54 protein-coding genes and 1 pseudogene (2 of these 55 running past the window's edge) are annotated in these 57,671 nt (G+C 45.7%); 10 read left to right on the forward strand and 45 right to left on the reverse strand.

The features are described 5' to 3' along the window. From N646_RS06200 to fabB, 4 genes are all read right to left on the reverse strand, one after another. Positions 1-2,188, reverse strand: partial view of a FimV/HubP family polar landmark protein gene (locus tag N646_RS06200; RefSeq protein WP_017820800.1) — the 5' portion only. It extends 1,676 nt beyond the left edge of the window; the window shows 2,188 of its 3,864 coding nt (coding positions 1-2,188); it begins with the start codon at positions 2,186-2,188; its stop codon lies off the left edge, out of view. Between the two features lie 197 nt (positions 2,189-2,385). Then, a complete protein-coding gene (locus tag N646_RS06205) occupies positions 2,386-3,399 on the reverse strand; it encodes an aspartate-semialdehyde dehydrogenase (RefSeq protein WP_005380562.1) in 1,014 nt (337 codons plus the stop codon). After that, positions 3,396-4,529: a 4-phosphoerythronate dehydrogenase gene (locus N646_RS06210; RefSeq protein WP_017820801.1), complete on the reverse strand. Its 1,134-nt coding sequence runs from the start codon at positions 4,527-4,529 to the stop codon at positions 3,396-3,398. The genes N646_RS06205 and N646_RS06210 overlap by 4 nt, the downstream gene beginning before the upstream one ends. Positions 4,530-4,869: 340 nt before the next feature. After that, complete coding sequence (gene fabB / locus N646_RS06220) at positions 4,870-6,081, reverse strand: beta-ketoacyl-ACP synthase I (protein ID WP_005380557.1); 1,212 nt, start codon at positions 6,079-6,081, stop codon at positions 4,870-4,872. Between the two features lie 128 nt (positions 6,082-6,209). On the opposite strand from fabB, the gene mnmC reads away from it, so the two are divergent. Beyond that, positions 6,210-8,228 (forward strand): bifunctional tRNA (5-methylaminomethyl-2-thiouridine)(34)-methyltransferase MnmD/FAD-dependent 5-carboxymethylaminomethyl-2-thiouridine(34) oxidoreductase MnmC, encoded by a 2,019-nt coding sequence (gene mnmC, locus N646_RS06225; protein ID WP_017820802.1) that lies wholly within the window; start codon positions 6,210-6,212, stop codon positions 8,226-8,228. A 75-nt stretch (positions 8,229-8,303) separates the two neighbouring features. Here mnmC and N646_RS06230 read toward each other — a convergent pair whose 3' ends face one another. The 3 genes from N646_RS06230 to N646_RS06240 all read right to left on the reverse strand — a co-directional run bounded on the left by N646_RS06230 (position 8,304) and on the right by N646_RS06240 (position 9,794). Next, positions 8,304-8,828, reverse strand: coding sequence for an NADPH-dependent FMN reductase (locus tag N646_RS06230; protein WP_005380552.1), 525 nt, complete (start codon positions 8,826-8,828; stop codon positions 8,304-8,306). A 146-nt stretch (positions 8,829-8,974) separates the two neighbouring features. Further along, positions 8,975-9,238: a YfcL family protein gene (locus N646_RS06235; RefSeq protein WP_017635933.1), complete on the reverse strand. Its 264-nt coding sequence runs from the start codon at positions 9,236-9,238 to the stop codon at positions 8,975-8,977. Between the two features lie 25 nt (positions 9,239-9,263). Further along, a complete protein-coding gene (locus N646_RS06240; protein WP_005380546.1) occupies positions 9,264-9,794 on the reverse strand; it encodes an elongation factor P hydroxylase in 531 nt (176 codons plus the stop codon). Between the two features lie 332 nt (positions 9,795-10,126). On the opposite strand from N646_RS06240, the gene N646_RS06245 reads away from it, so the two are divergent. Beyond that, complete coding sequence (locus N646_RS06245; RefSeq protein WP_005380544.1) at positions 10,127-10,750, forward strand: trimeric intracellular cation channel family protein; 624 nt, start codon at positions 10,127-10,129, stop codon at positions 10,748-10,750. Positions 10,751-10,973: 223 nt separating this feature from the next. On the opposite strand, the gene aroC is transcribed toward N646_RS06245, so the two are convergent. Continuing rightward, positions 10,974-12,059, reverse strand: coding sequence for a chorismate synthase (gene aroC / locus N646_RS06250; protein ID WP_017820803.1), 1,086 nt, complete (start codon positions 12,057-12,059; stop codon positions 10,974-10,976). 179 nt (positions 12,060-12,238) lie between these two features. Next, positions 12,239-13,171 carry a 50S ribosomal protein L3 N(5)-glutamine methyltransferase gene (gene prmB / locus N646_RS06255; protein ID WP_005380541.1) on the reverse strand — a complete coding sequence of 311 codons (933 nt, stop codon included), beginning with the start codon at positions 13,169-13,171 and terminating at the stop codon, positions 12,239-12,241. Between the two features lie 62 nt (positions 13,172-13,233). Between prmB and smrB the strand changes: the two are divergent. Next, positions 13,234-13,763 (forward strand): annotated as a pseudogene (smrB, locus tag N646_RS06260) (endonuclease SmrB). A 96-nt stretch (positions 13,764-13,859) separates the two neighbouring features. Here smrB and sixA read toward each other — a convergent pair. Further along, positions 13,860-14,324 (reverse strand): phosphohistidine phosphatase SixA, encoded by a 465-nt coding sequence (gene sixA / locus N646_RS06265; RefSeq protein ID WP_005380537.1) that lies wholly within the window; start codon positions 14,322-14,324, stop codon positions 13,860-13,862. Between the two features lie 374 nt (positions 14,325-14,698). Between sixA and N646_RS06270 the strand changes: the two genes are divergently transcribed. Together N646_RS06270 and N646_RS06275 are read left to right on the forward strand one after the other, a co-directional pair. After that, a complete protein-coding gene (locus N646_RS06270; protein ID WP_017820804.1) occupies positions 14,699-17,476 on the forward strand; it encodes an insulinase family protein in 2,778 nt (925 codons plus the stop codon). 167 nt (positions 17,477-17,643) lie between these two features. Next, the gene (locus tag N646_RS06275) at positions 17,644-17,898 is read left to right on the forward strand and encodes a hypothetical protein (RefSeq protein ID WP_005384444.1); all 255 of its coding nucleotides are present in this window, start codon (positions 17,644-17,646) and stop codon (positions 17,896-17,898) included. A gap of 62 nt (positions 17,899-17,960) precedes the next feature. On the opposite strand, the gene fadJ is transcribed toward N646_RS06275, so the two are convergent. Both fadJ and fadI read right to left on the reverse strand, forming a co-directional pair. Continuing rightward, complete coding sequence (gene fadJ / locus N646_RS06280; protein WP_017820805.1) at positions 17,961-20,072, reverse strand: fatty acid oxidation complex subunit alpha FadJ; 2,112 nt, start codon at positions 20,070-20,072, stop codon at positions 17,961-17,963. Next, positions 20,072-21,379 carry an acetyl-CoA C-acyltransferase FadI gene (gene fadI / locus N646_RS06285; protein ID WP_005384447.1) on the reverse strand — a complete coding sequence of 436 codons (1,308 nt, stop codon included), beginning with the start codon at positions 21,377-21,379 and terminating at the stop codon, positions 20,072-20,074. Before fadI ends, fadJ begins: the two co-directional genes overlap by 1 nt. 720 nt (positions 21,380-22,099) lie before the next feature. Between fadI and N646_RS06295 the strand changes: the two genes are divergently transcribed. From N646_RS06295 to N646_RS06310, 4 genes are all read left to right on the forward strand, one after another. Beyond that, complete coding sequence (locus N646_RS06295; protein WP_005380528.1) at positions 22,100-22,675, forward strand: sigma-70 family RNA polymerase sigma factor; 576 nt, start codon at positions 22,100-22,102, stop codon at positions 22,673-22,675. Next, complete coding sequence (locus tag N646_RS06300; protein WP_017820806.1) at positions 22,668-23,399, forward strand: DUF3379 domain-containing protein; 732 nt, start codon at positions 22,668-22,670, stop codon at positions 23,397-23,399. Before N646_RS06295 ends, N646_RS06300 begins: the two co-directional genes overlap by 8 nt. A gap of 287 nt (positions 23,400-23,686) precedes the next feature. Next, positions 23,687-24,946 (forward strand): outer membrane protein transport protein, encoded by a 1,260-nt coding sequence (locus N646_RS06305; RefSeq protein WP_005380526.1) that lies wholly within the window; start codon positions 23,687-23,689, stop codon positions 24,944-24,946. A gap of 309 nt (positions 24,947-25,255) precedes the next feature. Next, positions 25,256-26,572, forward strand: a complete 1,317-nt coding sequence (locus N646_RS06310; protein WP_005380525.1) for an outer membrane protein transport protein — start codon at positions 25,256-25,258, stop codon at positions 26,570-26,572. Positions 26,573-26,646: 74 nt separating this feature from the next. Here the strand turns inward: N646_RS06310 and N646_RS06315 are convergent, their stop codons facing one another. The 31 genes from N646_RS06315 to N646_RS06465 all read right to left on the reverse strand — a co-directional run bounded on the left by N646_RS06315 (position 26,647) and on the right by N646_RS06465 (position 55,507). Next, entirely contained in the window at positions 26,647-27,420 is a 774-nt protein-coding gene (locus N646_RS06315) for an MlaA family lipoprotein (RefSeq protein ID WP_005380523.1), read from the reverse strand. Positions 27,421-27,636: 216 nt separating this feature from the next. Then, positions 27,637-28,851, reverse strand: a complete 1,215-nt coding sequence (gene ccmI, locus N646_RS06320; protein ID WP_017820807.1) for a c-type cytochrome biogenesis protein CcmI — start codon at positions 28,849-28,851, stop codon at positions 27,637-27,639. Continuing rightward, a complete protein-coding gene (locus tag N646_RS06325) occupies positions 28,851-29,336 on the reverse strand; it encodes a cytochrome c-type biogenesis protein (protein ID WP_017820808.1) in 486 nt (161 codons plus the stop codon). Before N646_RS06325 ends, ccmI begins: the two co-directional genes overlap by 1 nt. After that, complete coding sequence (locus N646_RS06330) at positions 29,333-29,887, reverse strand: DsbE family thiol:disulfide interchange protein (RefSeq protein WP_005380518.1); 555 nt, start codon at positions 29,885-29,887, stop codon at positions 29,333-29,335. The genes N646_RS06325 and N646_RS06330 overlap by 4 nt, the downstream gene beginning before the upstream one ends. Position 29,888: 1 nt before the next feature. Further along, on the reverse strand, positions 29,889-31,865 hold the full coding sequence (locus N646_RS06335; protein WP_021034009.1) for a heme lyase CcmF/NrfE family subunit: 1,977 nt from the start codon (positions 31,863-31,865) through the stop codon (positions 29,889-29,891). Continuing rightward, a complete protein-coding gene (gene ccmE / locus N646_RS06340) occupies positions 31,862-32,347 on the reverse strand; it encodes a cytochrome c maturation protein CcmE (protein ID WP_005380516.1) in 486 nt (161 codons plus the stop codon). Before ccmE ends, N646_RS06335 begins: the two co-directional genes overlap by 4 nt. After that, positions 32,344-32,550, reverse strand: coding sequence for a heme exporter protein CcmD (gene ccmD, locus N646_RS06345; protein ID WP_005380515.1), 207 nt, complete (start codon positions 32,548-32,550; stop codon positions 32,344-32,346). The genes ccmE and ccmD overlap by 4 nt, the downstream gene beginning before the upstream one ends. A gap of 11 nt (positions 32,551-32,561) precedes the next feature. Next, the gene (locus tag N646_RS06350) at positions 32,562-33,305 is read right to left on the reverse strand and encodes a heme ABC transporter permease (protein WP_005380513.1); all 744 of its coding nucleotides are present in this window, start codon (positions 33,303-33,305) and stop codon (positions 32,562-32,564) included. A 109-nt stretch (positions 33,306-33,414) separates the two neighbouring features. Beyond that, complete coding sequence (ccmB, locus tag N646_RS06355) at positions 33,415-34,083, reverse strand: heme exporter protein CcmB (RefSeq protein WP_005380512.1); 669 nt, start codon at positions 34,081-34,083, stop codon at positions 33,415-33,417. Position 34,084: 1 nt separating this feature from the next. Next, positions 34,085-34,702 (reverse strand): cytochrome c biogenesis heme-transporting ATPase CcmA, encoded by a 618-nt coding sequence (ccmA, locus tag N646_RS06360; RefSeq protein ID WP_005380511.1) that lies wholly within the window; start codon positions 34,700-34,702, stop codon positions 34,085-34,087. Positions 34,703-34,991: 289 nt separating this feature from the next. Further along, positions 34,992-35,486 carry a DUF2802 domain-containing protein gene (locus tag N646_RS06365; RefSeq protein ID WP_031777229.1) on the reverse strand — a complete coding sequence of 165 codons (495 nt, stop codon included), beginning with the start codon at positions 35,484-35,486 and terminating at the stop codon, positions 34,992-34,994. A gap of 13 nt (positions 35,487-35,499) precedes the next feature. Then, positions 35,500-35,994 carry a chemotaxis protein CheW gene (locus N646_RS06370; protein WP_005380507.1) on the reverse strand — a complete coding sequence of 165 codons (495 nt, stop codon included), beginning with the start codon at positions 35,992-35,994 and terminating at the stop codon, positions 35,500-35,502. A gap of 35 nt (positions 35,995-36,029) precedes the next feature. Beyond that, entirely contained in the window at positions 36,030-37,124 is a 1,095-nt protein-coding gene (locus N646_RS06375) for a chemotaxis protein CheW (RefSeq protein ID WP_017820810.1), read from the reverse strand. Then, a complete protein-coding gene (locus N646_RS06380; RefSeq protein WP_005380505.1) occupies positions 37,114-37,893 on the reverse strand; it encodes a ParA family protein in 780 nt (259 codons plus the stop codon). The genes N646_RS06375 and N646_RS06380 overlap by 11 nt, the downstream gene beginning before the upstream one ends. Before the next feature lie 8 nt (positions 37,894-37,901). Continuing rightward, on the reverse strand, positions 37,902-39,014 hold the full coding sequence (locus N646_RS06385) for a protein-glutamate methylesterase/protein-glutamine glutaminase (protein ID WP_017820811.1): 1,113 nt from the start codon (positions 39,012-39,014) through the stop codon (positions 37,902-37,904). Positions 39,015-39,043: 29 nt separating this feature from the next. Then, positions 39,044-41,284, reverse strand: coding sequence for a chemotaxis protein CheA (locus tag N646_RS06390; protein WP_005380503.1), 2,241 nt, complete (start codon positions 41,282-41,284; stop codon positions 39,044-39,046). Between the two features lie 9 nt (positions 41,285-41,293). Then, the gene (locus tag N646_RS06395; RefSeq protein WP_005380502.1) at positions 41,294-42,034 is read right to left on the reverse strand and encodes a protein phosphatase CheZ; all 741 of its coding nucleotides are present in this window, start codon (positions 42,032-42,034) and stop codon (positions 41,294-41,296) included. Positions 42,035-42,152: 118 nt separating this feature from the next. Then, positions 42,153-42,521: a chemotaxis response regulator CheY gene (gene cheY / locus N646_RS06400; protein ID WP_017635949.1), complete on the reverse strand. Its 369-nt coding sequence runs from the start codon at positions 42,519-42,521 to the stop codon at positions 42,153-42,155. 45 nt (positions 42,522-42,566) lie between these two features. Then, positions 42,567-43,301 (reverse strand): RNA polymerase sigma factor FliA, encoded by a 735-nt coding sequence (locus N646_RS06405; RefSeq protein WP_005380499.1) that lies wholly within the window; start codon positions 43,299-43,301, stop codon positions 42,567-42,569. After that, complete coding sequence (locus N646_RS06410; protein ID WP_005380498.1) at positions 43,294-44,181, reverse strand: MinD/ParA family protein; 888 nt, start codon at positions 44,179-44,181, stop codon at positions 43,294-43,296. The genes N646_RS06405 and N646_RS06410 overlap by 8 nt, the downstream gene beginning before the upstream one ends. A 14-nt stretch (positions 44,182-44,195) precedes the next feature. Further along, complete coding sequence (flhF, locus tag N646_RS06415) at positions 44,196-45,713, reverse strand: flagellar biosynthesis protein FlhF (RefSeq protein WP_017635950.1); 1,518 nt, start codon at positions 45,711-45,713, stop codon at positions 44,196-44,198. A 28-nt stretch (positions 45,714-45,741) separates the two neighbouring features. After that, complete coding sequence (gene flhA, locus N646_RS06420; protein WP_025998722.1) at positions 45,742-47,841, reverse strand: flagellar biosynthesis protein FlhA; 2,100 nt, start codon at positions 47,839-47,841, stop codon at positions 45,742-45,744. A gap of 210 nt (positions 47,842-48,051) precedes the next feature. After that, positions 48,052-49,182: a flagellar biosynthesis protein FlhB gene (gene flhB / locus N646_RS06425; RefSeq protein WP_005380490.1), complete on the reverse strand. Its 1,131-nt coding sequence runs from the start codon at positions 49,180-49,182 to the stop codon at positions 48,052-48,054. A gap of 3 nt (positions 49,183-49,185) precedes the next feature. Further along, entirely contained in the window at positions 49,186-49,968 is a 783-nt protein-coding gene (gene fliR, locus N646_RS06430; RefSeq protein WP_005384463.1) for a flagellar biosynthetic protein FliR, read from the reverse strand. 8 nt (positions 49,969-49,976) lie between these two features. After that, on the reverse strand, positions 49,977-50,246 hold the full coding sequence (fliQ, locus tag N646_RS06435; RefSeq protein WP_005380488.1) for a flagellar biosynthesis protein FliQ: 270 nt from the start codon (positions 50,244-50,246) through the stop codon (positions 49,977-49,979). Positions 50,247-50,270: 24 nt separating this feature from the next. Beyond that, positions 50,271-51,140 carry a flagellar type III secretion system pore protein FliP gene (gene fliP / locus N646_RS06440; protein ID WP_005380487.1) on the reverse strand — a complete coding sequence of 290 codons (870 nt, stop codon included), beginning with the start codon at positions 51,138-51,140 and terminating at the stop codon, positions 50,271-50,273. After that, on the reverse strand, positions 51,127-51,540 hold the full coding sequence (gene fliO, locus N646_RS06445; protein WP_017820812.1) for a flagellar biosynthetic protein FliO: 414 nt from the start codon (positions 51,538-51,540) through the stop codon (positions 51,127-51,129). Before fliO ends, fliP begins: the two co-directional genes overlap by 14 nt. A gap of 1 nt (position 51,541) precedes the next feature. Further along, entirely contained in the window at positions 51,542-51,952 is a 411-nt protein-coding gene (fliN, locus tag N646_RS06450) for a flagellar motor switch protein FliN (RefSeq protein ID WP_005380479.1), read from the reverse strand. Positions 51,953-52,010: 58 nt separating this feature from the next. After that, the gene (gene fliM / locus N646_RS06455) at positions 52,011-53,057 is read right to left on the reverse strand and encodes a flagellar motor switch protein FliM (protein ID WP_005380478.1); all 1,047 of its coding nucleotides are present in this window, start codon (positions 53,055-53,057) and stop codon (positions 52,011-52,013) included. Between the two features lie 7 nt (positions 53,058-53,064). Continuing rightward, complete coding sequence (gene fliL / locus N646_RS06460) at positions 53,065-53,568, reverse strand: flagellar basal body-associated protein FliL (RefSeq protein ID WP_005380477.1); 504 nt, start codon at positions 53,566-53,568, stop codon at positions 53,065-53,067. An 85-nt stretch (positions 53,569-53,653) separates the two neighbouring features. Next, positions 53,654-55,507, reverse strand: coding sequence for a flagellar hook-length control protein FliK (locus N646_RS06465; RefSeq protein WP_017820813.1), 1,854 nt, complete (start codon positions 55,505-55,507; stop codon positions 53,654-53,656). Between the two features lie 280 nt (positions 55,508-55,787). Here N646_RS06465 and N646_RS06470 point away from each other — a divergent pair, with 280 nt between their 5' ends. Continuing rightward, positions 55,788-56,102: an NIPSNAP family protein gene (locus N646_RS06470; RefSeq protein WP_017820815.1), complete on the forward strand. Its 315-nt coding sequence runs from the start codon at positions 55,788-55,790 to the stop codon at positions 56,100-56,102. Positions 56,103-56,142: 40 nt separating this feature from the next. Here N646_RS06470 and fliJ read toward each other — a convergent pair whose 3' ends face one another. Both fliJ and fliI read right to left on the reverse strand, forming a co-directional pair. Next, entirely contained in the window at positions 56,143-56,586 is a 444-nt protein-coding gene (fliJ, locus tag N646_RS06475; RefSeq protein WP_005380474.1) for a flagellar export protein FliJ, read from the reverse strand. Between the two features lie 6 nt (positions 56,587-56,592). Beyond that, on the reverse strand, positions 56,593-57,671 hold the 3' portion of the coding sequence (fliI, locus tag N646_RS06480; protein ID WP_017820816.1) for a flagellar protein export ATPase FliI. 241 nt of this gene lie beyond the right edge of the window; 1,079 of the gene's 1,320 nt are visible here — the last part of the coding sequence; the start codon falls outside the window, past its right edge; its stop codon occupies positions 56,593-56,595.

Genomic DNA, 57,671 nt, shown 5'->3' on the forward strand with positions numbered 1-57,671 from the left:
ATTCATCGCTGCTAAATGGCTCTGAGGCAGCCTCTGGCTCGGTTAATGGTTGATCTTCTACAGCTTGTTGCGTGTCTGGCTGGCTTTCACTTAATAAAGCGTCGATGTCCAACCCAGACTCAATGTCCTGATCTTCATGAGTTTGTTCTGACCCAACTACGGGAGATGGCTTTTCGTCGGCGTCTGGCTCACCAAAACCAAGTGATTTCAGTAACTCTTCCTCTTCCGATTTATTCTGCTCTGGGCTCTCGTCCTCTCGAATCAGATCATCAAACGGATCTAAATCAGCTTCAGTCTCTTCATCAAGTTCAGAGGTAACATCATCAATGAGTTCGTCCAGTAAGTCTGTGCTATCTGCGTCTAACTCTTCGATCGAGTCATCACCTTCAAAACCAGAGATTGCTTCTAGCTCGTTTAGTGGATCAAACTCGTCTGTGTCATCTTCATCAAAATCAATGAGTTCATCGAGTAGCTCTGTACTGTTTTCATCTAGAACAGGACCTTCATTGGCGTCAGCTTCTCGAACTTCCGATTCACTAGCCGGTTGTTCATACTGGGCCAATAGCTTATCGATATCGTCGTCAGATGCCTCTCCTACACTAAAGTCATCATCCGAAACGGGCTGTTTTAACTCAGGCTCATCAGTATCTAAATCGAAGTCATCGTTGCCAAGTTCAGCAAACAAGTCATCAAGCATATCCTGGTCGACAGTGTCACTTGGTAACTCTTCTGACGGCTCATCGGCTGCAAGTAACTCGGCAAATGCGTCGTCTGAAAGCGAGTCTGATTTCTCATTCGCATCATCCGAAAGATCGAAGCCAGACTCATCGTCATCGAGCACTTCTAGTTCTGGAGCAACCTCATCTAAGGCTCGCTCCATTTCTTCTAAACCAAGCGCCTTTTCTTCGCCGTTGACTTGGATACCATTGTTCGATGACTCAAACTCATCCAGACCAACATCTAGGTCACCGTCATCGCCAATATCTGCAAATGGGTCATCGTCCCCTTCCAGATTGAAATCAAGTTCTTCATCGTCGAGGTTAGCAAAGACGTCTTCTTCTAAATCTGACTTCTCTTCTTGTAAAGACTGTGCGTTGATATCTTCATCTGCAAACAATTCATCATCAAGCGTGAGCTCTTCATCCAGCTCATCCGCCGCCGCTAAACCGATTGGCGCCGCAAGAGGATCAACGTTTTGCTGTTCCTGCGCAGCCGCTTCTTCCTCTTTCGCTTTAGAGCGTCGGCCAAGAAGCATAACAACTAGCAACGCAATCAAAGCACCAGGAATTAATGCCGCAAGACCAACGAGCCAACCATTAGACAAAATTTTGTCCATGGTGCTTGGTTGCATGCGCTGTTGTTCAGCAAGGCGTTGGCGCTCTTCAGCAAGCAGCTTCTCGACTTCTGAGCGAATGCGTTCTTCGTCATTCAACTCGCTTTTCAAAGTTTCGACTTCGCTTTGCACTTCTGACAGCATCAATCGAAGACGATGGTTCTTCTCTTCTAATGACTCTAATTCACTTTGTGAGCCTTGAAGTTTGTCCTTCAGCGCACTGACCTGCTTTTCACCCTGCGGAGAGGTGGTTACTGGTGGCGCAGGGATGACGGGTATTGTTTTCGGAGTTGGTTTTGGCTCCTTTGCTGCCACTGTCTCTGGCTTAGTCGCAGGCTTGGGTTCTACTTTAATTTGTGGCTTTGGTTGCTCGGTGACTCGTTGTGCTGGCGTCGCTCTATTTGTCGGCTTCGGCTGTTTTAACTTAGCTTCATGCGCCTTCATAATCGCAACAGCTTGCGCTGTGGTCGCGCTTTGCACTTGCTCTAGAGAAGGTACTCGTAGCCGACTCCCTGGGATCAATTCATGAATGTTTTGGTTCTCAAACGCTTGAGGGTTAATTCGGTAAATGGCAAGAAGCGTTTGTTGAACGGTAACACCGCGTGAAGGTCGTAATTCTGAAGCGATCGACCATAGTGTTTGATTTTCACCAGTCGGACCAAAGAAACGTGACGGTTGAGTATTCGCAGGAGGAGCAGGTAATGCTCGCTCAATATCTTCAGCATAGCTCGGAGATGATTGCACTTCACCAGACGGTCCAACAAGACGAATTCCTTCGGCTTGAACCACTGATGATGTCTGAGTCGCGCTCATCAACACAAGGGCTGCTAACAAACGCTTATAATTTTGACGCATAGAAGGCTCAGTTTTGTGCTAAATACAATTTGAAATGGTGATCGGTTAAATATATCGGATATCGCATGCAAAACTATAGCGTTGAGAATAAAAAATGTGTGGCTCTCGCCATATTCGTACTAATCTCACACTATTTTGTTTCGTTCGTACAAAAAAGCCTCGCACTGTGCGAGGCTTTGAAATGAACTGTAAGCGACTTAGTAGTAATCGCGGATCAGAACTTCTGCGATTTGCACCGCGTTAGTTGCCGCGCCTTTACGCACGTTATCAGCAACAACCCACAGGTTTACGCCGCTATGATGGCTGATATCGTTACGGATACGGCCAACCATTACATGGTCTTTACCGCCCGCATCGCGAACTTGTGTAGGGAAGTCTTCACCGTGGAACACTTCGATACCGTCAGTTTGCTCAAGCAAGTTAACGACTTCTTGTGCATCGATAGGTGAACGAGTCTCAATGTGAAGTGCTTCTGCGTGACCGTAGAATACAGGAACACGTACACACGTTGGATTGACTGTGATTGATGGATCGTTAAAGATCTTCTGTGTTTCCCACACCATTTTCATTTCTTCTTTGGTGTAGCCGTTTTCCATCATTTGATCGATTTGTGGAATACAGTTAAACGCGATCTGTTGAGAGAATTGCTTCTTGTCTGCTGGCAGACCGTTTAGCAGCTTCGCCGTTTGACCTGCTAGCTCATCGATACCCGCTTTGCCTGCACCAGACACCGATTGGTAAGTTGATACGTTAATACGCTCAATGCCCACCGCATCGTGAATTGGTTTTAGTGCCACCAGCATTTGGATGGTTGAACAGTTCGGGTTCGCGATGATGTTACGGTTACGAAACTCTGCAATCGCTTCTGGGTTTACTTCTGGCACAACAAGAGGAATGTCGTACTCGTAACGGAAGTGTGATGTATTGTCGATAACAATCACGCCTTCATCAGCGGCAATTGGAGCCCACTTGGCTGATAGCTCACCACCAGCAGAAAACAGTGCGATATGCGCTTGAGACCAATCGAACTCTTCTACGTTTTGAACGCGTACCGTTTTACCATTGAAGCGATAAGTCTTGCCTTCGCTGCGCTCACTCGCGAGTAGGAAGATTTCGCCTACTGGGAATTTGCGCTCTTGAAGCACATCCAAAATTGTTTCACCGACCGCACCGGTCGCACCTAAAATGGCAACATTATATTGCTGGCTCATTGACTTACCTCAATCTGAAAACCTAGTTCTGCTAATGGAGCAAGGTTACATGTTTTGTTACCCACTAGCGTGACAGCGCTGTATTCACGGCGATCCCAGTAGTTTTTACGCATCAGGTCAAAAGCGCCTGGCTTACTGATTTCACGGCGGAAAAGAGCGTCATCTCTACGCACATCATAGATTAACTGCGTGATGTTATGCAGTGTTGCTTCGTCCCAAGCTCTGTCCAATACCATAGTAGGAACAGGCGCGGTTGGCAGTAAATCGCTGGCATGCGCACGTAATTCGTTATTTAAGAACTCACAGTAGCTGTTGAAAATCATCGTTGTACCGCGAGCTTTCCCTTCCAAGCCGTAGCCTGCAACGTGAGGGGTTGCGAATGCTAGCAGAGGCAGAAGCTCCATATCAACCTCTGGTTCAAATTCAAATACGTCGAGTGCCGCTGTAAAGCCATCATTTTTCAAAAGACGTTGCTTCAAAGCAGCGTTGTCAACGATGGGACCTCGAGCCGCGTTAATCAAAATTTGATCGCTGCGGAGACCATTTAATACCTTCTCATCAATCAAATGATGCGTTGGGTATGGGCCATCTTTGGTGATTGGCGTATGTAGTGTAATGATGTCTGAGCTTTCAATCAGTTCTGTCAACGGAGTAAAGCTACGAGGATCACCAGACTCTTGTTTGAATGGGTCATTGATGAGAACTTTCATACCCATGCCTTTCAAACATTTCTCTAGGTAGCTACCTACTTGGCCTGCACCAATAATACCTACCGTCTTGTCAAATACCGAGAAACCTTGTTGCTGAGCGAGCACCATCATCACGCTGAACGCGTATTCCGCCACACCCACTTTGTTACACCCTGGCGCCGCAGTGAAGAAAATGCCTTTCTCTTTTAAGAGTGCTTGGTCAACATGATCCATGCCTGCCGTGGCCGTACCAACAAACTTCAGCTTGTTTGCTTTGCTGATCAGGTCAGCATTAACTTTGGTGACTGAGCGAATCATTAGGGCATCAACATCCACTAAATCATCGGCGGTCAGTGTACGACCTGGTTTTAGAATTACGTTACCGAGTTGGCTGAATAGCTCTTCAGCATACGGCATATTTTCATCAACAATAATTTTCATAGCGCCAGCGTTCTAACATCCATTTGTAAGAGTTCGTTTATTCGCAAGATGCGAAACTAAAGCGATTGTGCCCTTTTCCCGAAAAATCTCAAGATATAACACCAATAAACCTCAAGGAGGTAACTCCTATAGAATCGATTGACGGGAAGCCTAGAGAAAAGCAGAAACAGAGAAAAGAAAAAGCCCGGCTAAATAGCCGGGCAAAGTTCCAGAACAAAAGGATCCTATCCCGCTCTCCATGGGATAGAGTCTGCGTCTGTTCGATCAGTGTGACTGATCAAGCTCTGGAAACTGGATTGTTGGCGTTTACAGTACTCTCGCAAGGCGCCAACAAATTCAGTTAACCTTGGTACTTTTTAATAACCAAAGTTGCGTTTGTGCCGCCAAAGCCAAAGCTGTTTGACATTACGGTCGTTAGCTCTGCATCACGTGCTTCTGTCACGATGTCCAGACCTTGTGCTGCTTCGTCCAAGTTTGAAATATTGATGCTTGGAGCAATGAAGTTTTTGTCTAGCATAAGTGTTGAGTAAATCGCTTCGTGCACGCCCGCTGCGCCGAGTGCGTGGCCAGTCATTGCTTTTGTTGCAGAGATTGCAGGGCTGTTCTCACCAAACAATTGTTGGATAGCACCAAGCTCTTTCACGTCACCAACTGGTGTCGATGTGCCGTGCGTGTTGATGTAATCCACACCATCAACGTCTTGCATCGCCATCTTCATACAACGAATTGCGCCTTCACCTGATGGCGCTACCATGTCGTAGCCATCTGATGTCGCACCGTAACCTACGATTTCACCGTAGATTTTCGCACCACGTGCCAGTGCGTGCTCTAGTTCTTCAATAACCAGCATGCCGCCGCCGCCCGAGATAACAAAACCGTCACGGTCTGCATCGTATGTACGAGATGCTTTGTCTGGCGTGTCATTGTATTTGGTTGACAGTGCGCCCATCGCATCAAACATCATAGTTTGAGACCAATCTAGCTCTTCGCCGCCACCAGCAAAAACAATATCTTGTTTGCCTAGTTGAATAAGCTCCATAGCATGGCCGATACAGTGTGCAGATGTTGCACATGCAGAGCTCATTGAGTAGTTCACGCCACGAATCTTAAATGGCGTAGCAAGACAAGCAGAAACAGTAGAAGACATAGTACGAGGAACCATGTAAGGACCAACTCGCTTTACGCCTTTGGCGCGCATCGTGTCTGTCGCTACCGTTTGATTGTATGCAGAAGCACCGCCAGAACCTGCAACGATACCGGTACGATCGTTTGAAACCTGCTCTTCTGTAAGACCAGCGTCTGCGATTGCCTGCTCCATTGATAGGTATGCATAAGCAGCCGCATCACCCATAAAGCGCATCTGCTTACGGTCGATGTGTTCCGCCGGGTTGATTTTTAGATCACCCCATACTTGCGAACGAAGACCGTGTTCTTTGAACTGCTCAGATGCAGTGATGCCAGATTTGCCCGCTTTAAGAGACGCTAGAACTTCTTCGACGTTGTTACCGATACTTGAAACAATACCCATACCGGTGATTACGACTCGTTTCATTATGACATTCCTATAATTCAAAAATCCGCTAGATGATAACTAAGATAGTCAACAAAAGTGGTCAGCTTTCCCATAAATTCGTACAATCGCCCCATTCTTACCGCGCCAAATCACAAATTTGCACCATTATGACTTCAATAAAAAACGCAGAACTTGGTTGGAACGAAGCTGGTACTCCGGTTTCAGACCAATTTGATGATGTTTACTTCTCTAACGTAAACGGTCTTGAAGAGACACGCTACGTTTTCTTAAAACAAAATCATCTCCCAGAAAGATGGCAGGAATTTGACCAAAGACGTTTTGTCATTGGTGAAACAGGATTTGGCACGGGATTAAACTTCTTAGCAGTATGCCAGTGGTTTAGTGAGTTTCGTCGTCAGCATCCGGACGCAACATTGAAAGAGCTGCATTTTATTAGCTTTGAAAAATACCCATTAAGCAAAGCCGATTTAAAGAAGGCGCATGAAGCTTGGCCTGAGCTAGCTGAATACGCGGAAAAGTTACAAAAGCACTACCCTGCCGCTGTGCCGGAGTGTCATCGCATCGTTTTAGAAGACGGCGCAATCACACTCGACCTTTGGTTTGGTGACATTAAAGACTGCATGCCGCAAGTCCCATACAACGAACAAGGTTTGATTGATGCTTGGTTCTTAGATGGATTCGCGCCAAGCAAAAACCCAGAGATGTGGAACCAAGGCCTGTTCAACAACATGGCAAAGCTAGCCAAGCAAGATTGTACAGTTGCCACGTTTACCGCAGCAGGCTTTGTACGTCGTGGTTTGAACGAAGCTGGCTTTACAATGAAAAAGGTGAAAGGTTTCGGCACTAAGCGAGAAATGATCGCCGGCTCTATGGAGCAACGTGAAAAGCAGTCGAACCATCTCCCTTGGTTCAATCGCACAGCATCTAGCAATCTTGATTCGATTGCCATCATTGGCGGTGGTATAGCCAGCGCGGCGTTAGCGAAAACGTTAGTTCGTCGTGGCCAAAACGTCACCCTTTACTGTAAAGACAAACAACCAGCCAAAGGAGCGTCGGGTAATCGTCAAGGGGCCGTGTATCCATTGTTGAACGGTCCCCATACTGGCGTTTCGCGTGTGTTTGCTCCTGCATTTTTGTTCGCACGTCAGTTTGTTGAACAAGCAGCACAAGAGATCGATTTTGATCATGACTGGTGTGGCGTAACTCAGTTGATGTGGGATGACAAATCCACAGACAAACTGGAGAAAATACTTGCGGGTAACTTCACACCAGAGCTCATTCACAAGCTGTCCGCCGAGGAGACTGCGAACACTATCGGGTTACCTATTGATATGGCATCTGTGCACTACCCAATGGGAGGGTGGCTGTGCCCTGCCGAGTTAACTCGTGGGTTAATAAAACAATTGGAGAAGACGTCGTTACTCTCAACGAAGTTTGAACACCATGTTGAGGCATTAGATTGGGATGAAAAGCGTCAGCTCTGGCTACTAACAGCGAGTGGTCAAACATTTGAGCACTCAACGGTTGTGATTGCGAACGGCCATGAGTTCCAGACATTGAGTCAAACCGCTTCCCTACCAATGGGACAAGTGAAAGGACAAGTCAGTCATGCGCCAGCAACCGAAACGCTGAGTCAGCTGAAAACGGTGTTGTGTTACGACGGTTACATGACACCTGTTAACCCAAGTAATCAACACTTGTGTATCGGTGCAAGCTACGACCGCAGTCACCTTGACTACGAATTTGATGAAAACGCCCAAAAAGATAATGCAGAAAAGCTAGTGAAATGTGTACCGAATCAAACATGGGCAAAAGAGGTAGATATCACTGGTAATCAATCTCGCCAAGGTATTCGTTGTGTTAGCCGAGATCACTTACCATTTGTCGGAAATGTGGGTGACTTTGAGACGATCAAAACGCAATACACCAACTTACAAAATCAAAAAGAAGAAGAGGTAGAAACCATTCATCAGTACCCTAACCTATTCTGCTTCTTAGGTTTAGGATCTCGTGGACTGAGCTCTGCACCATTATTAGCTGAAGTGTTGGCCTCCCAGATCTGTGGGGACCCGCTGCCATTACCGGTTGATGTATTGACCGAACTTCACCCAAGTCGAATGTGGGTTCGTAAACTAAGAAAAGGCAAAGCCATTACCGAGCTGTAAGAGTATTCTCTGTTTTGATTCCCGACACAGACACGTGTCGGGAATCGCTAACTCATTAAGTCGCTCGTACTGAGATTACTTCAGCAGTGCAACTGCCTGTTTCACTTGCTCTGCCACTTCTGGGTTTACAACCTTACCCGATTCCACGTCAAAATTTTCGTAGAAGCTCGGCACAGATAACGATGCCTTTACATCCGCGCCAAAAAATTGTGCAGAACCTGTCGCCGCCGCAAGAACACTTTGCGCACCACCGGGACCTGGGGAAGTTGCTAAATAAACGACAGGTTTGTTTTGAAATACATTACGCTCAATGCGCGTCGCCCAATCGAACAAGTTTTTATAGGCCGCTGGGTACGAACCGTTGTGCTCTGCGAAGGAAACAACGAGAGCGTCAGCCTCCGCCAAGTCACGTAAAAACGCGACAGCCCCTTCAGCTTGACCTATTTCTTTCTCTTTGTCCTCGCTAAACATTGGCGCTTGATAATCGTTTAAGTCTAGAACATTCACTTGAGCGCCTTCGACTTGATTTGCTGCGTATGTAGCAAGTAGTTTGTTGATTGAGGTAGAGCTGGTAGATGCACCAAATGCGACAATTTTCATGGTTGTAATCCTTTGTTCACGTTTTATGCTGATCAGAATAAAAGTTGAACAGTTTCGCTACAACCACAAAAATTTTATGGAGAGGTTCGAATTTTTCGAAGTAGTAAATGACTAGGATTAAATAAAGGGAGAACGCTGCTTAGGGACTAAGCCTGAGCCTGGAGCTCCTGCCACAAATCACTGACAATCACGCGATCGGCCGGGCTTAACTCGGTACGCGCATTTTCTAAGCTGCTCTCAATGCGTGACTTCAGCTCAGTAATATCGCTAATCCCTTCTTCTTCACAAGACGCCGCGGATAAAGAGATGTGACCACGTAAATAACCACCAGCAAACAATTCATCGTCAGATGCTGTTTCAATTCGAGCATCAATCAGTTCCAGTAGTTTTTCTTCAAATTCAATAATCATGGTGTATCTCTGAGGTTATTAGTGGTTATTTAACGCAAAAGTCCGACGCTTCCAGTGGCTTAGTTTGATAAAATGCGCGCAGGGCATCAGAAAGCATTTTCACTCGCAAAGGCAAGCCAACGTCCAAAATACCTAGCACTTCTTTATGCACTTTTTTCATAAAGCCGAGCCTATCTGGTTCAAAATCGCCGTGTAGATTGTCACAACTCACCGTAAAAGGGAAGCCAGCGCTTTGTGCCAGAATCCATTCATAAGCTTGAGGTCGCACTTCAACTTTCTCAAACTCCGCTTGAACTTCTGCTGTTCGCCCATCAGGTTCATACCAATAACCAAAATCTTCCAGCAAACGACGCTCTGGACCAGCCACACACCAATGCGAGATCTCGTGTAAAGCAGAGGCGTAAAAACCCCGAGCAAAAATAATCCGATGATGAGGGTGTTCATCATCAGCAGGAAGATAAATAGGCTCATCACCACCTAACTCTAATTTCGTATTAAATTGTTCTAAAAAGGTGTCATTAAAAATGGTGATTAAGTCTTGGTATTCGTGGGTCATCGTCGAGTTTGTACTTCAGTTTGACATGCGCTGCATATTGTCGCTGTTTTTAGCTATGAGGTAAAGGCAACCCCACATTTTTGGTTATTAGTTGAATTTATCTGAACATCGCTTTCTCCATACAATTTCTCATTCGTCAGCGTACTTATTTACCACTACACTCTCGCCTTATTTTGATGCCGTTCAAACCGCTATTTTTAAGCCGTTTGATTACAAGCATGTTGCTGGTTTTAATCACTTTTTAAGAGAGATAGAACCGTTTGTAAGTGTTGTTACTTCGCCTACGCTGATTCTCGTAGAACGTAGTGACTTTTTACGTTGAGTGTTTCCCTATGTTGCTAAGTGTGTTGTATATCATTGGTATCACGGCTGAAGCCATGACAGGTGCGTTAAGTGCTGGTAGAAGAAAGATGGACTGGTTTGGTGTTATGTTGGTGGCCAGCGCAACGGCCATTGGTGGTGGCACCGTACGTGACATTCTATTAGGCCACTACCCTCTTGGTTGGGTAAAAAACCCAGAGTTCCTTGCAATTACGTGTGTTGCAGGTGTGCTAACAACAGGTTTAGCGAAATGGGTGATTAAGCTGAAAGGTCTGTTCATTCGCCTCGATGCACTAGGTTTAATCGTGTTTAGTATCATCGGAACAAAAATTGCGATGGGCATGGGCTTGCACCCTGGTATTTGTATGGTTTCAGCGTTAGTAACTGGTGTATTCGGTGGGCTACTTCGTGACTTAATCTGTCGCCAAACACCATTGGTACTGCATGAAGAGCTTTACGCTTCTGTCGCTCTTATCGCATCAGGAATGTACTTAGCGCTATTAGAATTTAATGTTCCCGATGTCACTGCCACGATCATTACACTGGTTACTGGTTACATGCTGCGTATGGCTGCAGTGCGCTTTAAGTGGCGTCTGCCTTCTTTCCATTTGGAAACCGAAGGCTCGATTCATTAAGCAAAAACTACTTAAACAAAAAAGGTTGCCTGATAAAATTGTGCCACCCGCGATTCAGTGAGTGGCATAATTTTATATTCAGTCATCCTGAACAGCGACGAAGGAGCATGATTCAGGATCTATTATCCGAGCACTCTGTTGTCAGAGATGTTTCTTTCTCTTTTCATCGTGCTGAAATTAGATTCCTAGTCTCGCTATAGCTCGCTGGAATGACACAAAGCTCTTAAATCTTCGGTGTTTCAGTTGTTACGCCATGGTTTTGACCACGGTGGCGTAGTAAATGATCCATCACCACAATTGCCAGCATCGCTTCTGCGATAGGCACAGCACGAATACCCACACATGGGTCATGACGACCTTTGGTGATCAACTGAGTTGGTTCACCTTCTTTTGTGATGGTCTCACCCGGCACAGTGATACTTGATGTTGGCTTAAGCGCAATGTTAGCGACAATGTCTTGACCAGTCGAGATACCGCCAAGAATGCCACCCGCATGATTACTACCAAAACCTTCAGGAGCAAGCGTATCACGGTGCTGACTGCCTTTTTGGTTTACCACGTCGAAACCGTCTCCGATTTCCACGCCTTTCACCGCGTTTATGCTCATTAGTGCGTGCGCGATGTCTGCATCCAAACGGTCAAATACGGGTTCCCCAAGACCAACAGGCACGTTAGTTGCCACAACCTGGATTTTTGCGCCAATAGAGTCGCCTTCTTTTTTCAGGTCACGGATAAGTTGGTCAAATGCTTCTACTTTGTCAGCATCAGGGCAGAAGAATGCATTGTTCTCGATTTCGTTCCAATCTACCTTGTCGATAGATACATCACCCATTTGTGACAAGTAAGCACGAATCTCAACACCAAACTCATCTTTTAAGTATTTCTTCGCGATTGCACCAGCAGCCACACGCATTGCGGTTTCACGAGCTGAAGAACGGCCGCCACCGCGATAGTCGCGGATGCCATATTTTTGGTGGTAAGTGTAATCAGCATGACCCGGTCTGAACTTATCTTTGATGTCAGAGTAGTCTTTTGAGCGCTGATCGGTGTTTTCAATTAGCAAACCGATCGATGTGCCCGTGGTTTTGCCTTCAAAAACGCCAGAAAGAATTTTAACTTCATCCGGTTCACGACGTTGTGTGGTGTAACGTGATGTGCCTGGACGACGGCGGTCGAGATCAATTTGTAGATCTGCTTCTGTAATTTCCAACCCCGGAGGACATCCGTCTACGATACATCCCAGTGCGATACCGTGACTTTCCCCGAATGTCGTCACTCGGAAATGTTGTCCGATACTGTTTCCTGCCATTACTTCCTCAAGTTTTTATCGCCACGCTCTCTCAAAACAGAGCATAGCTGCTTTCCAATTCTTCGTGGATTCATAGTGGCTTTATTACGTTTTGATGTAAAGAGTTAATATCGGCGAGGTATGCATAAAAAAACACCGAGCATAAAGCTCGGTGTTTTGATGTTTAGTGCAAGACTCTATTAGTCTTTGTACAGTTTAAACTCTTCTGCACACTCAACCAGCTGGTCACGCGTTAGCATAAACACGCCATGACCGCCGTTCTCGAACTCAATCCAAGTAAATGGAATCTCTGGGTACTGTTCCATCATATGAATCATTGAGTTTCCGACTTCACAAATAAGAATGCCGTTATCTGTTAGATAATCTGGCGCGTTAGCAAGAATACGACGCACTAGTTTTAGACCATCCGTACCCGCAGCTAGCCCAAGCTCAGGCTCATGCGTGAACTCATCTGGCAGGCTGTTCATGTCTTCTTCATCCACATATGGTGGGTTGGACACGATTAGATTGTATTTCTCTTTTGGAAGATCACGGAACAAATCAGAGCGAATTGGGAACACTTGCTGCTCCATGCCGTGATCTTGTACGTTTTGCTCAGCCACTTGTAGAGCATCTGTAGAGATGTCGATAGCATCCACTTCTGCTTCAGGGAAAGCGTGCGCACAAGCAATCGCGATACAACCAGAACCCGTACATAGGTCCATGATGCGCGTAGGCTCTTCCACCAACCAAGGTTGGAATTCCGCTTGAATCAATTCGCCGATAGGAGAACGTGGCACAAGTACACGCTCATCAACGAAGAACTCAAGACCGCAGAACCATGCTTTGTTTGTTAGGTATGCTGTTGGCGTACGCTCGTTGATGCGTTTTACTACGCGCTCAACAATACGCAGACGCTCGCTTGTCGTTAGGCGAGAGTTCAATACGTGCGGAGGCACATCAATCGGCAAGTATAAGGTTGGCAGGATAAGCTGAACTGCTTCATCCCACGCATTATCAGTACCATGACCGTAAAACAGGTTCGCTGCATTAAAGCGGCTTACCGTCCAACGAATCATATCTTGAAGGGTATGCAGTTCCGATACCGCTTCTTCTACAAAAATCTTATCCAAAATTGCCTCCGAAAAGCGCTACAATACTGCCAATAAAGTTTATTAATGAAATTGTTTACCTAATGAGCAAAAAAGACACCGAGAACGATGACGATTTCGCCTTGTTTCAGGAAGCAGTACAGGGCGTAAAAAAGTTGCGACAGGATACCATAATCCAGCAACCAAAAAAAATACTAAGCAAAAAGAAATCAAGCGCTCCAACCGTGAAGCGAGTGACTCTGAATTTTACTTTTCAGACGAGTTTGTCCCTCTATTAAACGATGAAGGTCCAACTCGTTATGCACGTGACGACGTCTCCACTTATGAAGTCAAACGTCTACGTCGTGGCGTGTATGTACCGGACGTGTTCCTCGATATGCACGGCATGACACAGCAAGAAGCAAAACGCGAGCTTGGTGCGATGATAGCCTATTGCATCAAAAACGAGATTCATTGTGCGTGTGTGCAACATGGTATTGGGAAACACATCCTGAAACAGAAAGCCCCACTTTGGTTAGCACAGCATCCTGACGTTATGGCTTTTCACCAAGCGCCACTAGAATTTGGTGGTGATGGTGCGTTGTTAGTGTTGCTTTCAATTCCTGAAAAGTAACAAGCTTGCTGTAGACACGACGAAACGAAAAGGCAGGGATCTCCTGCCTTTCTTATTCTGTCTCTAATTTGCAAACGCTTATTTTGGTTTAGACACTTATGGCGTAATATGCCATAGCACTTCACCATTTTGTGTTTGTAAATCATATTCAATGCACACTAGCCCTGATGTAGGAAACATCGGTGGTGTCATGTCTTTTACAAACTCTGAAGTCAGATAACCGACCAAAGGCAAATGCGATACGAACAAAAGCGAGTCCAATTGTTCGACTTCTATTAACGCACTTGCGAAATCGAAGACATGCTCGGACTGGCCATAAGGTGTAATATCTTCACAAGTTTCAATGCTTTTTGCAGAGAAATACGCACTGATCTCTTGCCAAGTTTGTTGAGCTCTAATGTACGGACTCACCAACACTTTATCGAATTGCGCAAAACCCTGTTCTTTACAGGCTCTCGCAACCGCTTCTGATTCGACTCTGCCTCTTGGGGTCAATTGTCGTGCTGCGTCTGAATCTGCAAAATGCTCGGCTTCACCGTGACGCATGATGAATATTTTCATGTTATTTCCTAGGGATAGCTAACGCTACCAAAAGGTTGACTGCTATCTTTATTAGATAGACGGGGCTAACTTTAACAATGACGAAACAAAAATACTGATATAATTATCTGTTCATTATACCAATTCGCTTGTTAAAGATAGCGACTTTCTTAACAATCTATTAAAAGAATGTACTCAGTTCATCACACTATTTAACTGTGCAATGAGTTCAGAGCATTCACTCAAACAGTTCTTCCCCATACGCAAACGCGATGGGCCTGTGCAGAAGTCTACGAATAACAAAAATACGGCAAGCAGTATTTGTCGAAACGCAAACTTTGCGCCCCCCGCGAGGGGAGCCTAAATTACTGTAATGCGAAATCTGGAGACGCATCGTGCATCTAAGTCCTAACGATTCAAATCAATACCGCTACATTACCTTGAGCAATGAACTGCGTGTACTGCTGATTCATTCCGATACAGCTCAACAGTCGGCAGCTGCTCTGGCAGTGAACGTTGGACACTTCGACGACCCAAACGATCGCCAAGGTCTGGCACACTATTTAGAACACATGCTTTTTTTGGGTACGGAAAAATACCCTAAAGTGGGCGAGTTTCAAAGCTATATTAGCCAACACGGTGGAACAAACAACGCTTGGACTGGTACAGAGCACACTTGTTTCTTTTTCAATATTGCTCCAAATGCCTTTGAAAGTGCCTTAGATCGATTTAGCCAATTTTTTACCGCACCTTTGTTTAACGAAGAAGCATTAGACAAAGAACGCCAGGCTGTCGACTCCGAATACAAGCTCAAACTCAATGATGATTCTCGTCGCCTGTATCAAGTTAACAAAGAAGTCATCAATCCAGAGCACCCGTTTTCAAAATTCTCTGTCGGAAACTTAGATACTCTTGGCGACCGAGATGGTAAATCCATCCGCGACGAAATTGTGGAGTTTCACCACTCTCAGTATTCCGCCGATTTGATGACACTGACTCTATTTGGGCCACAGCCGCTCGATGAACAGCAAGCTTGGGTAGAAGCCATGTTTGCCGACATCCCAAATCACCATCTTCGTGGAAAATCGATTGATGTACCGATCGGCACTGAGGAAAGCACGGGCATTTTGGTTCAAGTCGAGCCGCTCAAAGAGTTCCGTAAACTGATTCTCACATTCCCCATGCCGGGAATGGATGCGCATTATAGCGTGAAGCCACTCTCCTACTTTGCTCACCTGTTGGGTTATGAAGGAGAAGGCAGTTTGATGCTTCAACTCAAAGAAAAAGGCTGGATTACTTCTCTCTCAGCGGGCGGCGGCGCGAGTGGCAGTAACTACCGAGACTTTACCGTAAGCTGCACCCTGACGCCAAACGGCTTAGATCATGTTGATGATATCGTTCAAGCGGTTTTTCAATACCTCTCGATGATCAAACAAGGCGGGTTAGATGAATGGCGCTATCTCGAAAAACAAGCGGTATTAGAATCGGCTTTCCGCTTCCAAGAGCCATCGCGCCCAATGGATCTCGTCAGCCATCTGGTGATCAACATGCAGCACTATCAACCGGAAGACACGGTTTATGGTGACTACAAAATGGCGGGCTACGATGAAGAGTTACAGCGTTCATTGCTGCGATACTTAACCATCGATAATGTGCGCGTCACTTTGATTGCTAAAGGCCTGGAATACAATCGTACTGCCGAATGGTACTTTACCCCGTACTCCGTCACGCCTTTTAGTGAAGACCAACGTCGTTTCTATCAACAAATCGATCCAAGCTGGCAATTCGTCTTACCGGAAAAGAACCCTTATATTTGCTACGATCTCGACCCCATGCCACTCGAAAATGGTGATTCACTGCCAGAGTTGATTGAGGATCTCGAAGGGTTTCGGCTGTGGCATTTGCAAGATGACGAATTTCGCGTGCCCAAAGGTGTCGTTTATGTCGCTATCGACAGCTCTCATGCCGTTGCATCACCAAAGAACATCGTCAAAACGCGCTTATGTGTAGAGATGTTCCTCGATTCGCTAGCAAAAGAAACCTATCAAGCAGAAATCGCAGGGATGGGTTACAACATGTATGCTCACCAAGGTGGCGTGACCTTAACCCTCTCAGGGTTCAGTCAAAAGCTGCCTCAGTTGCTAGAAATGATTCTGCACCGTTTTGCTTCTCGAGATTTCAGCCCTGCTCGCTTTGAAACCATCAAACAACAACTGTTACGAAACTGGAGAAATGCTTCACAAGATCGCCCTATTTCGCAGCTGTTTAACGCACTTACTGGGTTACTTCAACCCAATAACCCGCCTTTCGCAACCTTAGTCGAAGCGCTAGAAGAAATCGAAGTCGATGAACTCTCGGTATTCGTAGAATCCATTCTTGCAGAACTGCACGTTGAAATGTTTGTTTACGGAGACTGGCAACGCCAGCAAGCCCATGACATGGCAACGACCTTAAAGGATGCTCTAAGAGTTAACGAGCAACGTTATGAAGAGACACTTCGTCCGCTCATTATGCTAGGTAAAAATGGCAGTTTTCAACGTGAGGTGCATTGTAACCAGCAAGATTCCGCGGTCGTTATTTACCACCAGTGCGAGGATATTGAACCTCGTAGTATCGCGCTATACTCATTGGCCAATCACCTTATGTCGGCAACGTTTTTCCACGAAATCCGTACCAAGCAGCAATTAGGTTACATGGTAGGCACTGGCAATATGCCGCTAAATCGTCACCCTGGTATTGTACTGTATGTGCAGTCACCTAATGCAGCACCTGCCGAGCTGGTTACCTCAATCGATGAGTTTTTAAATGCCTTTTATATGGTGTTGTTAGAGTTAAACGATTACCAATGGCACAGCAGTAAGCGCGGCTTGTGGAACCAAATAGCAACGCCGGACACCACACTTCGAGGTCGGGCTCAACGTCTTTGGGTTGCGATAGGAAATAAAGACACTGAGTTTAACCAACGTGACAAGGTACTGGCGGAGTTGAAGAAGCTGACGCGCGCAGACATGATTCGCTTCGTTGTGAACGAATTGAAACCTCGTACTGCAAATCGTTTGATCATGCACTCTCAAGGTCAAGCGCATTCGGAGGCTCCGCGCATCCATCTAGGACAAGAAATAGGATCGATTGAAGAGTTCCAACTTCGGCCAAAAGATTGCGGCTTGGGGTGATCTAGTTGCGCAGAAATAAAATTGTCGATTACTAGAATGAACCTACAAACCCATGAGGTTGTCGGTCTCATAGATTGAATCGGCACCATAATTGGCAGAAAATTGAAATTGCGCCATTGCGGCTTATGCTCTAATTACCGCACTAAAAATAACTTAATGAGGTAATCATGAAAAAAGCACTTTTACTTGTGGCTCTTATACTGCCATTGGCATCTGCTCACGCTGAAATCTCAGTCAAAGGCGATGGTTTCGAACTAAGTGACGACTGTGTGCGCCTTAGCGGAGACAATGTATCCATCAAATCAGATGATTGCTCTTCAAAACAGTGGAATGATAAAGACAAAAAAGGTAATAGCAGCGTTCACGGGGACGACAACCCTGGTAAAGGCCACAATAAAGATAAGAAAGACAAGAAGAAGTAACCATTTCTTCTTTATGAAAAAGGCTTGCCACTGGCAAGCCTTTTTCTCTACCGAAGCAACCTTTAATAGAACGTTGTCCCTTCACCAGCTCGAGTAAGCAAACCATCACATGGCGCGTAACGATCGCCATATTTCGATGCAAGCTCATTCATTTTCTCTACGAGCTCCTTAATACCAAATTGGTCCATGTAACGGAACGGGCCACCCAAGAACGGTGGGAAACCAATACCAAATATCGCGCCAATATCACCGTCACGTGGCGAGCGAATGATGCCATCATCCAAACAACGTACCGCTTCATTCAGCATTGGCAGCACACAGCGCAACGCAATATCGTTATCGCTTAGCTTAGATTCAGGGTCGAGCTTAAGCAGTTTGTAAACCGATTTGTCGACATCTTTCTTCTTGCCCTTATAAGTGTAAAACCCCTTACCACTCTTGCGTCCTTTACGTCCATCATTTAACAAGATATCAAACACATCCGGCCCTTTGAATCGGTCACCTAACTCATTAACCAGGATCGGCATAATTTTCGCGCCAATGTCGACACCAACTTCATCCAACAAGGTAATCGGGCCAACAGGGAAACCAAAATCAAGCAACGCCGTATCAATCTTTTCGATCGGTTCGTTAGCCAACAAAATATGCGCCGCTTCGTTCATGTATGGAGCAAGAATGCGGTTCACGTAAAAGCCCGCTTTGTCTTTCACTACGATCGGGGTTTTACCTTGCTTCTTAGCAAGTGCAACAACTGTTGAAACGGTTTCATCTGACGTCGTTTCATGCGGAATCACTTCCACCAACGGCATTTTTTCTACCGGGCTGAAGTAATGCAAACCCACTACGTTTTCTGGACGCTCCGCTTTTTCTGCAATTTTGTGGATAGGCAACGAAGAAGTATTGGTCGCAAAGATAGTTTCTGTCTTAGCGTTCGCTTCAATGTCCGCCACCATTTTTTGCTTAAGATCTAGGTCTTCAAAAACGGCTTCAATTACGACATCAATATGATTAAAACTGGTAAAGTCGACACCACCAGACAGTTGCAGCATTTTCGCTTGCAGGTCGGCCTTGGATAGAATGCGACGTTTGCGCTGTTTCTCAAATAACTTGTAGTTGTAGTTGAGCGCGTTTAAAACGCCATCGTTGCTAACGTCTTTGATGCGAACAGGTACTTTTGCTTTTGCAACAGACACATGGCTGATTCCGGCGCCCATCAGACCACCACCAAGCACACCAACTTTATGAACTGGTGCTGGTTTCGCATCCGTGCCATTTTCTTTCTTCATTTCTGTTGTGGCAAAGAAGATCGAACGGAGCGCTTTTGACTCTGAGCTCATTACAAGCTCACCGAAGCGCTTCGCTTCAAGTTCTTGGCCTTTAGCGAAGCCTTTCTCTAAGCCATGTTGAATAACTTCTAGAATTGCAACCGTTGCTGGATAGTTACCACGGGTTTTTTGATTCGTTTTCTTCGCAGCTTGCTCAAATACAAACTTGCGCCCTAGCCCGCTACCAGACATCACCTTTTCTTTCGTCGATAGCTTTTTCGTACCCTTGTTTTTACCTTTGTCGATAAACTGTTTTGCTACGTCGAACAAAATGGTGTCCGGCACACAGGCGTCCACAACGCCCAGTTTTTTAGCTTTCTTCGCACGAAGTTGTTTACCCGTCAGGATCAAGTCCAACGACGGTAACAGGCCAATCAAACGTGGCAGACGCTGAGTACCACCAGAACCTGGCAATAAACCAAGTTGTACTTCTGGCAGACCTAAACGCGTTTTGTCAGAATCCGTACAAACACGATAATCACATGCAAGAGCCAGTTCTAAACCACCGCCCAAACATGGGCCATGAATAGCCGCAACGACAGGATAAGGTAAGTCCGATAGCTGCTGGAACAACTCCTGACCCTGCCTTGCTAAGGCTTCCGCTTCACTTGCTGTGGTGCATGCTTCTAGCATTCTAACATCTGCGCCCGCAACAAAATTGTCCGGTTTTAGGGAGTGGATGATCATCCCTTTAATACCACTGGAGTCTTTTAGCTGAGCAAAAATTTCTTTCATTTCGTCAGCAAAAGCCGCCTGCAGCGTATTCATTTTTTCATTAGGAACATCGATGGCTAACCAAGCAATATTTTGCTCATCAACCTTTAGACTAAATGCTTTTTGCTCGCTCATTACTCAACCTCCAGAATCATTGCCGCACCAAGACCACCAGCAGCACATGCAGTATTCAATGCAATACCACCGCCACGGCGTTTTAGCTCTCGTAGGGTTTGCGTCATCATACGCGCACCAGTCGCAGCAAATGGGTGACCATAAGCAATTGATCCGCCAAGCACGTTGAACTTATCCATATCAATTTCACCAATCGCTTTTGAGCGACCAAGGTTTTCTTGAGCAAACTTATCGGAAGCAAACATCTTCACATTCGCCAATGCTTGAGCAGCAAAAGCCTCGTGCATGTCGATCAACGTCAGGTCTGACAGTTCCAAGCCTGTATTTTCAAGCACTTTCGCTGTGGCATAAGTCGGCCCCATCAGCATGTCCTTTTCCACGCCGATAGCAGAGAATGCATAACCTCGGATGTAACCAAGGATCTCCATTCCGAGCTCTTTCGCTTTACCTTCTCGCATCAACATCACTGCCGCACCACCATCAGTCAATGGCGTACTGTTCGCAGCCGTAACACTGCCATACTGACGATCAAACGCAGGTCGCAATTTCGCGTATCCCTCAACCGTTGAGTCATGACGAATATTGTTATCTTCCGAAATCCACTTTTTGTATGGTTCAGGGAAAGCCGTCATCACTTCATCTTGGATTTTTCCTTCTTTCCAAGCTTGAGAAGCCAGCGTATGAGAACGATGTGCAAGCGCATCCTGTTCTGCGCGAGAAATACCATGTGTTTTAGCCATTTGCTCTGCAGTTTGTCCCATGGATAAACCCGTAGAGTACTCTGCTACTGCTGGTGGCACTGGCATCAGGTCTTTAAAGCTCAAGTTTTTGAGGATACTAAGCTTCTGACCCATTGTTTTTGTCTTACTAAGAGCAAGCAGATTAGCGGCCAGTTTCTTTGATACGCCAATAGGCAGGACGGAAGAAGAGTCTGCACCGCCAGCAATACCAATATCAATGGTTCCCGCCATGATGCTTTCTGCGACATTAACCGCCGCTTGAAAACTCGTCGCACACGCTCGAGTCACACTGTATGCATCAGTATGAATGTTCATACCAGTGCCTAACACGATTTCTCGTGCGATGTTTGGCGCTTCAGGCATTTGTACTACTTGTCCAAATACCACTTGTTCGATTAGCTTCGGATCAATATCTGTTCGAGCAAGCATTTCGCTTACTACCATTTTCCCTAAATCGACCGCTGGCACTTGGCTAAATTCCGTGCTTTGACGAGCAAAGGGAGTTCGAAGCCCCGCGACAATAGCGACACGCTCACCATTGCGTGTTTTTACTTCCTGCTTGCCCATTGTTTCTCCTTAAATACAAGAGGTCTGACCTGATGCATTGTAATGAATTTGTTAAATTTATCAAACGTGCGTTTAAATAAACGTGAAGCAAGTAGTTCAATTACTCTACTTCTTTGATTCTTATGCGATTACTAATGGTTAACTATAGAGAGTTAAAACGGTAAGAGGTATACGGAAAGTAAAATCGAAGCAAAAAAAAACCACACATAGCTGTGTGGTCGGAATATCTATAAAACAATTAACTTACGCCAATTGAAAAGTAATCAGTTTCCTGATTAGGAGAAAGTAAAGTCAGCCTTCAAAAGGAAGTGTCATCTTGCTCAACATGTTAGTCGCAATGACTAACGAGATGACAAGGTGTACTATAACCCCTTCACTGCTTGATATTTTGAAATAGATCAATTTTATAGTGATTTTACGAGTTTTAAGCTCATCTAGAACGATTATTGATTCAAAACAATTCAAGAATCCACCATCAGAAGTCCCTTTTAATGCTCCATCGAGTGAACTTATCCAAGCCATTGATTACTAATGATGATATTGTTAACAATATATATCAATTCGTGTTCGATGATATCTGACATTTGCGTATACACTTTTAGGTAACCACATGGCTTATTGTGTCAAAGGGGTTGCATGACAAATCCTGCAACCAAAACCGCTAAGCGATGAAACAAGTAAAGTCATGCTCAGAACAAGTAAGAAACTCACAGAGCGAGGATGGAGGCTCCTGTGGCCATATTAAAAATGTTTGGAAAGAAAAATTCCAACAGTCCGGTCAACTCTGATATGGACAAGCAAAGAAAATACGAAGCGCTCGTCCGAGGGTATCATCGTGACTTGTACCGCTACGCATATTGGTTGTGCAAAGATAAAGCGGTCGCGGAAGATCTAGTTCAGGAAACCTGTCTTAGAGCTTGGAAGTCACTCGATAGCCTCCAAGACGAAAAAGCTGCCAAGTCTTGGCTCATCACAATATTGAGACGAGAAAATGCGCGCCGCTTCGAACGTAAACAATTTGATTTAGTTGATATCGATGATTACGGCAATGATGCTAAAGTCAGCGATGACTCACATCATCAGCAAGAATGGCTGCAGGCACAGATCATGAAGCTCGATGTTGAATACCGTGAGCCTTTATTTCTCCAAGTTGTCGGTGGTTTCAGTGGAGAAGAGATTGGCGACATTCTTGATTTAAATAAAAACACAGTGATGACTCGACTATTTCGCGCTCGTAATCAACTTAAAGAGATGTTGGATTCTCAAGATACCAAGAGAGGACAAAAGAATGGATGATTTAGAATTTCGTCGTCGTATTTTGTCGGATCCAAAACAAAAGGATGAAGAGATTCTGCAAGCTTTAGCTGGTAGCGACGCCAACAATAAGTTTGTTGATGACGTTTTGGATCTCGATGTAAAAATTAAACAAGCCATGAATGTGGATGTACCCGAAGATCTCGCAGATAAGATTTTATTTAGCCAGACGTCGAGTGCACTTGATGAAGAGAAGGTCGTAAGACCAAACTTTGTCCGCAAAGCAATGGCACTTGCCGCTTCTATTGCGTTCACCGTAGGGTTATTAGTTGGCCAAGTAAACTGGGGAAATGTTTTGGTGTCTCCAGCACAAGCCAGTTTAGCGGATACCGCGATGAAACACGTTATTCATGAAGAACCGTTTGTTCGTCATCTTGATGAGGATGTACCGAGCTCGCAAATTAATGCGAAAATGTCGCCATTTCATTACCAGTTTAGTGAAAACTTTCCATATCACGTTTACTACCTAAACCACTGCGGTTTTGGCGAATCCAATGCGGTGCATATGGTGTTCCAAGGTCCAAAAGGTAAAGTAACGTTATTTATTACTGGTATTCCAAGCGAACAAAGTACCGACTTTAGTAAGGATGGCATGACCGGAATCGTTCAGCCCGTCGGGAGTTCAAGCCTGATTTTAGTCGGGGAAGAAGGTGAAAATATTGATGCGCTCGCTACGACTCTTGCATCAATGATTAAGCCGATGTAACAACTTCGACGATTTCCAGCCTTCAAAAGGTTAAATGCCGCTAAATGATCTTATTTAGCGGCATTTTTGTATAAATAGAACACAAAACATTCACCACCCCTATCGCATTTAGAGCTTAAACTCTAAATTATGCATTTTAAGTGCAATTTCCCGTCTTTTAGACATCATTTCTGCAATTTTTATTCAATGGTCGGATTTGTCCAAGCAACTATTGATACTACTATCTGCGCCACTGAGCAAAAGCTCAATTTATCGTCCAAAGAGACGAATCTAATAAGGAAAAACAAATGACTCAGAACACGCGTCTGTTTAAAAAGACTCTCCTAGCAGTAACGGTAGCTTTTGCCTCAGGTCAATCGATGGCAGCGGGTTTCCAAATCAACGCTCAATCAGCAACTGGCATCGGCCGTGCATTTGCTGGTGATGCGGTAATCGCAGATAATGCAGCAGTAATGGCTCGTAACCCAGCAGCAATGGCTCTGTTTGATAAAATGGAACTGTCGCTAGGTTTCGAAAGCATTACTTCAATGATTGAAGTGAAAGATGCGAAATATAACGTTAATACTCCTTTGGGCTCCAATACTGTAAGTGTTGCTGATACTGATGATGTGGGTGATACGTCAATAGCTCCAAACATTCACCTAATCGTTCCAGTAAATGACAAGTTTGCATGGGGCGTAAACGCATACTCTAATTTCGGCACTAAAACTGAATTTTCAGATAACTACACCGCAAAAGAGTACGGTGGTCTTACGGATGTAAAAAGCTTCAACTTTGGATTGGCGGGTTCTTACCGTTTAAACGAACAATGGAGCTTTGGTGCTGGTTTAGATTTAATCTACGGCCAAGGCACAATGAAGCGTACAACTAGCTCTTCAGTCCCAAGGGTTGGCGGTCAAAAAATTCTGGACGTAGATAAAGCTGATGGTTGGGCTGTTGGTTTTAACGTAGGTACTGTGTACGAACTAGATGAAAACAACCGTTTTGGTCTAGCGTATCGTTACAGCCCTGAATTTACGGCGAAAGACGACAAAGGTCAGGAAATCACGCTACCTCTACCAGATATGGCCGAGTTTTCCGGTTTCCACAAAATCCAAGACACTAAATTTGCTGTACACTACAGCATCCAATACATCGGCTGGAAAGATTTCGACCAAATTGATTTTGAGAACCTAAATCAGGGTTTACTTAAAGGTGGTTACTCGAAAGACTATCAATGGCAAGATGGCTGGCACTACGCAATTGGTGGTACTTACTACCTAAACAACAACTGGACACTTCGTGCTGGTTACATGTACGACACAAGCGCTCAAGATAAAGTAACGTCTATCTCGGTACCAGACTCAGATCGCCAGTGGTTCTCCACAGGTTTCTCTTACCATATTGATAATAGCTCAAACATCGATTTTGGCTTCACGTACTTGTTAGGTGAAGATGTAAAAGTTAATGAGAATACTCAATTAGCTCCTGGTCTTTCTACCGGTGTAACAGCAACAACTCATGCTGATGCAATTCTATTCGGCTTACAATACAGCCGTAGCTTCTAAACGCTTCGCTGTTAGTTAGTAGAAAAATACTTTATATAAAAGGCTGGATTTCCAGCCTTTTTTCATATCTGCGATTTATTGCCCACTCAATTTGAGTGAACACGTGTATCTAAATCTCACAATTAGGACGCACAGCTGTTCGCTGAATTCCGTTTACAAGCCTTTCACAGTTAGATTATTAAACCACATAAATAATATTTGAAAGGATAATATTCCAAATGACCACTTGCGCTGGATTTTCATTTCTAAAGTAAAAACTCTACCTTTAAACTTTCGTCCCACGTTATAAACAAATCAGCGAACATTCGAATGAAAACCAACAAGACTCTTCTATCAACAGCAGTGGCATTAAGCCTACTTGGCACAACGGGCATGGCTAACGCAGCAGGTTTCCAACTTGCTGAATATTCTGCAACAGGCCTAGGTCGAGCATATGCTGGTGAAGCTGCAATGGCTGACAACGCAAGTGCACAATGGCGTAACCCAGCAATGCTAACTTATTTGGAAGGCACTCAAGTGTCCGTTGGTGCAATCTATGTGAACCCAAATATTGATATTGAAGGTGATGTAAACTTCCACGGTAGCACTTCTTCTGCATCTTCAGATGACTTCGCACATGATGCAATCATTCCAAACTTCTACCTATCACACCAATATAATGAGAAATTCGCGATTGGTTTGGCATTTGGCACCAACTACGGCATGGAAACCGATTTAGGTAAAGGCTTTGGTGCATCGCACTTTGGTAACGAAGCAAGCGTAACGACAATGGAAGCGAACTTAAACGCAGCTTACAAAGTCAATGAATCGATCAGCGTTGGTGGTGGTATCCGTTACATCATCGGCGAAGGCAGCTTTGGCGCAGCAGCTCCTAAGAATAACGTTGTAGGGTTAAATCCTGAAACTAATCAACCAATCAGTGTTCCTCAAGGTACCGCTCTAAAATACATGGAAGGTGACGATACCGCTTGGGGCTGGCAAGTTGGTACAGCATGGCAGATCAATGAAAATAACCGTATCGGCTTCGCGTACAAATCTGAAGTTGAACTGAAGCTTGAAGGCCATGCTGAAGGTCTTGGTTTTGGCTTCGGTACTTCTGAACGCGACAACGGCTACATGTATCTAAACCTGCCTGCAACGGCTGAGTTGGCAAGCTTCCACCAAGTAACAGACCAACTTGCGTTACACGCAAGCGTTAACTGGACGGATTGGAGCTCTTTCGAGAAATTGGAAGCACGTCTAAATACTGCTGGCACGCATATGGTTAAAGTAGAAAACTGGGAAGACAACTATCGCTTTGCTGTTGGTGCTACTTACCAGCTTGATCCTAAGCTAGCGCTACGCACTGGTATTGCATACGATACTTCAGCGGTAAGCGACAAAAACCGCACGATTACTATTCCAGAAACTGACCGCACTTGGCTAAGTATTGGCGCAACGTACGATTGGACGAAAGACTTCAGCCTAGACGCTGGCTTCACCTATATTTTTGCGAAAGACGCACCAATCGTTGAGTCTCGTGGTTACAAGTCAGACGACACTGCAGAACAAGTCGGCGGCCAATTTGTAGGCGAAACTACGGGTAATGTTTGGCTAATCGGTGTTCAAGCAAACTACCGTTTCTAACCAAGCGGCAAAATACAAAAAAGGCTTAGCATCAGCTAAGCCTTTTTTCATTTCTCTATTGTGAAGAACAACGCTTAAAAGTCTTCTAGATATTCATCTAAATACTCTTCTTCTTCGATGTTAACTTCTTCTACCGTTTCAACTTCTGCTTTAAAGTTTTGACGCTGGATATAAACATCGCGAGTAAGAATATATGGATCCGGCGACGAGTCTAGCTGCGCTTCTTGCGGTACTAACAAAGCACGCTTCTCCATTCCTTCAAACGCCCACTTACCCAAACTCGCCCAGAAGTTGAGATAAGAGAGGGGTAAATACGTACTATCTACGGTATCTGTCACTTCACGTAAGGTATACGGACCATAACCTGGAACCATGAAGTAAGGACCATTTCCAACACCATAGTGGCCTACTGCATCACTGAACGCTTTCTCGTCGTACTTCGTAATACCCGCGGCACTTGCAATATCGAATAAACCGAAAATACCGAACGTCGAGTTAATCCAAAAACGGTTAAAGTGGTCCACGGCTTTCGTACCATTACCCATGATTAAGTTATTAACCATGCTTGCTGGCTCATCTAAGTTCGATAAGAAGTTAGCGATACCAGAACGAATAGGAACTGGCGTGTATTCTACATACGCAAGTGATACAGGACGAACCAAATACGGATCTAAATATTCGTAGTTGAGTTCCCACATGGTTCGGTTAAAGCCTTCCAACGGGTCATACACATCAGAAGTCGTTTGATTTGTTTCTTGTCCTGTTACTGCTTCATCAGGCGCACTTGAACAGCCAACCAGTCCAACGGCTAACAGCAACAAGAAGGTAGATTTACCCTTGTTATACATTTTATTTTCCATAACGACTATTAATGTACCTAAGTCACCCCGATTAACCATTGTACGTATGTTGAGCAGGATACATAGTAAAGATGACTCAGATATGGGAATAAATAAAGGCCAGCAATCGCTGGCCTTCGGTATTCTACTCGATCGTTTAGAGTCATACCACTAAAGGCAACTGACTCTACCTCGTTGTCATGTTTCAGAGACAGATGTTAACAATTAATACTGCTGATCAATGGTCACTTCTACTGGTGCGCCAAATTCAACGACGTCACTTTCTCCGTGCCAATCTTGATCACGCGTTGCTACGTTACCGTCAGAATCTACACGCACACGGACGATTAGCTTATCGAGTGAAGATAACTTTTGCCCTTGCATCATGGCATTGCCATCATCTAATACGACTGTGCGAGGGAAAGTACCTAGCGGATAACGAGCAGCAGCCACAGGCATTGGAGAGCCATCTGAACGATGTACTGACACAATCAGAACTGCGTTTGGATCCAACTGAGCATTTGGTGCCACATTAATTGTCACAGCTACACTCTTATCCGGTGAAACCGCTTCGCCCATTTGCTTACGAGCACTCTCAATACTGCGTGACAACATCTCGTAGCGGCTATCTTCTGGACCAATCATTTGCTGCATGATTCCCCAGTACTTTATGGCTGCCGGGAAGTCTTGACGCTCAAACGCATCGAACGCTAACAAAGAAAACACACGCAGATCGACATAGTCTTGCTGCATCAGCTTGCCGAGTAATGAGCGAGCCGTCGCTTGATCCATTTCCTCTTGAGACAGCATCAGAGCTTGTGCATAACCCAACATCACATCTGGGTCTTTTGGCTCTAGGCGGTACGATTTTTCCATCGCATCGATAGCTGTGGTGACATCACGATTTGCTAACGCAATACGACCTAGCAGTAACCAACCTGTCGAGTCTTCCGGCTGGTAATGTAAGCGAGTTCGAAGGGCTAGGGTCAAATCCGCCATTTCATCGTCACTCAGCGGCTCAGAAGAAGCCGACATCAGCTTTTTCGATAACTCAGGTAGATTTGCAGACACTTCTTGCCATTGAACAATATCGTCTGACGCGCCAAATTTATAATACAAACCATAGCTCAGCACCACCGTCAGAATTACCGATGGAACTAAAACCGCGATTGGAGAAACCTTGGTTTCTTTTTGCGCTTTATCACCAGGGATATCGTCAAGCAGTGATTGCTTTAGATCAGAAATCAGTTCGTCTTCACTTTCAACCAGACCTTCGTCAGTTTCTTCTGCAAGCTCAGATAGTCGGTCTTTATAAAATGCCTTGTTGAGCTCATCGCGTAACACATCATCATTGTTCGCTTTTTGTTTAAGCAGCGGCAAAGCCACCAGCGCACAAGCAATAAGCGTGAGAGCAACGGTGGAAATCCAAAATAGTGTCATTACTTCTTATCTCCGTTGTTCTCTTCTTCAAACAATGCTTTTAAACGAGCTTCTTTTTGCTCATCCCATTGCTCGTCACTGCTCGCTTTTGCCTTAACTTTAGGTTTACGGCTACGCAGTACAATCAAACCAAAACCACCCAGTACTACAGCGAGTGGCCCTAGCCACAAAATCGCAGTCGCGACCGTAAATGGTGGGTTGTAAGTCACGAAGTTACCGTAACGGGCGATCATGTAATCAACGATCTCATCTTTGGACTTACCTTCTTTGGTCATTTCGTACACCTTATGGCGTAAGTCCTGAGCAAGTTCAGCGTTAGAATCCGAGATCGTGTTGTTCTGACATTTAGGGCAACGGAGCGTATGGCTTAACTCTTTGAACTGCTGTTCTTGTTCCAAATTATCAAACTCGTACACTTCAATGGCCGCATGAGCAGCAAGAGATAATGTCATCGCAGCAAAAACGGCAAGAATTAGCTTTCTCATTGCTTCGCCTCCTCAACCAATTTGTTGTAAAGCGGCTCCAGTGTTTCTGACCAATTACGTGGGTTTACATCCCCTACATGGCGATAGCGAATCACACCATTTGCATCAATAATGAATGTTTCTGGAGCACCATAAACACCAAGGTCAAGGCCAAGCATACCACTGCCATCAAATAGGCTGATCAAGTACGGGTTGCCGAGATCATTCAGCCAACCTATTGCTTTATTACGATCATCTTTGTAATTCATACCGATGATCTTAACGCCCTTACCCGCCAATTCGTTTAGGTATTTATGCTCTGCATAACACGTTGGGCACCACGTTGCCCAAACGTTCAAGAGCAACGGTTCACCTTTAAAAATTGATTGGTCGTACTGTTTTCCAGGCTCAGCCAGATCTTCTAAATGAAATTCAGGAACTGGCTTACCAACCAAAACCGACTCCAATTTAGTTGGATCATCGCCCTCTTGGTTACGCATTAATTGGGTTGCGAAAATGCCCGCTAGAATCATGAAAGCGACAAGCGGAATAAATAAGATTTTCTTATTCATGTTATGCCTCCTGCTCTTTTGACTTCGCGTTTTTCTTCGGCGATTTACGGAAGCGGTAGCGTTTATCAGAAATCGCTAGTGCGCCGCCTAATGCCATAATCAAAGAGCCAGCCCAAATCCAACGAACGAACGGTTTATAGTAAATACGAACAGCCCAAGATCGGTTGTCGTCTAAACGTTCACCCATTGCAATGTATAGGTCGCGGCTAATACCACGGTCAATGGCTGCTTCAGTCATCATAGACTTAGCCGTACGGTAGAAGCGCTTCTCTGCGTGAAGCGTATTCACGTATTTGCCATCATGTGTGATCTCAAAGTCTGCGATGTAGCCATCGTAGTTTGGACCATCTTTATCACGCAAGCCTGAGAAGTAGAAATCATAACCTTGAATTTGGAAGTGTTCGCCAGGTGCTAAACGTACATCTCGCTCGATGCTGTAGTTCTGTACCATCGCAATACCGATAACAGATACCGCCAGACCAACATGACCCAACATCATTGCCCAGTGGCTACGTTGCAGCTTGCGAACACCTTCACTAAAGCTATGACGGTGCGTTGCTCGCTCGTACAATTCAAAGCCATGCATCGCAATAATCCAAATCGCCATCACCCAACCAATGTAAGCCATGGTTGAGAAGAAATCGGCAAACAGGTACACGCATAGCGCGGCCAAAGCGAAAGCAAGCACACCTGAAACGAGCATTGGTTTCACAAGTTTAGATAAACTGTCTCGCTTCCAGCGAATAAGAGGACCAATACCAAGCAGAAAAGCAAATGGCATCATTAACCACGCAAATAGCATGTCAAAGAATGGCGCACCGATAGAGACCGACCCCAAACCAAGCTGCTTGTGTACGAGCGGCAACAGTGTCCCCACTAACACCACAACAAGAGCGGCGATAAGTAATACGTTGTTGGCTAAGAGCGCATTTTCACGTGAGACTAAGTCGAAGTTACCTCGTACACGCACTGCTGCCCCTTTTACGGCAAACAGCAATAAAGAGCCGCCGATAACGAAAACGAGGAAGCCTAGAATAAACATACCGCGCGACGGGTCAGACGCGAACGCGTGCACCGATACTAAAATACCGGAACGGACTAAGAAGGTGCCCAACAAACTCAACGAAAATGCAGAGATTGCCAATAGTACCGTCCACGCTTTAAATGTGCCGCGTTTTTCTGTCACGGCAAGAGAGTGCATTAATGCGGTACCCGCTAACCAAGGCATGAATGATGCGTTTTCTACTGGGTCCCAGAACCACCAGCCACCCCAGCCAAGTTCGTAGTAAGCCCACCAAGAACCTAGTGCGATACCAAGTGTTAAAAATACCCATGCTGCGGTTGTCCAAGGACGAGACCAACGAGCCCAAGCCGTGTCAAGGCGTCCGGTCATTAGGGATGCGATAGCAAAAGAGAACGCAACCGAGAAACCAACATAGCCCATGTAAAGCATTGGCGGGTGAACAATTAAACCAGGGTCTTGAAGCAGAGGGTTCAAGTCACGTCCGTCAACCGGGAAGAACGGTAACGTACGTAGGAATGGATTTGACGTTAAGATGATAAACAGTAGGAAACCCACTGAGATCATGCCCATAACAGCAAGTACACGTGCAACCGACTCTTGCGGCATACCACGACTAAACGTCGCTACAGCGACAGTCCAAGCAGCTTGGATTAACACCCATAGCAACAGTGAACCTTCGTGTGCACCCCATACTGCGGTTAAACGGTAGTACCAAGGAAGCTGACTATTCGAGTTGCTCGCTACATACTGTAACGTGAAGTCGTTGGTATAAAATCCCCAACATAAAATGGCGAAAGAGAACAACAGCATCAGGAACATAGACCAAGATAGCGGTCGCGCTGTGTTCATGAGCATGGTGTTATTATTCGATGCTCCCCACAATGGCAATACGCTCAACAGCACTGCCATTGCAAGCGAAAGAATGAGAGCAAAGTGACCGATTTCAGCAATCATTGGCCGCTTCCTTGTTTCTGTTCGGTGCTGTATTGAAGCGGTTCATGCGTTTTCTTCATCGCTTCTGCAATTTCTGGTGGCATGTATTCTTCATCGTGCTTCGCTAGGACCTCAAATGCCTCAACTGTCGTGGCATCTTTCAGTACACCTTGAGCAACAATACCCTGCCCTTCACGGAACAAGTCAGGAAGAATACCGTCATAGGTAATCGTCACTTTCGGACCGACATCGTGCAGGTCAAAACTCACTTTCAAAGAATTAGGATCTCGACGAACTGAGCCCACAACCACCATTCCACCGATACGCAGACGCTGGCCTACTTCTGGCTTGGTGCCATCTGGCTTACCATTAACCAATTCCGTTGGAGTATAGAAAAGGTCCATATTTTGGTTAAGCGCATAAAGTATCAAACCAATGGTGGCACTAATACCGATAAAGATCGCTAGTACAATACCTAGCCTCTTTTTACGTCTCGGGTTCATAAGGTGTTCTCCATGTTCTTCGCTGCGTCGATACGAGCTTGACGGTCAATTTTTGCTTTCACTTCTTTCAATAATGCATCACCGCGGCGAAGGCTAGTGATCAGAAGAATCAGCATGGATAAGAAAGTAATACCAAACGCACTCCATACGTATGATGCGTAGCCACCCATGGCAAAAAAGTCGCTCAGAGATTCAAAATGCATAATCAGTTACCTCACTGAGTTTGTTCTGTTGCGAGTTTGCGCACCCAAGGGCGGTGACTTTCTTTACTGATGATTTCGTTACGAAAACGGACCATCGTCACGGCACCAAAGAAGAACGCAAAGCCAAAGATGTTCAGCAATAACGGCCAAAGCATGTCGGATGAAATAGAAGGTTGTTCAAATTTCGTGATCGTCGCACCTTGATGAAGCGTGTTCCACCATTCCACGGAAAAGTGAATGATAGGTAGGTTTACTACGCCTACGATCGCTAAAATACCAGCAGCTTTTGCGGCGGTTTTTTGATCGTCAAACGCATGGTAAAGCGCAATCACACCAAGGTAGAGAAATAGAAGAATCAATTCAGATGTAAGACGGGCATCCCATACCCACCAAGTGCCCCACATAGGCTTGCCCCAAACAGCACCTGTAAGTAGAGCAATAAAAGTAAATACTGCACCAATCGGAGCCATCGCAAGTGCCGCCATATCAGATAGGCGAACTTGCCATACTAGGCCAATAAATGCAGCGATCGCCATCGACATATAAACGCCCATAGACCAAATAGCTGATGGGACATGAATGTAGATGATTCGGAAACTGTCACCTTGTTGGTAATCTGAAGGCGCAAATGCAAGCCCCCAAACCGTACCAACCGATAAGCATACGAGGGCCAATACAGAAAACCAAGGCAGAAACTTACCACTCAAACGATAAGCTGCTTCTGGCTTGGCATAAGGATGTAGCCATTTCCACATGTTTTGTTCTCACTCTTACTTCAGGGACACTGTCTAAAGGGTTGAGACCGTAGCAGTGCTTTAATAATAATTCTTTGATCAAGCGCCGCTTCATTGGCACTTTATTGAGTTAGTTGACACTAACTCGTAATGCGGCACTGATGGCAAAAGGCGTTAATGTCATCGCCCCCATTAGCATCGCACCTAAAATCGCTAGTTGACCGTTATACGCCATACCGAGTGCGGCAGCATCAATTGCCGATGTTGCGAAAATCAAAATTGGGATGTAGAGCGGAAGAATAAGCAAACTCAAAAGAACGCCACCCTTTTGCAACCCAACAGTCAACGCCACACCAATGGCGCCAATAAAACTTAGTGTTGGTGTACCGATCATCAAGGTTAATACAACCGATAGCCAAGTATTGAAGTCGAGCGAAAGTAAAACCGCCAATAATGGGCTAATTAAAATCAGAGGTAACCCTGTTAACAACCAATGTGCTATGACCTTTGAAACCACTACAAGTTGCAATGGAATCGGCATTAGCATCATTTGTTCTAGTGCACCGTCTTGAAAATCATCACGAAATAGACGCTCTAATGATAATAAGGCGGACAGCAATGCGGCAACCCAAACGATGCCCGCTGCAATACGTGCTAACAAATTAGGTTCTGGTCCAATACTCAGAGGAAAGAGAGTAATGACAATAATAAAGAACCACAGCGGGTTTAGAATGTCTGCCTGACGGCGAAATGCGATTAGGAGCTCACGACGAATGATGGTGGTCATCGAGGAAATCATATCAGTCACCCAGCTTTATTTTTCTAAGTTTCGGGCTGTCCGCAAACATATCTTGATGCGTCGTCAACACAACAATACCGCCATTATCAGCATGACTTGCGAACAAAGATTCAAGCACCTTGACGCCTTGCTTATCAATGGCAGTCAACGGCTCATCTAAAATCCATAAAATTTGCTTACTGAGCCATAACCTTGCCAATGCGACTCGTCGTTGCTGACCTGCGGAAAGTTGTGCTACAGGCACATCTTCTCGACCAGCTAATCCTACTTGAGTCAAAGCGATAAAGATTTCTTCGTCTGAAGAGCGATTATTTTGAATAGATTGATAAAAACGTAAGTTTTCTAATGCGGTAAGCTCTCGTTTCACTCCTGTTTGATGTCCTAAGAAAAGCAGATCTTGATGGAAAACATCACGAGATTTTTCAACCTCTTCGCCTTTCCATTTAATGACACCTTCTTCTCTATCACCTAACCCTGTCACAATCCGTAGCAATGTAGTTTTACCAGTACCATTACGCCCTTCGATCTGGACCAATTCACCAGGCTTAATTTCAAACTGCAGGTTTTCAAACAGAACCCTTTCATCACGGATTGCTGTCAGGTTAGACACTTCTAACATAGAGCTTCAACTAAAAAATGAACGAGCCGCTATATTAGCACAGCTTAGTTATGACAAAACAGGATAAGAGGGCTAGGTTACATGTAAGTTCATGTATTTTTGTTAATTAATCATCACACTTTAATAAAATTAACTATAAGTAGTTATAAGCGCTCATTTTGAATTTGAGAGGCCAGAGCTAAGAGCAAGAACGACTGAAGGTTATCTAGGGTTGTATTGAAGAAGAGCATTAGCGGCTAAAAACAAAAAAGAGGCGTAATAACGCCTCTTTTTTATCGCTTGATAACCTTTAGCGTCGACGACGTCCACGCGTTGGATATTCTGCATCATCTGATGGCTGACCACTTAATGGTGGAATCTTCTCTTTCCCCGCCAGTTTCTTCTGCAGTGAAAGCATCAACTCAGCTTCGGCTTTTGGTAGTTCGCACTCTTCAATCAGCTCGTTGATATCAGCGCCAAGCTGTACCATTTTAGAAGCGCGACTGTACAAGCGACCATCAGTATCAGCGTGTTCGAGTTCGCGAATTCTCTCGTTTAAGTGCTGAATAATGTCTTGTTGCTCCGTCACTTTTTGTCCAAGACCAACGACAACCGAGCGCACTTCGAGTAACTGCTTACTCAACTTTTGCACTTCTTTATCTGCGTGTCGAGATTGAGCTCGTTGTTGGTCTAACTGCTTTTGTAACCCAGAGCGAATCCGCAGTTGCAAAACAACCAAAACTAACACAATAAAAGCGACGCCACCCGCAAGGAATGGAGCAGATAAAAGAGTCTCTTCAGCCATCATCATTCAGCCATTAAAGGTGAGCCATCTCGTCCCACTCGTCATCTGTTAGCAGCTTGTTCAAATCCACAAGGATAAGAAGCTTGCCGTCACGGTTGCTCACACCCTGGATGAACTTCGCACTCTCGTCGGTACCAACAGAAGGCGTCGTATCAATTTCAGAAGAACGCAGATAAACGACTTCTGCCACGCTATCTACTAAGATACCAATCACTTGACGCTCTGACTCGATCACAATAATACGAGTGTTGTCGGTGACTTCGCCTTCCATCAGGCCAAAACGTGAACGTGTATCGATAACAGTAACTACATTACCGCGTAGGTTGATGATACCAAGTACATAATCTGGTGCACCTGGAACAGGGGCAATTTCAGTATAACGAAGTACTTCACGAACTTGCATTACGTTGATGCCGTACGTTTCTTCTTCTAGCTGGAACGTCACCCACTGAAGAACTTCGTCATTCGATGCATCTTTCTTCACTTCTACTTCAAAAGCTTGAGACATAGTTAATCCTCGTTAATGTCGTTCCCGACTTAAATCTAATTCAGTGATTTGACATCTAAACCGGCGTTTAGCATGTCAATGAGCGCCTGGACATGAATTAAGGCACACATTTTTTCTTTTACCATGCCCGCTAGCCAAGGGCGTTTACCCGCCTGCTCACGCCAGCGAACCTTGTCGATATTAAGCGTTTCAGTCCCCATTAATTGATTACTGGCCAACCCCCACATGCTCTCACCAAGCATGACGACATATTGGTAGTTATCTTTATAGCTATCATCACGAAGCTTATCTGCCATCACCCATTTCGCGGTATCGACGACATCAAACTGTTGCTCGCGATTTGTTTGTAGCCCCAAATACCAGGCGGGTTTTCCTATCAAATGGTTAAGCTCGCTAATGCGATGAATACCACCTAACTCATCAAGAGGTACAGCAAACGTGACACCATTCACATCAAAGTAAAGAACTTGGAAGTCCTCACTTCGCTTCGTGCTTTCCCAGACCGTTGGTATATCGGAATCTGCTTGTGTTTCGAGTTCAGTATCGACGTTCGATTCTATATTGATACTTTGTTCGATCACTGCGTGAGGTTCATCCACCTCTGGTTGAGCTTCCTCAAAAACTGGCTCATCAATCACCCAGTCCTGTATTTCCTCAACACCCTGAAGCTCAGGCACCTCACTAAAGGTTTGTACCTCAGGCTCAGCCGCTTTTATCTCTGCTGCAATATCAATCGTATTTTGTTCAAGAATACTATCAATATCCAACTCAGCCACTGGGTTGCTTGCTTCAAGCTGACTTAATAGCCTTTGAACATCTTCCAGGTTTGGAGCTTCCAACTCTGGCGGATATGTTTCTTGAAACTGGTACGTTTCTGGCTCCGAGTATTGTAGCTGCAATTCTGGCTCTGGCTCTGGCTCTGGCTCTGGCTCTGGCTCTGGCTCTGGCTCTGGCTCTGGCTCTGGCTCTGGCTCTGGCTCTGGCTCTGGCTCTGGCTCTGCAGATGATACCTCTTGAGCCAATAGGTCAAGGTCTTCCTCAAGAGTCGTTATTTCAGTTTCATCATCCAGTAATGCATTAAAGTAGTCATCAAGTGCTTGTTCACTGGACAGCACATCATTACTGCTCATCGAACGCCAACCTCTCCAGATAAATCAGTAGCTGTTTATAGGCAAACACACCACGACTACCAGATGCAAAATGCGACGCTGGCAAGTGCTTTAAACTGGCATCGCGGAACTTGGTATCAATAGGCACCGCTGAGGTCCACACTTGATTTGGGTAATCTTTTTTCAGTTGCATCAATGTCTGCAATGACGCTTTCGTGCGCTTATCGTACATGGTTGGGACGATAGTCACTTTGAAACCGCCCGGGCGAGATTTTTGCATAATGGTTAGCGTACGCATCATGCGCTCTAGACCTTTCATCGCCAAAAACTCTGTTTGAACAGGAATCAAAATTCGGTCACTGGCTGCCAACGCGTTCACCATCATCACGCCAAGGATTGGCGGACAATCAATCAACACATAGTCATAGTCTTGTGAGACAGTTTGCAGCGCCCGTTTTAAGATTAATCCCATACCACTGCGATTACCCATTACGCGATCAAGCGTGGCAAGGGACATATGCGCGGGAATGATATCCATTCCTTCCAGCTCTGTTTCTAAAATCAACGGCTTAACCGTCTCACGAGAAAACGTCTTCAACTGGAATAAATCAAATAGGCTCGAAGTTACTGCATCAGGATCATAACCGAGATAAGTAGTCAGTGAGGCGTGAGGATCAGTATCAACCATCAATACTCGATGGCCTTTTTGGCTCAATAAGCCCGCCAATGTCACTGTTGAGGTGGTTTTACCCACGCCTCCTTTCTGGTTAGCTACACTCCAAACAATCATGATGAATCCTAAGCTAGGCCAACTTCCACCAACATGCGTTCAGCAATGCGGTCAAGCGGTAAATCTTCTGAAGAAATACCTGCTTTAGCAACCGCTTGGGGCATGCCATAAACAACACAACTTTCTTCATCTTGTGCCCAAATAGTTGAGCCTGAAGACTTCAACATGCGAGCGCCCTCACGACCGTCTGCACCCATGCCTGTCAACACTAAAGAGAGCACTTTGTCGTCATATACTTTTGCGGCAGAACCAAAAGTCACATCCACACATGGTTTGTAGTTCATGCGGTCGCCGCCATCAATAATGCGAAGACGAGCAGCGCCCGCTCGTCCATCTACCATCATTTGTTTCCCACCTGGTGCAAGGTATGCCACACCGGGCTGTAACACATCGCCATCTTGTGCTTCTTTCACTTGAATCTTACACAAGGTGTTCAAACGACTGGCAAACGCAGCAGTAAACGTTGCTGGCATGTGTTGAATCAATACAATCGGATGCGGATAGTTCATCGGCAAGCGCGTCAGAATTTTTTGTAGAGCAACGGGGCCACCTGTTGATGTGCCAATTGCCGTCAGTTGATACTTCTTACCAGAAGCACGGTACTTTGTCGCAGCAGGTCGAGTTGGTGTTGGAGTCACAGGTGAAGCCGTTCTTGAACCTAATGATCGAGTAGTCGTGCTGGTACTCGCTGTTGGGCGAGCGATAGGTCGACGCATGAAAGCGCGCTTCGAGGCAATCTGAATCACACGCTGTTGAAGTAATGACACAGCTTCTTCACGGTTACGCGCAATGTCCTCAAACTTTTTCGGTAAGAAGTCCAATGCGCCTGCATCTAGCGCATCAAGCGTAGCTTTCGCCCCGTCGTGGGTCAGGGACGAAAACATTAGAATTGGCGTTGGAGCAGCGGCCATTATTTCACGTACAGCTGTAATGCCATCCATAACTGGCATTTCAATATCCATCGTGATGACGTCAGGTTTGAGGGATTTGGCTTTCTCAACCGCCTCTCTACCATTTACCGCAACGTCAATCACTTCTAGGCGCGATTCTGAGTTGATGATTTCGCTCACGCGACGTCGGAAAAAACTCGAATCATCAACGACTAGTACTTTAATCGCCATCTTATTCCTTTTAATAACGTCAGCTTTGCTTAAAGGCGTGAAGCCGCAGCATATCGCTTAAGTAAATCAGGCACATCTAGAATTAATGCAATATGGCCATCGCTAGTAATTGTCGCACCAGCCATACCTGGAGTGCCCTGTAATAGATTATCGAGAGGCTTAATAACCACTTCTTCTTGACCAATAAGCGTATCCACAACAAAACCAACGCGTTGGTTACCAATCTGTACAATCACCACGTGACCGTGACCTGTACGCTCTTGGACGTTTTGCGATTTAGATGCTAACCAGTTTTGTAAGTAAAATAGTGGGATAGATTTCTCTCGCACAATGATCGTCAGCTGACCATCTACCACGTTTGTACGGCTAAGATCTAAGTGGAAAATTTCACTCACCGAAGCCAGTGGTAGAGCAAACGGATGACCGCCAACACCAACCATCAGAGTCGGTAAAATCGCTAACGTTAGTGGTACTTTGATCGTAATCTTAGTGCCCTTGCCTAGCTCAGAATCGATATCGATTGAACCGTTTAAGGTATTGATCGCCGTCTTAACCACGTCCATACCCACACCACGACCAGAGATGTCAGAAATTTTATCTTTACTTGAGAAACCAGGTGCGAAGATAAGGTTGAAGCACTCTTTGTCTGTTAAACGCGCCGCCGCATCTTCATCCATCATGCCACGCTTCACCGCGATGCCACGAAGTTTGTTCGGGTCCATACCGCCACCATCATCTACGATGGATAGTTCAATATGGTCCCCTTCTTGCGATGCTGACAAAATCACTTTACCTGTGCGTGATTTGCCTGCCTTCGCGCGTGCGTCTGGCATTTCAATACCGTGATCAACTGAGTTACGCACCAAGTGAATCAACGGATCGGCCAATGCTTCTACAAGGTTTTTATCGAGGTCGGTTTCTTCACCGCGCATTTCTAGCACGATGTCTTTATTTAGGTTACGAGCCAAGTCACGAACAACGCGTGGGAAGCGGCCAAACACTTTCTTAATTGGCTGCATACGCGTTTTCATTACCGCGCCTTGTAGATCCGCAGTTACCACGTCAAGGTTAGCGACCGCTTTGGACATCTCTTCGTTGTCGCTATTCAAACCAAGGCTTAATAGGCGGTTTCGAACCAATACGAGCTCACCCACCATGTTCATGATGGTATCAAGTGTCGAGGTATCAACACGAACGGTTGCTTCAGCCTGAGGTTTTTTAACCGCTGGTGCTTTAGCTTCTTCTTTTACCGCGACTGGTTTAGATTCTGGCTTTGGTGCTGGCGCTGCTTGAACGGGTGCTGGCTTAGCAACAGGCTCAGGTTTCGCAGGGCTTTGCTCTACGTTTGCTGACGCTGGCTTCGTTGCCATATCCAATTCTTCTAGCGTTGGACCTTTACCTGAACCATGTAGCTCATCGAGTAACTTTTCGAACTCTTCGTCCGTCATTAAGTCACTGTCTTGATTTGATGAAGATGACACTGGAGCGGAAGGCTCTGCCGCTTTAGGTGGCTCTACTGGTACGGATGCAGATGCAGCAGCCTCTGCCGTAGAAGGGCTTTTTCCTACACCGTGCAGTTCATCGAGTAAACGTTCAAACTCATCATCAGTGATATCACCACTTTCAACTGATGGTGCACTCGATTGAGGCGGTTCAGATGGCGTTGTAGGTGTCGCAGACATTGAGGTGCCTGGCGCTGAACCTTTACCATGAAGCTCATCCAGTAGCTTTTCGAATTCGTCTTGGGTAATTTCATCAACAGAGCCGACACTTGATGGTGCTGACGGCGCAGCAGGTTCTTCGATGATAGGCTCGGGAATAATAGGCTCTGGAGTAGCCACTGGTTCTTCAACTACGGTTGCCGCTACTTCATCTTCTGACTCAGGTTTGCATAGACGATGAAGTTCTTCAAGAAGCTCAGGGTCCGCAGCTTCTAACGGCTCACGATCTTGAACAGCCTGGAACTGGGTATTAACCGTATCCAAGGCTTTTAGCATCGTATCCATTAAGTTTTGCGTTACCGTGCGTTGACCGTTTCGTAAAACGTCGAACACGTTCTCCGCACCATGACAAGTATCGACTAGCTCTGCCAATGAAAGGAAGCCGGCACCGCCTTTTACGGTATGAAACCCGCGGAAAATAGCATTAAGTAAGTCTTTGTCTTCTGGGTTATTTTCTAATTCAACCAACTGCTCAGAAAGCAGCTCGAGAATTTCCCCAGCCTCAATGAGAAAGTCCTGAAGAATATCTTCGTCTAAATCGTAGCTCATACGTTACCTTTAAAATCCAAGACTGGACAACAAGTCATCGACTTCGTCCTGCGATGAAACCGCATCTTCTCTCAGTTCTGGATGAAGAATCGGGCCTTCGGCTTCGCTTGTTTGTGTATTCTTTTTATCTGCCGGTTCTGACAAAACTTGAATGTGTTCTTCAAGTTTATTTCCAGAGAATACGGTTAGGATTTCCACTAAGCGGCCTTCAACTTCATTAACCAACGTAATTACGCGGCGAATGATTTGGCCAGTTAGGTCTTGGAAGTCTTGCGCCATGAGAATTTCGGTCAACTGGCCGCGCAATTCAGTGCTGTCCCCTTCGACTTGCACTAATAGCCCGTCGATTCGGTGGCACAGTGCTTTAAATTCGCTTAATTCTATGCGCCCGTGCATGAGTTCATTCCATTGAGGACGAACTTTTAGAAGGCAATCATGCAGGTTGTCAGCGATAGGAAGGCAGCAGTCGACCGCATCCATTGTTTTGTTGGCTGCAAGCTCTGTCTTCTCGATCACATAATTGAGACGATCCCTAGCGTTAGGGATTTCGTCTTTCGCAATTTCGGTCATGCGCTGATCGAGACTGAACTGCTTGAGTGATTCGTGAAGGTCTCGAGTTAACGCTCCAATTTCTTGCAGCATTGGGTTATCGGCACCTTCGTAGATCGAGGCAACAAGCATATTGGCTTGGTCTTGTTCCCCGTTTTCTAGCATTTGAACGAGTGACTTCGCCTGCTCTAGTGAGATCATTCTGAATAGACCCTTTTACGTTTAGTTCTTCTTATCACTTTGAAAACGCTAAACGAGTCATTTAATAGGTATTTAATAATTGGTATGAATGACTCGAATAACAAAGAGAAAGAGAGAGTTATAAACGCTCGAAAATTTTATCTAATTTTTCTTTTAATGTTGCAGCAGTAAATGGCTTAACAATGTAGCCGTTTACACCTGCTTGAGCAGCTTCAATGATCTGCTCACGCTTCGCTTCAGCCGTGATCATTAGAACTGGCAGATGCTTAAGTTCTGCATCCGCGCGGATGTGTTTAAGCAAATCGATGCCTTGCATACCTGGCATGTTCCAGTCAGTTACAACAAAATCGAAGTCACCTTTTTTCAGCATTGGTAATGCGGTTAAACCATCGTCCGCTTCTTGAGTGTTATTGAAACCCAAGTCACGAAGCAGGTTTTTAACAATACGGCGCATTGTTGAGAAATCATCAACAATAAGGATCTTCATGTTTTTATTCAAAATTGCCTCCACTGAATCGTAAAATCAGTGTTTTTAGTCATTTTGTGTCCACGCACTGAGCTTGGTACGTAAACGTTGCATCGCTTGACTCAGTATTTGACTTACGCGAGATTCGCTTACGCCTAACACATCGCCAATTTCTTTCAAATTGAGTTCTTCATCATAATAAAGCGAAAGAACCAAAGCTTCACGCTCTGGAAGCTGTTTTATTGATTCAACCAGTGCTTTTCGAAATGATTCATCAACTACCCCTTTGAATGGGTTGCTGTCATCGGTTTCATCCGCCGGTGAAATCACATCATCAGAAACGCCTAAATCTTCAATACCGACTAATTTTGAGCAGTTGATATCGGTAAGAGCACTATGATATTGATCCAGTGTCATACCGAGATGCGTGGCTACTTCAGAATCAGTAGGATCTCGATTTAATTCGCCTTCCAGCTCCGCAATCGCTTGGTTAATCTCTCGATTATTTTTATGAACAGAACGCGGTACCCAATCGCCTTTACGCATGTCATCTAACATTGCGCCACGAATACGGATACCTGCATAAGTTTCAAAGCTCGCACCTTTAGAACCATCATAATTCTGCTGAGCTTCGATAAGACCGATCATGCCGGCCTGAATTAAATCCTCTACCTGAACACTCGGCGGTAAACGGCCTAGTAGGTGGTGAGCAATGCGCTTAACCAACACTGAATAACGTTCAATGAACGCCTGCTGGCTATTAAATTTGCCATGTTGGTCATAGGTTATCGCTTTATTCACCAAAAGGGTCCTCTGCGAATTCGGTACGATTTAGCAACCTTTCCACAAAAAATTCCAAGTGTCCACTTGGTGTTTTCGGTAGTGGCCACGTCAACGCTTTGTTTGCTAGTGAGCTGATAGCTAAAGCGGCAGGCGAGCGTGGGAACGCATCAACGACAATTTTTTGTCTTTTTACAGCCTGTCGTACTTTATCATCTAATGGAATACATGCTACGAGTTCAAGGCTAACATTCAAGAATCGCTCTGTGACTAGTGTCAACTTTGCAAACAATTCTCGCCCTTCACGGTAGCTTCTGACCATATTTGCTACAACTTTAAAGCGTTGAACTTGGTGTTCTTTACTCAACAGCTTGATTAATGCATAGGCATCTGTGATTGACGTCGGTTCATCACACACAACTACAACCACATCTTGAGCTGCTCGCGAAAAACTGATTACCATGTCAGAGATACCAGCAGCGGTATCAATCAGCAGGACATCCATTTCGTCTTCAAGACTACCAAATGCTCGGATGAGTCCAGCATGCTGAGCGTGAGAAAGCTCTGTCATGCTCTGTGTGCCAGAAGTTGCAGGAATTATCTTTATACCATAAGGCCCTTCGACAATCGCATCTTTTAGCTCACATTCACCCGCTAAGACATGTCCTAGATTACGTTTTGCACGAATTCCGAGCATCACGTCCACATTGGCCAGACCTAAATCAGCGTCGAGAACCATCACCTTCTTGCCTTGGCGAGCCATACAAATCGCCAGACCCAGTGTTACGTTTGATTTCCCCACACCACCTTTGCCGCCAGTAACAGCAATCACTTTGGTCAACGATGGTTGTGTTAAGCGACGGAGGCCGCTTGCTTGATCGTGTATCATATTCTCAGTCATAGTAGTCCGCCGCCTTAGAGTCCTTCACTGTCACTGTTCCAAAAGTGAGGTTCGTTCTCTGTCGACTTCTCTAACAGTTCATTTGCTTTCGCAAGCATATATTTTGGTTGCGCTATCACAATGTCTTCTGGTACGCGCTGACCATTAGCGATGTAAGCTACTGGCATTGCGTTTTGAATCACTACACTGATGAATTCGCCTAGGCTTAATGACTCATCAAGCTTCGTCATAATACAACCCGAAAGTGGTATACGTCGGAAGTGATCCAGCGTTTCTTGTAGAACACGACGTTGTGCGGTAGCCGGCAAAACAAGGTAGCTGTGAATCACTTCTCCGCTCTCTTGCATTAGAGTGTCGAGCTGCTCGGAAAGCCTCACATCTCGTTGCCCCATCCCTGCCGTATCGACCAAAATCAGTCTTCTGTTTCTTAGCTGATATATAACATCGGCTAACTCGTTAGAATCTTTAGCAACTCTTACGGGACAACCCATGATTCTTCCGTAAATTGAGAGTTGCTCATGTGCACCTATGCGATATGTATCTGTTGTCACAAGGGCCACATTGTCGGCACCGTATTCCATGGCTGCGCGTGCTGCGAGTTTCGCTACGGTTGTTGTTTTCCCAACCCCAGTCGGACCCAACAATGCGACTACGCCACCACGTTTTAAAATGTCCTGTTTAGGAATATTGATTTGATCCGCCACCAGCGACAATAACGCTTTCCACGCTCGCGCTGGCTTTGTATCTTCCGGAATATAACAGGCCATCTGGTCTGCTAACTCCGGAGAAACGCCCATTCGCTCTAAGCGCTTAATCAGCATTGCTCTTAGCGGCTCACGGCGTTCTACTTCTTGCCACATCAGGCCAGAAACTTGGTGCTCCAACAGACGACGAATTGACGTCATCTCTTCGCGCATGCTTTCTAGCTCATCGGCCGATTCGTCACGCTCATCACTTGGGCGACGTCGGTCATATCGCGTCGGATCCAGCTTGGGCGTCGGACGTTCAAATCGATTGTCCTGTGCGATTAGCTTCGCCAAAGGTGAATCTGGTTGATATGGCGCTGGCTTTTCTTGGTTGTAGCCGTCGCGATGCTTATTTTGGCGTTGCAGCAAAGCAGAGAGCGAATCTTCATTTTCCGCTACGTGATCGTCAGCATCTGCTGCACCACCGCTATATTGCTTAAGCATATTAGCGAATCGCTGCGTCATTGAGCCTGTTTTTTCATTGTTACTGTTATTACTGTTCAGGCTAATTTTATCTTCATCTAAATGACGATCTTGGTAACGATCAGCAGAAGACGATGACATTTGACGATGTTCGTTATAGCGATTCGATTGAGAAGCACCGCGATTTTGCTGTGACGCTGCGCTTGCTTGAGGCGGATTAGATTCACTATCTATCGCCGCAACAATCGCTACTCCACCAGCCACTTTCTTGTTTGACATGATCACAGCTTCCGCGCCTAACTCCTCTTTCACTTGGAGCAGCGCCGTTCTCATGTCTTTGGCAAAAAATCGCTTTATTTTCAAACTATGAATCCATTAATGATGCGTGAGATCAGTTACCCACGGCTTGCACAATTCTGATCTGTTTTTCATCCGGGATTTCTTGGTAAGACAGTACCCGGAGATTAGGTATTGTGTTCTTCACAAATTTCGCCAACGTCGAGCGTAATACACCAGAAGTAAGCAGAACGGCAGGTTCGCCTTTCAGTTCTTGTTCCTGTGTCGCTTGGCTTAGTGAAGACTGCAATCGCTCAGCGAGTCCCGGTTCAATCCCCGCGGATTCGCCTCCTGATGCTTGCATAGTTTGATGCAATATTTGTTCCAGTTCGGGTATTAAAGTGATCACTGGTAACTCAGGCTCTATACCATTGATTTCTTGAACAATTAGACGTTTAAGACTAATTCGAACTGCTGCCGTCAATATGTCAGCTTCTTGACTCTTACTTGAGTACTCAGCCAAAGTTTGAACAATCGTGCGAATATCGCGGATTGGAATGGCCTCGTTTAACAAGTTTTGTAGGACTTTCACCACCACACCTAATGGTAATTGGTCAGGAACAAAGTTCTCGACCAACTTAGGCGCGCTGCGTCCCAACATTTCTAATAAATTCTCTACTTCTTCATGGCCAATTAGCTGTGATGCGTTGTTGGTCAATAGCTGGCTTAGGTGCGTCGCTAATACCGTTGATGAATCAACCACCGTATAACCTAAGGCTTGCGCGTGCTCACGCTGATCTTCTCGGATCCATACGGCTTCCAGTCCAAAAGCAGGGTCAATGGTTGGCTCACCATCAATCATGCCATACACCTGACCTGGGTTAATCGCTAACTCTTGATCCGGACGAATCTCTGCTTCGCCCACCGCAACCCCCATCAATGTAATTCGGTAACTGTTTGGGGTCAGCTCAAGATTGTCACGAATATGAACCGCTGGAATTAGGAACCCAAAATCTTGCGATAACTTTTTACGCACGCCTTTTACGCGCTCTAACAGTTCCCCACCTTGGTCTCTGTCCACCAAAGGGATTAAGCGATAACCGACTTCCAAGCCAATAATATCGACTGGCTGGACGTCATCCCAAGACAGTTCGCGCTGTGAGGAAGGTTCTGTACCTTCGTCTGCTGTTGCTGGTAAAGCGGGCTCTTTCGCTTTCTGCTTCTGCCGTTTGTCGATGAAATATGCCGCTGCACCGGCCGCGACTGCCAGGCTCAAAAACGCAAAGTGTGGCATGCCCGGTACGATGCCCATCACACCAAGAATAGCCGCAGTAATCATCAGCGCTTTTGGGTTGTCGAACATCTGGAAAACCAGTTGTTCACCCATGTCTTCATCGGTGTTTTGGCGTGTCACCATCATTGCCGCTGCAATTGACAGCAATAGCGATGGGATTTGTGCGACCAAACCATCACCGATTGTCAGTAAGGTATAGATTTCAATCGCTTCACCGAAACCCAATCCATATTGCGCCATACCGATCGACAGACCGCCGACGATGTTGATAAACAGAATCAAAATACCGGCAATCGCGTCACCTTTTACGAACTTCGAGGCACCATCCATCGAGCCATAGAAATCCGCTTCTTTGGTCACTTCAAAACGACGAACTCTTGCCTGCTCTTGGTCTATCAATCCGGCATTCAAGTCCGCATCAATCGCCATTTGCTTACCCGGCAACGCATCAAGCGTAAAGCGAGCACTTACCTCAGAGATACGACCCGCACCTTTGGTCACCACCATAAAGTTGATGATCATTAAGATGAGGAAAACCACTAGGCCGACCGCGTAGTTACCACCAATAACGACGTTACCGAACGCCTCAATTACGTTACCTGCCGCATTACCGCCTTCATGACCATGCAGTAAGACGACACGAGTCGAGGCAACGTTCAAAGCCAAGCGGAGCAACGTGGCGATCAGCAATACCGTTGGAAAAGCAGCGAAGTCCAAAGGGCGACGTGTGTAAACGGTCACTAACAACACCACCATCGACAGCGCGATGTTAAAGGTGAAGAACATATCCAGCAAAAATGCTGGAATCGGCAGTACCACCATCGCTAGGGTGGCCAAAACCATCACCGGAGCACCAATAGCTGGCATTTCACGTTGAGGGATTCGTGGCAATTTATCTGCAAACGGCAGGCTTAACTTCATACTGCGAGAGATCTCAATCGATTGAAGCGTCACGTAAGCTCTTACTATTAATACGCGACCGCTTTAGCCTAAAAGTTTAGGTAGGGTTGATAATTAAAGCGTTTTAAGCAATCTATGTACCATAATTAGCGCCAAAATAATGACTAAACACTCAAATAGAGCTTAGCTTTTGATCAAACGAGCTTTTTTAAGGCTTTACAGCTTTTCGTATCAATGACGGTGCTCGGGCGGGATTGGCAAATCATAATCTTGAATTTTCGGGCGCTGTCCACCTCGTTTTCGGTATTGCTTCAATTGGAATACAAATGCCAAAACCTGAGCGACGGCAGTAAATAACCCATCGGGGATCTCTTGCTCGAGCTCTGTCGTGTGGTACAACGCACGAGCCAAAGGTGGTGCGGGCACAATCGTAATGTCATGTTCGCGGGCGACTTCTCGAATCTTCATCGCCATGTGGTCAGTACCTTTAGCGATCACGACTGGCGCACGGTCTGTCTTCTGTTTATAACGAAGCGCTACCGAGAAGTGCTCTGGGTTAGTAACAATAACATCAGCTTGAGGAACGTCCGCCATCATTCGACGTTGAGCCGCTTCCCTTTGCAACATACGAATACGGCCTTTCACTTCCGGCTTACCTTCAGTCTCTTTGTATTCGTCTTTGACTTCTTGCTTGGTCATTTTTAACTGATCGGCGTGCTGCCAAATTTGAAATGGAATATCGATGGCAACCACAATCAATAGCGAGCAACTGATCAGCAAAATAAAGTTCAGCAAAATATCTAAAGCATGGAAGATGTTTTGCGGATACACATCCATGCTCAATTGAATCAGATCGGCCTGTGATGCTTGGATCAAATAGATGGCGACACCAGTGACCAGAACCACTTTAAGGATTGATTTGATCAACTCTACCCAGCTTTGCATGCCAACCATTCGCTTTAAGCCGCTAAGCGGATTCATTTTCGACAGCTTGGGCATGGCCGCTTGGGCAGAAAAACTGATTCCTCCCACACCTGCTGCTCCAATCATGGCGGCGGTAAACAATGTCGCTAACACCAAAAATAGTGGGAACAACAAATCACTCATCGCGCCCAAAGCGATATCAAACAGTTTTGCAGTATCGAAAATCTCTTCTCGTTGAAGATCAAATAAACGGCTCATGATGGAAAACAATGAACGTGCTAACGCCTCGCCAAACCACATCAATGAAATGGCGCCAACGATCAGCACAGATGCTGATGCAAGCTCTTTAGATCGAGCGACCTGCCCCTTTTCTCTGGCTTGTTGTAACCGTCGGGGCGTGGCTTCTTCGGTGCGTTCCTGACCGTCTGATTCTGCCAAATCTTAGCACTCCAAGCGAATGAGCCGACAAATCTGCGCCTCACCCACTGTCCAGAACATTTCATAATGACTGTATAGACCAGCCAGTATGTACCAACAAAGTAATAGACCCACCATCAAAGCAAAAGCAAAACCAAGCGAGAAGATATTCAGCTGTGGTGCGGCACGGGTCATTACACCAAACGACAAGTTAATGGTCAGTAGTGCAATAATGCCGGATAGAGACATACTCAATGCCGTTTGGAACATAATACCAAGCCAGCCTGCCATTTCACGGAAATCAACCGCGTTGAGCGAGCCGGAGCCAATCGGCAAAGTTTTAAAACTGAACACCACCAATTGCAGCATTTTTAAGTGTCCATCGGTGGCAAGGAAAAACATTGTCGTTAAGAACATGAATAACTGACCAAGCAATGGCGTGTTCTGACCATTTGCGGGATCGACCATAGAAGCAAAGCCCAAACTTGATTGCATACCCAATATTTGACCCAGCAGGACAAAGGTTTGAATCATAAATTGAGTAACCATACCCATCGCTATGCCGATGATCATTTGCTCGGCAATGGTCATGAAGCCACGAAACGAGAGTAGCTCAATGTCTTGAGGTACGGCGGGGATAGCTGGCATGACAGCGAAAGTGATGGCTAAACCGAGGTAAAGGCGGATTCTTGGCGAAACAAATCGGGCCCCGGTTACTGTCATCACCATCAACATGGATGAGATACGAACATAGGGCCAGAAGTAGTTTGCGATCCAATCTAAGACAACGCTAGTGGGGTACTCCATAGGCGCCTCTAATAAAGCACCTGAGGTAAGCGTTCAATCAAGCCATAGAAATATTCCATCAACATTTGCGTCATCCAATGCCCAAACAGCATCAGGGCCAAAAGCGTGACAATCAAACGCGGTAAGAAGCTCAACGTTTGTTCGTTGATGGATGTCGCAGCTTGAAAAATCGCGACTACAAGGCCGATAAGCAAGCTTGGGATGATAATAGCGCAGACCATGATAAGCACCATCCAAAGTGCTTCACGGAAAAGCTCGACAAACATTTCTGGTGTCATGTCTTATCCTCTATCTGCGCTTATCTAAAGGGCAAAGCTGCCCGCAAGTGTCGAGAGTATCAAGTTCCAACCATCGACCAATACGAACAACATCAACTTGAACGGCAACGAAACAATCATTGGTGACAACATCATCATACCCATTGCCATCAGTACCGAAGCGACTACAAGGTCAATAATCAAAAACGGCAAGAAGAGCATAAAGCCAATTTGGAATGCAGTTTTTAGCTCTGAGGTGATAAAAGCCGGAATCAACACCGCCATCGACACATCTTCTGGATTCTCGACTTGCTCTCCTGACATGGTTACGAACGTCTCCAAGTCTTTGATTCGGGTCTGCTTAAGCATAAATGCTTTCATTGGCGCTTGTGCAGCATCAAACGCTTCTCGCGCCGTGACTTGCTCGTTCAAATAAGGCTGAACAGCTTTGTCGTTGATTTCGTTCAGGACAGGGGACATAACAAAAAAGGTCAAAAACAGCGCAATACCAATAATAACCTGATTAGAAGGCGTTTGTTGCAAACCCATTGCCTGACGCAATATCGACATCACCACCACAATTCGAGTGAACGAGGTCATCAGAATCACCATGGCAGGCAAGAAGCCAAGCATGGTCATTAACGCTAAAATTTGTAGTGTAACCGAGTAGTCTTCACTGCCATCAGGGTTCGTGGTCATGGTGAATGCTGGAATACCACCGCCACTAGAAACGGACATAGCACGGCTAGCACCAGTATCACTTTGCATAGCCTGAACTGTAACACTACTTCCATCGGCTAAGTTATCTGGCAGCGCTGACTCCTCTGCTTCAGCAAAGGTAAATGAAGAAAACAGCACGCCGACAAAAAGTAACAACGTACTCAGGAGCAAACGAATTGGATTACCCTTTGTCATGTTTTTTGATCAGCTGGCTAAATTGAGTCGCAAAAGCATTGGTCGCCAACTCTTCCTCTTTCAGTGGCTTATCTAACTTGGCTAAAGTTTGGATCGATTGGCTAGTAATCCCAACCAAAAACTGTTCTTCACCCACTTGAACTACTGCGATTCTTTCTTTTGTACCCACTGGCAACTGACTCACTATACGCAAGCCCTTTTGTTGTCCCATCGCTGGCACTTGCATACGTTTCAGCAACCAAGCCAGCAAAAGAATCACGCCGATTACAAGCACAAGCGAGCCAAGTGTCGTCGCAAGATCTAGATTATTTGGTGCGGCAGCAAATGCATAAGGAGCACTTAGTATTAAGCTCAGTGCTCCAGTGATTTGCTTCAATCGCATTTTGATTGAACGACTCATCTTAACGCAGCTTCTTAATTCGTTCAGTTTGGCTGATCACATCCGTCAAACGGATACCAAACTTATCGTTGACGACCACGACTTCGCCGTGAGCAATCAAAGTACCGTTAACCAATACGTCGAGCGACTCACCGGCTAGACGATCCAATTCAACAACCGAACCTTGGTTAAGCTGCAACAGGTTCCGAATGCTAATTTGAGAACGACCGACTTCCATCGAAATCGTCACCGGGATATCCATAATAGTGTCGAGTTTACGACGCTCATCTTCGCTAATTGGGCTTGAAGTGTCTTTTAGCTCTTCCAGTGGCGCAGCCAATACTTCATCTACGTCTACAGAAGGGGCAGACGGGTCTTCGCCAAGAGCGGCTGCCCATTCGTCTGCTAGCTTTTGATCGTCACTTGGTTCCATTTTTCTATCCTGTGTTACGCCTTACTCATGCCATAGCATGTCTGTTTAATAAGGTATCTTAATGGTCTATATCGTCTTCACTCTCAAGCTCGGACATGATGTCTTTACCTAAGAAAGCTAAATCTGTTTTGACGACATGTGGGCGCTCAATTTCCTCAGAAATTTGCACCGCTAATTTATCTTCCGAACGACCCATTTTTACGCGATAGGTCGGTAGGTCTTCTACAAACATCGTCGCATGTTCTGGCATTTCAATCGGGATGATATCGCCCGGTTGCAGCTCCATGAGATCACGCAAAGAAATGTCTTTTTCGAGCAAGTTCACACGGAAGTTAACCGGACAATCCATGATCTCTTCACGTAGTGCTGAGCTCCAGCGAACGTCCGTTTCCATCTTGTCGGACTGAACACCTGCATCCAATAGTTCACGGATAGGCTCAACCATGGAGTAAGGCATAACGACATGAAAATCGCCGCCACCGCCGTCAACTTCTATATGGAATGAACTCACGACAATCACTTCTGTCGGGCTGACAATGTTTGCCATGCTTGGGTTTACTTCAGAGTCGAGATATTCGAACTCTACCCCCATCACTGGCGACCACGCTTCTTTATAATCTTCAAATACAATTTTCAGTAACAACTGAATGATGCGGCGTTCCGTTGGGGTAAATTCACGGCCTTCTATTTTGGCGTGGAATCGACCATCACCGCCAAAGAAGTTTTCTACCAGAATAAAGACTAAACGAGCCTCCATGGTGATCAACGCAGTGCCTTTTAACGGACGAAAACGCACCATGTTCAAACTGGTTGGCACGTACAATGTGTTCTGGTATTCACCAAACTTCATCATCTGCACGCCATTGATCGACACCTCTGCCGTTTTACGCAGCATATTAAACAGACTAATACGCATGTGCCGTGCGAAGCGCTCGTTGATAAGTTCGAGCGTCGGCATTCGACCACGTACGATTCTGTCTTGCGACGAGAAATCAAAATTGACGGCGCCCTCAGTGTCGTTTTCTATCGGTTCATCGACGTCATCAACATCGTCAACCCCATGCAATAGCGCATCAATTTCGTCTTGGCTTAATAGATCGGTCACGTTTTACCTATTGAATAACAAAATCTGTAAACAGTACTTTTTCAATCACTGGCTTACCGACCGCAGCATTCAGCGCTGCTTTGATATCTTCGGAAGCACGATCGCGCAATTCCACTCGTCCTGTAGGAGAGCGCAATTGATCAACCGTCGCGGAAGCAAACGTTGATAGCATAGAGCTTTCAATCAGTGGCGAATGATACCGCGCCAACTCTTCATTTTCTGCACCGCGAACCATTAACTGCGCTTTAATTTGAACCAACCTATCGCGGCTATCCCCAGTAACGTTAAATACAAATGCCTGAGGAAGATTCACATACGCGATGGGCGCAGCATCCGATGCCTTCACTTGAGCCTGTTGAGACGACTCAGCCTGAGCAGGTTCATCAGAGCCCATTAGAAAAAATGCCGCTGCCCCGCCACCAAGTAGTAATACTACAACAGCGATGATGATGATAAGTAACTTGCTTTTTCCTTTCGGCGCATCGGCCCCTTGTAACTGTTCTTCTGCCATTCTTGTCTCTTATTGTTCTTTTGAGTTACCAAGACGTTTTAGTGAGTTGCTTGGTAACCATATTCCATTGCCGTTAAACGGCCTTTTATGCGTAAAAACTAATTCCATCACGCTTTGAAGCGACATTCAAATCCAGATTGACATCAGATTCAAAACCCTCTTCGGACTGTCCAGAAAAACCGCCACTTTGCGCGCTTTGACCATGTTGTTCAGCAGTATACCTACCTTGCTGTTGCCCGCTGTTTTGTTGCTGGACGGAAGAATCAGCCAGCTGCATACCTTGTTGTGCTAGCATTTCTCTCAAACGAGGGAGCGTCTGTTCAATAATGTCACGAGCTTGCGGGTTGTTCACTGTAAAATGTACATTGGCAACGTCATTATTCATGGTCATACGAATTTGCATACGACCTAACTCTGGTGGATCAAGACGAATATCGAGATTTTTCAGATTCTTCGACATCATCATTTGCACTTTTTCCGCAACTTGCTCGTTGGCTAGCTCTTTAGTTAGTTGCAACGGAAGCTGAGCTTGTTGTGCAGCATCAATACGCGCTTGTTGCTGTACATTAATTCCTTGCTGACCTGCCATAGCCTGAAGCTGTCCAGCGAAACCGTGTTGGAGATCCGGCTTATCTTGTTTATCCGCAGTCGCCTTTAGCGCACCAGTCGCCAATGCTGCGTTCATCACTTTCTGGCTAATCTCTCCGTCTTTCACACCTTGAAGCGACGTCGGCACTTGCGCGGTTATCAACGTATCGGGCGTTGGAGATAATGCGACTTTTTCTCCACTATGAGCAGTTTGTGGCTGGGGTACTTGAGCCGCTGTATGCTGGATTTGCTGAGACACTGCCATAGGTCCAGCCTGGCGAGTTAAATTATGTTGTACTTGTTGCTCTGCGAGAATCTGTTTAATGTCATTAGGGAGCGCAACAAATTGGGCAAGGTCTTGATCAGGAATATCCGCCGTGATCCTTCCTTGTTTCAACCCTTCAATGATCTGAGCTTCTTGCTGAGTCAGTGGTTTTCCTTGCGCCAACTTAGTATCTATAACTTCAAGTTCATCCAAGGAGACTCGTGGAAGCGCGTCGATGTTGGAACCATCAACGTCTGTTAACAACGGCGACAGATCATTAGCTACTTCACCACTGACTGCGCTCTTAGCCGTCGGATGGCTGGCTTGTTTCGCTAGCTCTTGCCAAGCAGCAAACTCAGGCGAAAGTTTGTCGACATCGATAGGTTGACCATTCTTATCTAAAATTGGCTCTAAGTCTTGTCCTGGGATCATCTGTGCTTGTTCAAGAGAATGAACTGATGGCGTTTCATTCAAAGCCAGCTCATCAAGGTGTGTCGAAACGGTTGCTTGCTCGTGGAACGAATGCACTAAATTCGCGCTCTGAGGCAAAACTTTGCCACTATCGATGGATGCATTACTCGCATTCAGGGTTTGATTCGCTTGTTCAATTCGACCAAGAAGCTGTTGTCCTTCGCCCATCGTGCTTTTTACGTCCACTATATTTGATGGGTTGCTCGTATCGATTGATGTTGATTTCACTTTTTCAATAGCTTCAACATCATTCTCCAAAGGTGTGCTGTTACTCGCCTTTTGTAAACTTGCTTCTTCACTTAAGGTTGCATTCGGTTTGTTTGCTGATATTTCATCAAAACCATGGGGCTCGTCACTGACGGATTCTTGGCTTTCTTGCGCCAACAATTCGTCCGAGACGTTAGCAGAAGAAGTACTGCCTACATCCGCTCTTTCTTTTTCTTCAACCACTGTCGATTCTGTTGCTACTTTTTCGGGCTTTTGTTTACCAGCAAACGCATCGGTTAACGTTTCTAAAAATCCCTTGCTCTCAGTGCTCTCTGCGGACGCTTTAGCGGACACATCAGAAACTGGCGTCTTGGTAGTCGCAGATACATGGGACAAATTCACACTCATTTAGAAACTCTCGTTCTCGTGGCTCTGAGTATATCGCTGGCAGGCAGCAATACTGGCGGCAAACTAAGGTCAAAAAGACCCGACACTGACAGCTAAAATGCAAAAATCACACCACAATATTGAGCCAATTCTCGGCAAGCTAATAGATGGCATGTTTATGGAACAAACATCAACAATACTATCCGATAACCTGGTTCCTAACATGATGTACAGCTACTTGATTGACTTTGAAAAACGATAAGCGTAAACAGACACTTGGCTTAACAATTAAGGAATCACTTTGAAGATCACAGAATTACGCCAATATAGAATCAAAGCAGGCAAAACAGATCAGTGGCTAAGTTGGATGAAGGAAGAACTGTTGCCCTATCAACGCTCACAAGGCATGCGTGTGCTGAATACTTACGTCCACACTGGTGATGATGGACATGACTATTTTGTTTGGCTTAGAGAGTTCGACAATGAACAAGCACGCCAGGCTCTCTACGAAGAAACATACAACGAGTGGTGGGTTCGCGAGATTCGACCGAAGGTATTTGAGCTAATTGAACAAGACTCAATCAAAGTTACCTTACTTGAATCGGTAGAGATGTAGTCAACTGCAACACCGTAATGCAATATCGAACCGATAACCTTTAGAAACGATGTGGTTTTCGACTGTAAAGTAAGGTGGAAAACTCGTCCATTTGCTTTTGTTCGCGCTTAGCTTCAGCAAGTTGTTTCTCTTTTTCGCGTTTGTCTATCATCCACTCATAGGATTTGCGTTCTTTACGCACGGTTAACCAATATTCTTTACAGTTTTCAACCTGCTCTTTGAAATGACTTTCTGCTTGCTTTTGCTTAGATAAAGTCTCATCTAGCTGGGTAAGGAATCGATTTAGGTGTCCATATTGACTTGCCGTTAGGCCCGCCTGACCACGGTCGACGAGTTGCTGGCAATAATCAAGCCGATACTTTTCAATTTGTTCAACCTGACGGTAATAATCTTCGAGTTCAGAACGCGCTTTGTTCAGTGCAAGCACAGCTTGGTCTTCACGATCCTTCGTTTGCTCAAGTAGAAACTCCATCGCATTATTCATGCGCTATCACCCACCCAAAATGTTTCTAAGCATATTGACGCACATATCGTATGGCACCGATTCTTTCATGCTCTGCTGCAAGTATTCGTCTAACTTCGGTTTCAAAGTAAATGCGCCATCAATAGCAGGATCGGTACCCGGTTTGTACGCTCCAATCGAGACCAAATCTTGATTCTTGCGACAAATAGACAAGACCTGTCGCACCGCTTTTGACATCAGAACGTGCTCTTCGGTCGTGATTTGCGGCATAACACGGCTCACCGACTTCTCGACATCAATCGCCGGATAATGGCCTGCATCCGCCATTTCACGAGAAAGTACAATATGGCCATCAAGAATAGCTCGCGATGCATCCGCTATCGGATCTTGCAAATCATCCCCTTCGGTCAACACGGTAAAGAACGCCGTAATCGAGCCTTGCTCGGCACTTCCATTACCCGCTCGCTCAACCAGCGCTGGCAGCTTGGCAAATACAGAAGGCGGGTAACCTTTCGTCGCTGGCGGCTCACCAACAGAAAGTGCGATTTCACGCTGTGCTTGTGCAAAACGAGTCAACGAGTCCATCAATAGCAGAACATCTAACCCTTGGTCCCGGAAGTATTCAGCAATCGTTAATGCCGTTTGGCACCCCTTTAAGCGCATTAGAGGTGAAGCATCGGCAGGCGCCGCGACCACCACTGAGCGGCGACGACCATCCTCACCCAAGATCTCTTCGATGAACTCTTTAACTTCACGTCCACGCTCACCTATCAGGCCGACGACCACAACCTGTGCGGTGGTGCCTCGCGTCATCATGCCAAGCGTGACCGATTTACCCACACCAGAACCTGCAAACAGACCGATACGCTGACCTTTACCAACCGTCAACAAACCATTGATGGCTTTTAGGCCAACATCGAGCGGTTCAGAAATTGGTTTTCGAGCCAACGGGTTGATCGGCTCGGCATTAAAAGAGGCACGGTGATCGGTATACAAAGGGCCAAGTCCATCAAGTGGATTCCCAACCCCGTCTATCACGCGCCCAAGTAACTCCATGCCGACAGGCAAACCAGCGTCACTGGTTAAAGGGGTGACTCTCGCGCCAG

Source organism: Vibrio alginolyticus NBRC 15630 = ATCC 17749, assembly GCF_000354175.2.
GTDB lineage: Bacteria > Pseudomonadota > Gammaproteobacteria > Enterobacterales > Vibrionaceae > Vibrio > Vibrio alginolyticus.

Bases quoted from the DNA above. Each gene is read 5' to 3' on its own strand.
- N646_RS06205 (WP_005380562.1), bottom strand. From the start codon at position 3,399: ATGAGCCAGCAATATAATGTTGCCATTTTAGGTGCGACCGGTGCGGTC.
- N646_RS06210 (WP_017820801.1), bottom strand. From the start codon at position 4,529: ATGAAAATTATTGTTGATGAAAATATGCCGTATGCTGAAGAGCTATTC.
- fabB (WP_005380557.1), bottom strand. From the start codon at position 6,081: ATGAAACGAGTCGTAATCACCGGTATGGGTATTGTTTCAAGTATCGGT.
- mnmC (WP_017820802.1), top strand. From the start codon at position 6,210: ATGACTTCAATAAAAAACGCAGAACTTGGTTGGAACGAAGCTGGTACT.
- N646_RS06230 (WP_005380552.1), bottom strand. From the start codon at position 8,828: ATGAAAATTGTCGCATTTGGTGCATCTACCAGCTCTACCTCAATCAAC.
- N646_RS06235 (WP_017635933.1), bottom strand. From the start codon at position 9,238: ATGATTATTGAATTTGAAGAAAAACTACTGGAACTGATTGATGCTCGA.
- N646_RS06240 (WP_005380546.1), bottom strand. From the start codon at position 9,794: ATGACCCACGAATACCAAGACTTAATCACCATTTTTAATGACACCTTT.
- N646_RS06245 (WP_005380544.1), top strand. From the start codon at position 10,127: ATGTTGCTAAGTGTGTTGTATATCATTGGTATCACGGCTGAAGCCATG.
- aroC (WP_017820803.1), bottom strand. From the start codon at position 12,059: ATGGCAGGAAACAGTATCGGACAACATTTCCGAGTGACGACATTCGGG.
- sixA (WP_005380537.1), bottom strand. From the start codon at position 14,324: ATGAAAATATTCATCATGCGTCACGGTGAAGCCGAGCATTTTGCAGAT.
- N646_RS06275 (WP_005384444.1), top strand. From the start codon at position 17,644: ATGAAAAAAGCACTTTTACTTGTGGCTCTTATACTGCCATTGGCATCT.
- fadJ (WP_017820805.1), bottom strand. From the start codon at position 20,072: ATGAGCGAGCAAAAAGCATTTAGTCTAAAGGTTGATGAGCAAAATATT.
- fadI (WP_005384447.1), bottom strand. From the start codon at position 21,379: ATGGGCAAGCAGGAAGTAAAAACACGCAATGGTGAGCGTGTCGCTATT.
- N646_RS06295 (WP_005380528.1), top strand. From the start codon at position 22,100: ATGGAGGCTCCTGTGGCCATATTAAAAATGTTTGGAAAGAAAAATTCC.
- N646_RS06300 (WP_017820806.1), top strand. From the start codon at position 22,668: ATGGATGATTTAGAATTTCGTCGTCGTATTTTGTCGGATCCAAAACAA.
- N646_RS06305 (WP_005380526.1), top strand. From the start codon at position 23,687: ATGACTCAGAACACGCGTCTGTTTAAAAAGACTCTCCTAGCAGTAACG.
- N646_RS06310 (WP_005380525.1), top strand. From the start codon at position 25,256: ATGAAAACCAACAAGACTCTTCTATCAACAGCAGTGGCATTAAGCCTA.
- N646_RS06315 (WP_005380523.1), bottom strand. From the start codon at position 27,420: ATGTATAACAAGGGTAAATCTACCTTCTTGTTGCTGTTAGCCGTTGGA.
- ccmI (WP_017820807.1), bottom strand. From the start codon at position 28,851: ATGACACTATTTTGGATTTCCACCGTTGCTCTCACGCTTATTGCTTGT.
- N646_RS06325 (WP_017820808.1), bottom strand. From the start codon at position 29,336: ATGAGAAAGCTAATTCTTGCCGTTTTTGCTGCGATGACATTATCTCTT.
- N646_RS06330 (WP_005380518.1), bottom strand. From the start codon at position 29,887: ATGAATAAGAAAATCTTATTTATTCCGCTTGTCGCTTTCATGATTCTA.
- N646_RS06335 (WP_021034009.1), bottom strand. From the start codon at position 31,865: ATGATTGCTGAAATCGGTCACTTTGCTCTCATTCTTTCGCTTGCAATG.
- ccmE (WP_005380516.1), bottom strand. From the start codon at position 32,347: ATGAACCCGAGACGTAAAAAGAGGCTAGGTATTGTACTAGCGATCTTT.
- ccmD (WP_005380515.1), bottom strand. From the start codon at position 32,550: ATGCATTTTGAATCTCTGAGCGACTTTTTTGCCATGGGTGGCTACGCA.
- N646_RS06350 (WP_005380513.1), bottom strand. From the start codon at position 33,305: ATGTGGAAATGGCTACATCCTTATGCCAAGCCAGAAGCAGCTTATCGT.
- ccmB (WP_005380512.1), bottom strand. From the start codon at position 34,083: ATGATTTCCTCGATGACCACCATCATTCGTCGTGAGCTCCTAATCGCA.
- ccmA (WP_005380511.1), bottom strand. From the start codon at position 34,702: ATGTTAGAAGTGTCTAACCTGACAGCAATCCGTGATGAAAGGGTTCTG.
- N646_RS06365 (WP_031777229.1), bottom strand. From the start codon at position 35,486: ATGGCTGAAGAGACTCTTTTATCTGCTCCATTCCTTGCGGGTGGCGTC.
- N646_RS06370 (WP_005380507.1), bottom strand. From the start codon at position 35,994: ATGTCTCAAGCTTTTGAAGTAGAAGTGAAGAAAGATGCATCGAATGAC.
- N646_RS06375 (WP_017820810.1), bottom strand. From the start codon at position 37,124: ATGAGCAGTAATGATGTGCTGTCCAGTGAACAAGCACTTGATGACTAC.
- N646_RS06380 (WP_005380505.1), bottom strand. From the start codon at position 37,893: ATGATTGTTTGGAGTGTAGCTAACCAGAAAGGAGGCGTGGGTAAAACC.
- N646_RS06385 (WP_017820811.1), bottom strand. From the start codon at position 39,014: ATGGCGATTAAAGTACTAGTCGTTGATGATTCGAGTTTTTTCCGACGT.
- N646_RS06390 (WP_005380503.1), bottom strand. From the start codon at position 41,284: ATGAGCTACGATTTAGACGAAGATATTCTTCAGGACTTTCTCATTGAG.
- N646_RS06395 (WP_005380502.1), bottom strand. From the start codon at position 42,034: ATGATCTCACTAGAGCAGGCGAAGTCACTCGTTCAAATGCTAGAAAAC.
- cheY (WP_017635949.1), bottom strand. From the start codon at position 42,521: ATGAAGATCCTTATTGTTGATGATTTCTCAACAATGCGCCGTATTGTT.
- N646_RS06410 (WP_005380498.1), bottom strand. From the start codon at position 44,181: ATGACTGAGAATATGATACACGATCAAGCAAGCGGCCTCCGTCGCTTA.
- flhA (WP_025998722.1), bottom strand. From the start codon at position 47,841: ATGAAGTTAAGCCTGCCGTTTGCAGATAAATTGCCACGAATCCCTCAA.
- fliR (WP_005384463.1), bottom strand. From the start codon at position 49,968: ATGGAGTACCCCACTAGCGTTGTCTTAGATTGGATCGCAAACTACTTC.
- fliQ (WP_005380488.1), bottom strand. From the start codon at position 50,246: ATGACACCAGAAATGTTTGTCGAGCTTTTCCGTGAAGCACTTTGGATG.
- fliP (WP_005380487.1), bottom strand. From the start codon at position 51,140: ATGACAAAGGGTAATCCAATTCGTTTGCTCCTGAGTACGTTGTTACTT.
- fliO (WP_017820812.1), bottom strand. From the start codon at position 51,540: ATGAGTCGTTCAATCAAAATGCGATTGAAGCAAATCACTGGAGCACTG.
- fliN (WP_005380479.1), bottom strand. From the start codon at position 51,952: ATGGAACCAAGTGACGATCAAAAGCTAGCAGACGAATGGGCAGCCGCT.
- fliL (WP_005380477.1), bottom strand. From the start codon at position 53,568: ATGGCAGAAGAACAGTTACAAGGGGCCGATGCGCCGAAAGGAAAAAGC.
- N646_RS06465 (WP_017820813.1), bottom strand. From the start codon at position 55,507: ATGAGTGTGAATTTGTCCCATGTATCTGCGACTACCAAGACGCCAGTT.
- fliJ (WP_005380474.1), bottom strand. From the start codon at position 56,586: ATGAATAATGCGATGGAGTTTCTACTTGAGCAAACGAAGGATCGTGAA.